Origin of the sequence: Klebsiella sp. A52 (assembly GCF_018388785.1) — a bacterium.
Taxonomy (GTDB): Bacteria; Pseudomonadota; Gammaproteobacteria; order Enterobacterales; family Enterobacteriaceae; genus Klebsiella; species Klebsiella aerogenes.
In genome coordinates this window covers 4,991,060-5,048,730 of sequence record NZ_CP074437.1, presented here as the reverse complement: position 1 = coordinate 5,048,730, position 57,671 = coordinate 4,991,060, and the positions used below count along the sequence as shown (strand labels likewise).

Here is a 57,671-nt window from a genome sequence, read left to right as displayed (position 1 = left end):
AAAATCACGTCCAGCAGCGAGAAGAAGGAAAGCATGGCGTAAACCATTACCCACAGCTGCGCGCAGGTGGATAAAATTTCCGCCGCTTCGCTGCCTTTCTGCAGCCAGAGCACGGCCTGAACGTTGACGATAATTCCCTGTAGGGTGAACGCCAGGCGGTGAAAGAGTTTATTTTGCGTGATGATTTGCAGCCATAAATGGCTGCTGGCCTGCGCCCGCTTTTCGAAGGTGCGCAGTACCACTTTGTGCAGAATGAGATGAACGACAATCGCCGTCAGAAAAATAATGCCAAAGGTAATGATGAGCGAGGTGGTAGGGGTGATTTTGATGCCTAATGCGGCGATTTGCGATATTAATTCCTGCATAACGTCTCCTGTACATCCAGCGGTTATGATGACCGCTGGATGACTATTATGCAAATCAGAGGTTACACAGTTGTGAATCAGGACGCCGTCGCCGCCGGCTGCAGGTTCAGGTGATGGCGCAGCCAGAGGGCTATAGCGCCCAGCAGCAGCATCATCGCCACCTCGACCAGCAGGAAGACGATCAGCGCCTGCGCATAGTCGCCACCGCCGCGCTGGGCCAGGGTCAAGAACAGCGAGCCAAGAATGGCCGGCCCCAGGCCCAGCGTCGCCTGCTGCAGGGTACTGAGGATGGCGCTACCGGCTCCGGCGTCGCAGGCGCGAATGTCCCGCATCCCGATACGATAGAAACTGTTGACGATTAACGCCTGACCATAGCCGACTAGCGCGGTGGAGGGCACCAGCGCCAGCGTCGTGGTCCGCAGGCCAAGTTGATAAAAGGTGGCGCTCAGCAGCAGCAGGCCGCTAATCTGTACCGCCAGGCCTATCAGCAAAATGCGCCCCATGCTGTAGCGGGCGATAAGCTTCGGCGCGTACAACGCGGAGATAAAATAGGCCACCCCGAGAGCAATAAAACTGTTGCCGGACTGCCACGGCGCCATCCCAAGCCCGGCCTGCATGGTCAGCGCCATACAAAACATAAAGCCGGACCAGGCGCTGAAGAACAGCAGCGCGATAGCCATCCCAAAGCGGATACTGGTGAGCTTTAACAGCCGCGGCGGTAGCAGCGGTTGCTCACCGCGCTGCTGTTTACGCAGCGCGCTCAGGCGCATCCAGCCGAGCAGGGGGAGTACGGCCAGCAAAAGCAGCTGTAGCTCCCATGGCCAGTGCAGTTCCGGCCCCAGCGCCATCGGGAACAGCAGACAGCAGAGGATTAACGCCAGGCTGAAAGTTCCCTGCCAGTCGATGCTGGAATGGCTTTCGCGGCGGGTTTCCGGCACATAGCGGCGGCTAAAGGCCAACACCAGCAGGCAGATAGGCACGTTGATAAAGAAGGCGTTGCGCCAGCCGAGCCCGGCGATATCGGCGGAGACCAGCCAGCCGCCGCCCATCTGGCCGACGATAAACGCGATGCCGCCGATACCGCCGTAGAGGCTGATCGCCCTGGCGTGAGCGGTGCCTTTCAGGGTGACGTGCAGGGTGGCGAGGATTTGCGGCACGATCAGCGCCGCGCCGGCACCTTGCAGCGTTCGTGCGGCGAGTAGGGCGTTAATGGAGTTAGCCATTCCGCATAGCAGCGAGGCGATGCCGAATACCGCCACACCCCACAGAAACAGGCGGCGGCGTCCATAGTTATCGCCCAGTTTGCTGCCCATCGCCAGGCAGACGGCAAAGGCCACGCCGTACAGCGCGACAATAAGCTCCAGTTGGGTGGCGCTGGCGTCGAGGGAGTGGGTGATCGAATCCAGCGCCACGTTGGTTATCGAGGTATCAATTAACGGCAGCATCTGGCCGGTCAGTAACAGCAGTAAGCCGGCGCGGCCGGGTGAAACAGCAGACGAATTCATCGGATCTCTCCATTGCGTCATTCAGCGGATGGCCGTAGCATCTCCGATTAATTAAACGGGTACCAGTTCCTGTCTATACTGGTATTGGTACTACCATGCTGGAGGAACGATGACGCTAATGCTGCAACGTGAGGCGCTGAATCTCGCGCCCGATGATAGCCGTAAACAGCTGGGGGCATTTCTGCGCGCCCGCCGCGAAAGTCTTGACCCGCAGCGTCTCGGCCTGCCGCGCGTCGGGCGGCGGCGGACGCCGGGGCTGCGCCGGGAGGAAGTGGCGATGCTGGCGGACGTCGGCGTGACCTGGTACACCTGGCTTGAGCAGGGGCGGGAAGTGAATCCGTCGGCGGCGGTATTAAGCGGCGTGGCCAGCGCGCTTCAGTGCAGCCCGCTGGAGACCCGTCATCTGTTCGTTCTGGCAGGCTTAACGCCCCCAGAGAATACGCAGGCCACGGTCTGCGAGGGGATAAGCCCCGGAACCCGACGCATGCTTGATAGCCTGATGCCGCAGCCCGCCAGCATTCAGAAACCGAACTTTGATATCGTCGCCTGGAATGACAGCTTTTGCCGCCTGATGGGCGTTGATTTCGCGACGATTGCCGAAGAAGACCGCAATTGCATCTATCTCTATCTCACCTGCGAAGCCTGGCGTAGCCGCATTGAAAATCGCGACGTGTTGCCGACTTTTGTTTCCTATTTTCGCGCGGCGATGGCTGAGCATCGCGGCTCGCCAGAGTGGGAAGATAAGCTGGCGCGTTTTTTCGCCGCCTCGTCGGAGTTTGAAGCGCTATGGCACCAGCGCTACGAGGTGCGCGGCGTCGAAAACCAGGTGAAAAATTTTAACCATCCGCAGCTCGGGCGCTTTAGTCTGCAGCAAATGTACTGGTATTCCGCGCCGCGCAACGGTTCGCGTCTGCTGGTCTATTTACCGCTGGATGAAACCGGAGAACAGGCGCTGGCCTGGCTGGATCAACAGGGCTAAGCCCGCAATGGACAAGGAACGCTTATGAACGTCACCCGCAAGCAGCAGCGGATTATTCAACGTGCTATCGAGCAATGGCAGCAGGAGGGGATCCTGAACAGCAGCGACGGCCAACGGCTGTCAGCGTCGCTATCTGTCCGTGCTTTCGACTGGCAGCGCCTGAGCCGCTATGCCTTCTGGACCGCGATAGCCTGCGTACTGATTGCGCTGGGCAGCCTGTTCGCCGATGCCGAACTGATTGCGGCGATTATCAATCTGTTCAGCGACTCCGCTGTCGCGCGCATTATCCTGCCGACGCTGCTGGCCATCGCATTTTATTATTGGGGGTTCCGCCGTCAGCGTCGCGAAGCGCAGTGGCACTATAGCACCGAGGCGATTTTGTTCCTCGGCGTGATTTGCACCGCCATTGCCCTGTGGCAGCTAGGCGATCGGCTGGACGACGGCAGCGGCCACGTGGCGCCGCTAATACTGCTCGGCTGCGCGATTTACGGCCTGATAGGGTATTTCGCCCGCTCCGGGCTGGTGTGGCTGTTCTTTCTGCTGGCGCTGGGGAACTGGTTTGGCGCGGAAACCGGCTATGTATCAGGTTGGGGGGCCTACTGGCTGGGGATGAGCTTCCCGATTCGTTTCGTGCTGTTCGGCGGCGTGCTGCTGGCGCTGTGCTACTTGATGCAAAATGTATTACGCCAGCGGCAGTTGTTTACCGTCAGTAAGGCGATGGGGTTGACCTGGTTGTTTGTCGCGCTGTGGATCCTGTCGATATTCGGCAACTACGATTCCGAGAGCTGGTATGGGGTCAGTCAGGCGCAACTGCTGCCGTGGGGACTGCTGTTTGCGCTGGCGGCGGTGATCTGTATTTATATCAGCCTGAAAACCGACGATGGCATGCTGCGTGGATTTGGCCTGACGTTTCTCGCCATCAACCTCTATACCCGCTTTTTCGAATTCTTCTGGTACAGCCTGCACAAGGTGGTGTTTTTCCTGATCCTGGCGGCGTCGCTGGCGATGATTGGCCGCTACGCCGAGCGGATCTGGCACGCCGGCGAGGGGGAGAAAAAGTAACGGTTTTTCCCTGCTAAGCGTAAGCGATCGCCGCCGTCCTCCCCGGATGGCGGCGCGTTGCGCCTTATCCGGGCTACGATCCTGCACTCGGTTGGTAGCCCCGGTAAGCGTCAGCGCCACCGGGGAGGGCAGCGCGCGGAGATTAGATCTCGGTGATGGTGGTAGACTGCGGCAGGCGGGATTTCGGCAGTGCGGCGTTGAAGTCCTCCACGCTGTGATGACCGACCGGCACCACAACTACGCTGGTATAACCTTGCGCTTTCAGACCAAACTCTTCGTCAAGGATGGCGAAATCGACGCCTTCGATCGGCACCGCATCCAGACCCATTGCCGCCACGCCGAGCAGGAAGTTGCCCACGTTAAGATAAACCTGTTTCGCCATCCACTGATCGTCATCTTTCAGCTCTTTGCGGTGCATATCGGCAAAGAAGGTGCGGCCTTTGTGGTTGCCGGCTTTGGCTTCCGGAGTGGCAAAACGGCCATCGGCGTCTTCCTGATCAACAACTTTTTCCAGCCACGCATCGTCCATCGCGGTTTTCGCACAGAACACGACAACGTGGGAAGCGTCGAGGATTTTACGTTCGTTGAACACGTAGGTGCCGCTGGCCGCTTTCGCGACGCGGGCTTTGCCTTCATCGCTGCTGGCGACGATAAAGTGCCACGGCTGGGAGTTGGTGCTCGACGGGCTATATTGCAGCAGCGTTTTCAGGTTTTCCGCCTGTTCGGCCGTCAGCTTTTTCGCCGGATCAAAGGCCTTAGTGGAGTAACGTTTTAAGGCAACTGAGATAATATCCATGACTCTTCCTCACAATTTTCAGCCCCTTACGGGCACATTTCGTGGGAGGAAGAGTACAGCGATGCGCGGGAAATGATAAGAGTGAAAAATGCGATAACACTTATCGCATTTATTTGAAAATCAGCCGGGACGCAGCCGACGCTGGTCTTTTTTCGCCAGCTTATCCACCACCAGATTCCACGAGTCGTCAATAAGCTCGGCAAGTAAATCCTCGCTGATATCCTCGCCCGGCACCACGGTGATCCAGTGCTTTTTGTTCATGTGATAGCCCGGCTCGATACTGCGGTAAATTTGCTGATTGAGCAGCGATTTTTGCGGATCGGCCTTCAGGTTGACGATTGCCCGCCCGCGAAGGGTCATGGTTAGCATGAAGATACGCCCGCCGACTTTAAACACGTCATACTCCGGGCCAAACGGCCAGCAGTGCTCGGTGAAAGGGTAGGTCAGCGCGATACGCTGCGCGTGATGGTGTAGCGCTTCGTTATCCATTAATGCTCACTCTCGTGCAGCGCATTCCACATGGCCTCAAAACCGAGGGCGATAAGCTCACGGGCGCGCTGCGGATCGTGGCTGGCGAACTCGATGGTGGTTTCGGCCAGCGACAGGAACAGGGCATCGCCGAAAGCGCGATAGGCGTCGCTAAGGAAAACCGCTTTCACCGACAGCTGGCACATCTCGTTAAGCTCGGGAAAACTCTCTTTGACCAGGCTGCGGGTTTCATCGGTGATGCGTTCGCTCAATGCCATACGGCGAATGGCGCGGTATTCCATAGGGTTACGCATCCCCCAGTCGATATAGCTGTTCCAGATATTGCGCGCGTTCTCTTTCGGGCGCTTTTCGTCAGGATTGAGCCCGGCGATCATCGTCTGTACTAAGCGCATCTTAATGGCGAGGTATAACTCGTTGAGCAACTCATCTTTGGTGGCGAAATAGCGAAACAGCGTTCCCTCGGCAACCCCCGCGCTGCGGGCTATCGCCGATGTTGAAGCGGCAATGCCGGACTGGGCGAAAGCGGCCGTGGCGGCTTCCAGTAACGCTTGTTTTTTATCTTCACTCTTAGGACGAGCCACTACATTTTACCTCGCAGAAAGTTAAACCCCGATCTAATCACGGCGGACCGCACAACTGCAACGCCAGATGTCAAATATTGAAAATAGTCTTGACGATTTTCGACTCCTTCTCAATAATGAGTGCTTACTCACTCATAATCAAGTTATATCATAAAGTCCCCTGGATGGGGCTTTTGTCTGGTCAGGATATGAACCGTGTCACCTTTAGCGTGGTCGCCATTATGTTATTAGCAGCAACAACGACATTGCCGTTTGTTCTTAATGCCGGTTTTGGCAAAGCGCCGCAGGGTGCGCAGCTCAGTCTTGTCGAACAGTCGCCGAATTATCGTGACGGTCAGTTCCATAACCAACTGCCGACGCCGGGATTCACCGGGCAGAAAAACATGCTGGCCGCGTGGTGGGATTTCCTGGTGACTAAGCGAGAAAACGCACGCCCGCTGCAGCCGTTGCCGCTGGTGAATACCGATCTTGCCGGCCTGCCGTCTGGCGAAGACGTGATGGTATGGCTTGGCCACTCATCGTGGTATCTGCAGCTGGCGGGGAAACGTATCCTGATCGACCCGGTATTTAGCGATTACGCCGCGCCGTTCTCTTTCATCAATAAGGCCTTCCCCGGCGACTACCCGTGGAACGCGCAGCAGATGCCTGAGATCGATGTGCTGATAATTTCCCACGATCACTATGACCATCTCGACTACGCCACCATTAAAGCGCTGATGCCGAAAGTTAAACGCGTGGTGACGCCGCTCGGCGTCGGCTCGCATCTGCGCTACTGGGGAATGGATGCGGCGATTATCAACGAAGTGGACTGGAACCAGACGGTAAAAATCAGCGATGAACTGACCGTACACGCGCTGCCGGCTCGTCATTTTTCCGGCCGCGGGCTGAAACGCAACCAGACCTTGTGGGCCAGCTTCCTGTTCGTCACCCCGCAGCAAAAGATTTATTACAGCGGCGATAGCGGCTATGGCCCGCATTTTAAGGCGATTGGCGAGCAGTTTGGTCCTATCGACCTGGCGATCATGGAAAACGGTCAATATGACCAGGACTGGAAGTACATCCACATGATGCCGGAAGAAACGGCGCAGGCCGCCGATGATTTACGCGCCCGGTCGGTATTACCGGGGCATGCCGGACGCTTTGTGCTGGCAAAACACAGCTGGGACGATCCGTACCAGCGGCTGGCGGCAGCCAGTGAAGGACGTGAGTGGCGCTTAGTCACGCCAATGCTGGGCGAACCGGTGTGGGTCGCTGATAAGACACAATCATTTAACGCCTGGTGGCGCTAACCGCCAGAGTGGTTCAGGAGGAGAGAAGAGATATGAATATATCCGCTCAGGTGATTGACACTATCGTGGAATGGATTGATGACAATCTGCATCAACCGCTGCGAATTGATGATATTGCGCGCCATGCCGGGTATTCGAAATGGCATCTGCAACGGCTGTTTTTACAGTACAAAGGGGAAAGTCTCGGGCGCTACATTCGCGAGCGTAAACTGCTGCTGGCGGCGCGCGACCTGCGAGATACCGACCAGCGGGTTTATGATATCTGCCTGAAATACGGCTTTGATTCGCAGCAAACCTTCACCCGTATCTTTACCCGGACCTTCAATCAGCCGCCGGGCGCGTATCGCAAAGAGAACCACAGCCGTGCGCACTGAGCGCCGGCCGCATACCAGTCCGCCTTTATCGGCGGGCTTTTTTTCTCTCTTACTGCTTAATCTGCCAGTGAGAACCAGCGGCGCCATACCCAGCGTAATACCAGGTACTCGACGACTCCCAGCGCTAAGAACCACAGGCAGAAGATCAAGGTATAGAGCTGGTTGAGATCCATCAGGTGGAAGGATGTGACTAGCTTTTGCGCCAGCGTCAGGCCGAGCGAGGGCGCCGGCAATAGCAAGCAAGAAATCAGGGCTAACAGCAAAATGCCGGCGGCGGATAATAGCGTTTCCAGCGGGTGTTTCATTATGATGTTAATCGTCAGTTAAAAAACATATTGTCCGGTAAAAAGTCCGTTAACGCAATATGCTTTATCCGCTGATTAATTTACGTCATTCATATTATTTCTAATACTATTAATTAAAACCCCCTGTTAATTTATTGAGTAATATTTGTGATTAAGTTAATTGCATCGTGATGTAAATTACCGTCATTTATTACCCCAGCATTTTTACAAAAGTATAAGTACTATATCCCACAATTGTGGCGATAATGATTGCCAGTACGACATACAGCGCCAGACGGCGTCCACGGTAGATTCCAAACATGTTTTACCTCGTTTAGAAATGGTTTAGAAATACTCTGTAATATTTGTTTTTAGAACCAACTTACCATGTATTTTTAAATTTGCGAGTAAATAAATGTTGTGGCTGGATAATTTGATCTTGCTCGCAAAACGCATTAATTCATTGGCCAGAAATGATTTCAGGCTTTCCGATTCACGGAATTTAAAAGGAAACTTTATTTTGACCAGCATGATTAATCCCCACAACATCACGCCCTCGGGCGACGTCGCGCCGCAGCAGGCTTATCAGCAAACAGTCGAGGCGGTACTGGCGCAAAAAAAGAGCCATGCCGACGGTCTCAGCACCGCTGAAGCCGCCGGTCGCCTGAAATCATACGGCCCTAACGCGCTGCCGGAAAAGAAAGGCAAACCGGCATGGCTGCGTTTTCTCGCCCACTTCAACGATGTCCTGATTTACGTCCTGCTGGCCGCTGCCGCGCTCACCGCGGTGATGGGCCACTGGGTCGATACTCTGGTTATTCTCGGCGTTACCGTCATTAATGCGTTGATCGGTCATATTCAGGAGAGCAATGCCGAAAAATCGCTGCAGGGGATCCGCAACATGCTCTCCAGCGATGCCCGCGTGCTGCGCAACGGCAAGCATGAAACCATCCCCACTCGTGACCTTGTGCCGGGCGATATTGTTATTTTGCGCGCCGGCGACCGCGTTCCGGCGGATCTGCGCCTGATTGAAAGCCACAATCTACGGGTCGAAGAGGCGATCCTCACCGGCGAGTCGACGGTGGTGGATAAAACCACCGTGACGCTACAGGGCGAACTGCCGTTGGGCGACCGCACCAATATGGTCTTCTCCGGCACCACTATCAGCGCCGGCAGCGGCGTCGGTGTGGTTACCGCTACCGGTCAAGAGACCGAGCTAGGCCACATCAATCAGATGATGGCGGCTATTGAAAAGCACCGTACTCCGCTGCTGGTGCAGATGGATAAACTGGGGAAAGCGATTTTTGTCATCATCCTCGCGATGATGGTGGCGCTGTTCTTCTTCAGCCTCGCGCTGCGCGATATCCCGCTGGGCGAGCTGCTGCTGTCGCTGATTAGCCTCGCGGTGGCGGCGGTACCGGAAGGACTGCCGGCGATTATCTCGATTATCCTGTCGCTCGGCGTACAGACGATGGCGCGTAAGCGGGCGATTATCCGCAAGCTGCCGACGGTTGAAACGCTTGGCGCGATGACCGTGGTGTGTTCGGATAAGACCGGCACCCTGACCATGAACGAGATGACGGTGAAAGCGATCATCACCGCCGACTGCTGCTACCGCGTTGAAGGCGACAGCTATGAGCCGCAGGGGCGCATTTTCCAGGAGGGCAGCGACGAGCCGGTGGTGGTCCAGCCGGGCAGCGTGCTGGAAACCTACCTGCGCACCATCGATCTGTGCAATGACAGCCAGATCGTTCAGGACGAACGTGGCCTGTGGAGCATCACCGGCGGCCCGACCGAAGGGGCGCTGAAGGTATTAGCGGCGAAAGCCCAGTTAGCGCCGGTCGTCACCCGGCTGGTGGCGAAAATTCCGTTCGACTCGCAGTACAAATACATGGCCACCCATCAGCAGATTGGCGATGAGGAGCGGGTACTGATTACCGGCGCGCCGGATGTCATCTTCGCCCTGTGCGGCCAGCAGATGAGCAAGCAGGGGCCAATGCCGTTTGACCGTCAGTACTGGGAAGACGAAATGGCGCGCTTTGCCCGCCAGGGGTTACGGATGGTTGCCGCCGCCTGCAAACCGGCAGCCGTCGGCAGCGCCGCGTTGACCCACGATGACCTGAGGGAAGGGCTGGTGTTCCTCGGCATCGCCGGAATGATGGATCCGCCGCGTCCGGAGGCGATTGACGCGATCCACGCCTGCCAGACCGCCGGGATCCGCGTGAAGATGATCACCGGCGACCACCCGCAGACGGCGATGAGCATCGGTCAGATGCTGGGGATCGCCAACAGCCGCCAGGCGATGACCGGCTATCAGCTTGAGCATATGGATGATGCCGAGCTGGCGAAGGCGGCGGTGGAGTTTGATATTTTCGCCCGTACCAGTCCGGAGCATAAGCTGCGTCTGGTAAAGGCGCTGCAGGATAGCGGCGAAGTGGTCGGCATGACCGGTGACGGCGTTAACGACGCCCCGGCGCTGCGCCAGGCCGACGTGGGCATCGCCATGGGCATTAAAGGGACCGAGGTGACCAAAGAGGCCGCCGATATGGTGCTCACCGACGACAACTTCGCCACCATCGCCAGTTCGGTGAAGGAGGGGCGTCGCGTCTACGACAACTTGAAAAAGACCATCCTGTTCATCATGCCGACCAACCTCGCGCAGGGGCTGTTGATCATCATCGCGCTGCTGGCGGGCAATATTATTCCGCTGACGCCGGTGCTGATTTTGTGGATGAACATGGCGACCTCGGCCACGCTCTCCTTCGGCCTGGCCTTTGAAGCCGCCGAGCGCAACGTGATGAACCGTCCACCGCGTAAGACCGGCCAGCACGTGATGGATGGGTTCGCCGTCTGGCGCGTCGCTTTTGTCGGTTCGATGATTGCCGTCGCCGCTTTTATTCTCGAAGCCTGGCTGGCGCCGCGCGGCCACAGCGCCGAGTTCATCCGCACCGTGCTGCTGCAGATGCTGGTGACCGCGCAGTGGGTCTATATGATTAACTGCCGCAGCAGCGACAGTTTCTCCCTGAACAAAGGGTTGCTGCGCAACAAAGGCATCTGGCTGGTGACCGGCGTCCTGTTGCTGATGCAGCTGGTCATCATCTATGTACCGTTGATGCAGAACATGTTCGGCACTGAGGCGCTGCCGCTGCGCTACTGGTTCGTGACCCTGGTGATTGGTGTGGCTATGTTCCTGGTGGTTGAAATTGAGAAGCGGCTGACCCGCCGTTTCCGTAAAGCTGCCTGATCCCCTCCGGCGCCCCTTCAGGATTGAGCGGGCGCCATTTTCCTTTAGCCTGGTTTTTTGATTTCCACCGCGATCATGGTGACGAACGGATGGTACTGCCACGGTATGCTGCCGCCCTTTTGATACATTTTTGAGATGGTGCCGTCGAGGTAGAGCATCTGGCGCACGTGGAGTTTGGACTGCGCGTAACAGGCGAAATCGTAGAAATTGGTTTCACGCTCGCTAAGCATAAATACCACCCGTCCCTGCTTATCAATGCCGACGCCGTTGCGCAGTTTGCGCGAGCTGGCGGAGGGCTTCAGCCGCCAGTTGATGGCGCCGTTTTCAATCAGCATTGGCCCGGACTGCACGGCGTAGGTTATCTCTGGCGATGGCTTAAAGTTGTTGATAGGCGTTATTCCCGCCCGCTGGCCCTTCAGCCAGAATACGCCGCCGGGGCGGATGAAAAAGTTGCCGCCGCCGGAGGCGCGGTTGAGCGGCTTTAGCAGCTCGCCGTTTTCGATATACAAGCCCAGCGGTTCGTAGGCCTTATCGTATATCCCGCCGTTCATCGCCATCTGGACGCGGTCGTCTTTATTGATATCCGCAAGCAGCGAGCGTAGCGATCCCCAGGCTTTGCCATTTTGCTTTTGCCAGTACATCACGATGCGCTCCTGCTGCGGATTAACCGTATAGCTTTGCAAGGTCAGCGTGGGGTCGGTGAGCGTACAGGCAGCATGGGTAAAGGCAGTGAAGGGAAGAAGTGCAAGAGGGAGCAGGCGGCGTAATAACATGAACAATCCTTTTGAATATCCTGCGCCGAGTATACCCGTTTCGCTTCCTTATGCCGCCCAAATCTCGCAATGCTTTTGTACCAAGCCGATCAGCGAACCGCCGTTGGCGATGAATTCGCGCATCTGCTGCGCTTCGCTGATGGGGGACCTGGCCTGGCGCACAACCGATTCCAGCGCCGCGCTGGCGTGCACCTTATGGGCAAAGGGCGCCAGTCTGTCGGCTAACTGTAGAATGTTCGCGCGGATGCTTTGTTGTTCTCCGGACCAGACATCGGTTATCACCCCGTCGAGGCCGTAACGACAGGCCTGATAGCGGTTGAAAGGGTAGAGGAGGTAATCCTCCGGCTGATGTTTAAACGGCCGTTCGCTTAACAGCCAACAGGCCAGCGTCTGGATAAATCCGGCGATATTCACCGCCTGGCCTATCGTCAGCGGCGTATCCATCACCCGCACCTCGACGGTACCGAACACCGGGCTCGGGCGAATATCCCAGTGCAGATCCTTCATGCTGTCGATCATGCTGGTGTAGCTCAGGCGGCGGAATAAACGCTGAAAGGCCTGCCAGTTCTCTACCCACGGCATCGGCCCGTTATCGGGATAGGAAGAGAAACGGTTCAGACGCGAACAGGCAAAGCGGCTGTCGGTGCTGTCGAACCACGGCGAGGCGGCGTTGAGGGCAATAAAGTGCGGTACAAAGCGTGACAGCCCGTGCAGCAAATAGATGGCGTCATCGCCGTTCTGACAGCCGACGTGAACGTGCTGGCCAAATACCGTCGCCTGCTTTGCCAGATAGCCGAAGTGCTCGACGGTTTTCACATAGCGCGGATTATCGCTGATTTGCTGGCGCTGCCAGGCGTGGAAAGGGTGCGATCCGCCGCCGCAGATCTGCAGGTGGTGACGGAGAGCGGCGCGCTGTACCGCCTGATGGATGGCGCCGAGCTGTGCGGTGGCGTGGCTAATATCGCGACAGATGCCGGTGGCTATCTCCAGCATGCTTTCGGTGATGTCGTGTTTAGCCTCTCCCGTCGTTAGTTCACTTTGCACATCGGCAATCAGCGTGGAGGCATCCTGGCTGAGGTCGTATCCCGGCGGGTTGACGACCTGTAGCTCCAGCTCAATACCAAGCGTAAAAGGCGCTGAGACGTGAAAATCGGGTAGCGTCATCGTCTTTCTCCTGTCCCCGCTTAAACTGCAAGTATAGGTGAAGCGCAGAGAGTGCGGGCGGGATGAGAAAACCCCGGTGGCGCTGTCGCTTACCGGGGCTACAACGTTGTGCGATTTGGTAGCCCGGATGAGCGTAGCGCAATCCGGGGAGGGCGTATCGCTGACACCGGTGCTGGCGGCTTCAAAATCCCCGGTGGCGCTGTCGCTTACCGGGGCTACAGCGCTATGCGATTTGGTAGCCAGGATGAGCGTAGCGCAATCCGGGAGGCCGGGTGGCATATCGCTGACACCGGTGCTGGCGGCTTCAAAATCCCCGGTGGCGCTGTCGCTTACCGGGGCTACAGCGCTATGCGATTTGGTAGCCAGGATGAGCGTAGCGCAATCCGGGAGGCCGGGTGGCATATCGCTGACACCGGTGCTGGCGGCTTCAAAATCCCCGGTGGCGCTGTCGCTTACCGGGGCTACAGAGTTGTGCTATTTGGTAGCCCGGATGAGCGTAGCGCAATCCGGGAAGGCCGGGTGGCGTATCGCTGACACCGGTGCTGGCGGCTTCAAAATCCCCGGTGGCGCTGTCGCTTACCGGGGCTACAACGTTGTGCGGTTTGGTAGCCCGGATGAGCGTAGCGCAATCCGGGGAGGGCGAGTGGCGTATCGCTGACACCGGTGCTGGCGGCTTCAAAATCCCCGGTGGCGCTGTCGCTTACCGGGGCTACAACGTTGTGCGATTTGGTAGCCCGGATGAGCGTAGCGCAATCCGGGGAGGGCGAGTGGCGTATCGCTGACACCGGTGCTGGCGGCTTCAAAATCCCCGGTGGCGCTGTCGCTTACCGGGGCTACAACGTTGTGCGATTTGGTAGCCCGGATGAGCGTAGCGCAATCCGGGGACCTGCTCGTTTAGCGGCGAACCGGCGCGTCGCCGGCGACATAGTAGGCCGCGGTGCTGCGCGGTAACGGCTGACGCCCGCGAATGGCATCGGCCATCTTCTCGCCAATCATGATCGTGGTGGCGTTCAGGTTGCCGGTAATTATCTGCGGCATAATCGACGCATCGACCACCCGTAACCCTTCCAGACCGTGGACGCGGCCTTCTCCGTCGACCACCGCCATGTCGTCGTACCCCATCTTACAGGTGCCGCACGGGTGGAACGCGGTTTCGGCGTGATTACGCACAAACTCATCTAACTCCGCATCGCTCTGGCACTCAACGCCAGGACTGATTTCGCGCCCGCGATACTTATCCAGCGCCGGCTGGTTCATGATTTCGCGGGTAATACGGATGGCGTCGCGGAACTCCTGCCAGTCCTGTTCGCTCGACATATAGTTAAACAGGATTGCCGGATGGGCATGCGGGTCGCGCGATTTCAGGCGCACATGGCCGCGGCTTGGTGAACGCATCGAGCCAACGTGGCACTGGAAACCATGCTCTTTAACGGCATTAGAACCATTGTAATTAATCGCCACCGGCAGGAAGTGGTACTGAATATTTGGCCAGGCGAATTCCTCGCGGCTGCGGATAAATCCACCCGCTTCGAATTGATTGCTGGCGCCGATCCCGGTGCAGCCGAACAGCCATTCCGCGCCGATTTTCGGCTGGTTCCACCACTGTAGCGCCGGATACAGCGACACTGGCTCTTTGCACTCGTACTGCAGATACATCTCAAGATGATCCTGCAGATTTTCACCCACGCCGGGCAGGGCGTGGACCAGCGGAATATCAAACTGGCGCAGTAGCTCCGGGTTGCCGACGCCGGAACGTTGCAGAATTTGCGGCGAGGCGATGGCGCCGGCGCACAGCAGCACTTCCTTATTGGCCGTCGCTTTTGACGGCGCGCTGCTATCGCCTTCCAGCCACTCGACGCCGACGGCGCGTTTGCCGTCAAAAATAATGTGATCGGTCATGGCGTGGGTGCGGATGGTCAGGTTCGCGCGGCTGCGGGCCTGATCGAGATAGCCGCGGGCGGTGCTGGCGCGACGCCCCTGCGGCGTCACGGTGCGATCCATCGGGCCAAACCCTTCCTGCTGATAACCGTTGAGATCGTCAGTGCGCGGATAGCCCGCCTGCACGCCGGCTTCCACCATCGCATGGAACAGCGGATTATTATTCTGTTTCGGCGTAGCGACGCTCACCGGGCCGTCGCCGCCGTGATAGTCGTTAGGGCCGATATCGCGGGTTTCCGCTTTTCGGTAATAGGGTAGGCAGTCGAGGTAGCTCCAGTGTTCCAGCCCCGGCGCGGCGGCCCAGTTATCAAGGTCCATGGCGTTGCCGCGGATATAACACATGCCGTTAATTAGCGAGGATCCGCCGAGACCTTTACCGCGTCCGCACTCCATGCGGCGGTGGTTCATATAGGGTTCCGGTTCGGTCTCATAGGCCCAGTTGTAGCGTTTGCCCTGCAGCGGGAAAGCCAGCGCGGCGGGCATCTGGGTGCGGAAATCAAAGCGGTAATCCGGACCGCCCGCTTCCAGCAGCAGGACGGTGGTGTTGGGATCTTCCGTTAAACGCGTCGCGAGGACGTTGCCGGCGGAGCCGGCGCCAATAATGATGTAGTCAAACTGCAAAAATGACCTCCTGGTTAAAATATGGATTGAAACTGACCCATCTCAACCTGGATGGATTTCACTTGGGTATAGCTCTGTAGCGTCATCACGCCATTTTCTCGGCCAATGCCGGAGTGCTTATAGCCGCCGACCGGCATTTCCGCCGGCGATTCGCCCCAGCTGTTGATCCAGCAAATGCCTGCTTCCAGCTGGTGGATGATGCGGTGAGCGCGGTTCAGATCCGGCGTGACGACGCCAGCGGCAAGGCCGTACTCGGTGGCGTTGGCGCGGCGAATCACTTCCGCTTCGTCGTCATAGCTGAGAATCGACATCACCGGTCCGAAGATCTCTTCGCGCACGATAGTCATGTCGTCGGTGCAGTCGGTGAAGACCGTCGGAGCGACCCATGCGCCATTATCGAAGCCTTCGCCTTTGAGCACATCGCCGCCGCACAGCAGGCGAGCGCCTTCGCTTTTGCCGCTCTCGATATAGCGCAGGACATTCTGGCGATGCGGGAAGCTGACCAGCGGGCCGAAGTTGGTATCGTCGGCAAACAGGTCTCCGGCGCGGATACGGCCTACGCGCTCGAGGATCTTGTGCTCAAATTCGGCTTTAAATTTCGCGGGCACAAACACGCGGGTGCCGTTGGTGCAGACCTGACCGGAGCTGTAGAAATTGGCCATCATGGCGATATCGGCGGCGAGGTCGAGGTTGGCATCTTCCGCGATAATCAGCGGTGATTTACCGCCCAGCTCCATGGTCACCTCTTTTAAAGAAGAGGCGGCGGAGTTGGCCATGACTTTTTTGCCGCTGGCGACACCGCCGGTGAAGGAGATTTTGGCGATGTCCGGATGCTCGGTCAGGTACTGGCCGGTTTCGGCGCCGATCCCCGGCAGGACGTTGAAGACCCCATCCGGCAGACCCGCTTCGCGGTAGATTTCCGCCAGCTTCAGCGCGGTGAGCGGAGTGACTTCGCTTGGTTTAAAGATCATCGCGTTACCGGCGGCCAGCGCCGGGGCCGATTTCCACAGCGCTATCTGGATCGGGTAGTTCCAGGCGCCGATACCGGCGACCACGCCAAGCGGTTCACGGCGGGTGTAGACAAAAGAACTGTCGCGCAGCGGGATCTGGCTGCCTTCCAGCGCCGGGATCAATCCGGCGTAGTACTCCAGTACATCGGCGCCGGTCACGATATCGACGGCGGCGGTTTCGCTCAGCGGTTTGCCGGTATCAAGCGTCTCCAGACGCGCCAGCTCATCGTTACGTTCGCGCAGAATATCAACCGCTTTACGCAGGATCCGCGAGCGCGCCATCGCGCTCATCGCCGCCCAGACTTTCTGCCCCTGTTGGGCGCTTTTTACCGCACGGTCGACGTCTTCACGCCCGGCGGCCTGGACGGTTGCCAGCACTTCCCCAGTGGCAGGGTTGATGGTCTCGAAAGTTTTACCGCTGGTGGCGGCGACAAACTTGCCGTGAATATAAAGCTGCTGTTCGGCCATTCGGGACATGGTTTCCTCCATTATTGCGAAGTCGGTGGCAGATACTGCCTGATGAAATGGTCCGCGAGCGCCTCAGCGCGGGCTTTGTCGAGCGGTTTACCGCTTAACGCCGCACGCAGCCACAGGCCATCGATCAGCGCCGCCAGGCCATAGCCCGCTTCCTGCGCCTGCTCGCGCGGCAGCTGGCGCTGAAACTCATAGACGATATTCGATAACAAACGCTTACTGCTGACCTGCTGCAGGCGGTAGAGCATCGGCTGGTGCATACTGCTGGCCCAGAAGGCAAGCCAGGCCTTCATCGCCGCGCCGCTTATCTGGCTGTCGTCGAAATTGCCGGCGACGATGGCCCGCAGACGCCGTTCAGCGCTGGCGCCGGGTAGCGCCCGCAGCCGCTGTAACACCGCATGACGTAGCTGGCCGGTGATGTCGCGCATCGTCGCCTCCAGCAGGCCGTTTTTGTCCTTGAAATAGTGGCTGATGATGCCCGTCGATACGCCCGCCCGGCGGGCGATCTGCGCGATGGTGGCGTCATGCATGCCGACCTCATTAATCGCCGCCAGCGTAGCGTCAATCAGCTGTCGCTGACGTATCGATTGCATCCCCAGTTTTGGCATTTCCTGGACTCCATTCATCAGATTTGTTTATCTATTAAAGCGGTTTTTGATTGGACGTTCAATATAAAATGTGTCTTAATTGTTACCGATTTGCTTTTTAATAGTTGCAATAAATGTAAGGAGAATGGATGACAGACCTTTCGCCGAGCAGAGAAAAGGACAAAATCAATCCGGTGGTTTTTTACACTTCCGCAGGACTGATTTTGTTGTTTTCCCTGATGACTATCTTCTTCAGCGATTTTTCCGCGGCCTGGATTGGCCGTACCCTGAACTGGGTTTCTAAAACCTTCGGCTGGTATTATTTACTCGCCGCCACGCTGTATATCGTGTTCGTCGTCTGTATTGCCTGTTCCCGCTTTGGCTCGGTGAAACTGGGGCCGGAGCACTCGAAGCCGGAGTTTAGCGTGCTGAGCTGGGCGGCGATGCTGTTTGCCGCCGGGATCGGCATCGACCTGATGTTCTTCTCGGTCGCCGAACCGGTCACGCAGTATATGCAGCCGCCGGAAGGGGCGGGGCAGACCATGGAAGCCGCCCGCCAGGCGATGGTGTGGACGCTATTCCACTACGGGCTCACCGGCTGGTCGATGTACGCCCTGATGGGAATGGCGCTGGGATACTTTAGCTATCGTTATAATTTGCCGCTTACCATCCGCTCCGCGCTCTATCCTATCTTCGGGAAAAAGATTAATGGCCCCATCGGCCACAGCGTCGATATCGCCGCGGTGATCGGTACGATTTTCGGTATCGCCACCACCCTCGGTATCGGCGTGGTGCAGCTCAATTATGGCCTGAGCGTGCTGTTCCATATTCCTGATTCATTGGGGGCAAAGGCGGCGCTGATTGTATTGTCGGTGATTATCGCCACCATTTCGGTGACCTCCGGCGTGGATAAGGGCATTCGTATCCTTTCCGAGCTCAACGTGGTACTGGCGCTGGGGCTGATCTTATTCATTCTGTTTATGGGCGATACCGAGTTCCTGCTCAATGCGCTGGTGTTGAACGTCGGGGATTACGTCAATCGCTTTATGGGAATGACGCTGAACAGCTTCGCCTTCGACCGCCCGGTGGAATGGATGAATAACTGGACGTTATTCTTCTGGGCCTGGTGGGTGGCATGGTCGCCGTTTGTCGGCTTGTTCCTGGCGCGTATTTCGCGCGGGCGCACCATTCGCCAGTTTGTGGTAGGTACGCTGATTATTCCGTTCACTTTCACCTTGCTGTGGCTGTCGGTATTCGGCAATAGCGCGCTGTATGAAATTATTCACGGCAATGCGGATTTTGCCGCCGAAGCCATCGCTCACCCGGAGCGCGGTTTCTATAACCTGCTGGCGCAGTATCCGGCGTTTACCTTTAGCGCCTCGGTCGCCACCATTACCGGCCTGCTGTTTTATGTCACCTCAGCGGACTCCGGCGCGCTGGTGCTCGGCAACTTCACTTCGAAGCTGAAGGATATTAATAGCGATGCGCCGAACTGGCTGCGCATCTTCTGGTCGGTGGTGATTGGCCTGTTGACCCTCGGTATGCTGATGACTAACGGCATCTCCGCCCTACAGAACGCGACGGTGATCATGGGGCTACCGTTCAGCTTTGTGATTTTCTTCGTGATGGCGGGGTTATATAAGTCATTGAAGGTGGAGGATTATCGCCGTGAAAGCGCTAACCGTGATACCGCGCCGCGCCCGCTTGGCGTGCAGGATCGTCTGAGCTGGAAAAAGCGCCTGTCACGCCTGATGAACTATCCCGGCACGCGCTATACCCGCCAGATGATGGAGACGGTATGCTTCCCGGCGATGGAAGAGGTGGCGCAGGAGCTGAAGCTGCGCGGCGCTTACGTTGAGCTGAAAAGCCTGCCGCCGGAAGAGGGTGATAACCTTGGTCACCTCGATCTGCTGGTGCATATGGGCGACGAACAGAACTTCGTCTACCAGATTTGGCCGCAGCAGTACTCGATTCCCGGTTTTACCTACCGGGCGCGCAGCGGCAAATCGACCTACTACCGTCTTGAGACTTTCCTGCTGGAAGGAAGCCAGGGTAACGACCTGATGGATTACAGCAAAGAGCAGGTGATCACCGATATTCTCGACCAGTACGAGCGGCACCTGAACTTTATTCATCTACACAGGGAAGCGCCGGGGAATAGCGTCACCTTCCCTGGAATGTAAACCCGCTTTTACCAGGGCGTCATGTAATAAATGACGCCCTTTTCTTGCAATCTAATACATTGTCAATTTACAGCTTTAATTATTAAATAGCCATTTAATGTACTATTTGTGCTTAATTAAAATGTTTTATTTGTGTTATTACTGGTTGTCATATAGTCATGGGGGGATATCTACGCTTAAATATCATTATTTGCAAATAATGGAATGAAATAATGAGTCCTCCAGGATTGCTTCCAGGAGCGACAACGATATTTAACCGTATATCTGTTGAGCTTCCGATTGACGGACTTTCTTTCTGGAAATTGTCTGGAGATGCAGCAATTTCAACGCCATTTTCTTTTGAAGCCGTGTTGCTGGCGACGGATGCGCGTATCGATCGTAGCACCTTGCTGGGAGAGTCGGTTACGGTTGCTGTTCCTGTAAAAAACGCGTTAGAACCGCGATATTTTAATGGCAAAGTCACCGGGATTGGCGTGGGGGCGATAGAGCTGTCAGGGAACCGATATGCGGCTTATTCGCTGACGCTTGAATCAGATTTATGGCCGATGCAGCGCGATCGTAATTCGCGCATCTTTCAGGAAAAAACAGTTCCGCAGATTGTGGTCATGCTATTGGCTGAATACCAGGTAAATGTTGAAGATGCGCTGCTGGAACAATATCGTGTCTGGGATTACTGTGTTCAATATCAGGAAAGTAGTTTTGATTTTATCAGCCGCTTAATGGAGCACGAAGGTATTGCTTATTATTTTCGCCACGATCGTGATAAGCATACGCTGGTTCTGGTTGATGCCGCTGAAAGTTATCATTCGATTACTGGTTATGAAGACATTCCCTACCAGTACACATCATTGCGTGGAAGTACGCCGGCCGAGGGCATCTCACGCTGGGCGATGCAGGATAACGTCACTCCGGGGCTATATAGCCTTGATGATTATGATTTTCGTAAACCGAATGCCTGGTTGCTGCAGGTGCGACAAAATCCGCTCTCCCCACGGCCGGGAAAAATTGATGTTTATGACTGGCCTGGTCGCTTTGTGGAGCATGAACAGGGGGCAAACTACGCCCGTCTTCGTCAACAGCGCTGGCAGGTGGAACAGCATAAAATTAACGCTACCTCGACGGCGCCGGGCATTGTGCCTGGCGCGCGATTTCAATTAAGCAACGCGCCGTTCTTTGGCGACAATGGCGAATATCTTACCATCCAGGCGCATTATGAATTCGAGGAAAACCGTTACGCCAGTGGTGCTGATAATCAGGCCATTCAGCGCATTGATTTTGTCGTGATCCCGTCGTCTACCGTCTTCCGTCCGCCACTGGCGACACCCTGGCCGCGCACCTATGGTCCGCAGACAGCAAGAGTGGTGGGCCCTCGGGCTGAGAGTATCTGGACCGATAAATATGGGCGCGTCAAAGTGAAATTCCACTGGGATCGAGAAGGAAATAACGACGATAGCAGTTCCTGTTGGGTACGCGTATCGAGCGTCTGGGCAGGACAGGGGTTTGGCGGGATACAGATCCCGAGGGTCAATGATGAAGTGATCGTTGACTTTATTAACGGCGATCCCGACCGCCCAATAATTATCGGGCGCGTTTATAACGAATCTAGTTTACCGCCGTGGGCGCTACCGAACGAGGCCACGCGGATGGGGTTTATGACCCGTAGCAAAGATGGGCATAAAGATAATGCGAGCTATCTTTTCTTCGAAGATCGGGCGGGCAGCGAATCGGTTGATTTACACGCTGAAAGAGATATGAATATTTCAGTAGAGAACGATAAAACTGCGGCTATTGATGGCCACTATCTCACAAAAATAGGCAAAACGCAGACCCATGAAGTGATGGATGACGCCGTTTTTACTTATCTGTCCAGGCGTACCACCAGGGTTGAAAAAGCAGAAGAATCCATTTTTAACCAGGGTGAAACCAAGACAATCGCGAAGGGGAGAAAACTGGCCATCACCGACGGTGGCGATTTTTCACAGATTAACGGTGATGTGACGACCACCATTAATGGTACTGCCTGCACGACAATAAACATCGGCGATCGGTACCTGACCCTGGAAGATGGCAGCATGTGGCTGAAGGTTTCCGCGGGAGGACGGCACGTTGAAATCCACGACGGCGATGAATTAATAGTCCGTAGCGGCGGGCGTAAAAATACCATCATCGGCGGATTAACAACAACCGTAGCTGGAGGTTGGGCCCAAAAAGTGACTACCGGTGATATCGAGATATCGACCCCTGATACCATGATATTGCGAGGAGAAAAGAAAATTGACCTCCAGTGCCCGGATTATTTTGAATATAAAGCGGCGGCGATGTCGGTCAAACTTAATGATACCGCGCTGGCCCTAACAGAAATTAGCGTCAAAGGATTAAAATACGAAACTAATCCCGTGGTGTTTAAGTTTCGCGGCGGCGGGGCGCATTTTGAGATCAATGGTAATAGGCTGGAGTATAATTTATTGTCTTTGCAGACCGCACTATTAACAATCATTACATGAGAAATATAATGGAAAAATATTCAGGGATCATCATTCGTGGGCCCTTCTATGCCTTGATGGCTGCGGTTGTCTTCTGCTTTGCCCGAGGTTTTTTCTTCTACTGGCTGATTAAAAGGGATCCCGTAGCGACTCGCGCTAGTATCGTCTCTTATTATCCTAAAACACCGAACGATCGTGGCGAGGTGAGTATTGTATTAACGTATAGCTTTAGTGTCGGAGGTAAAATTTATAGCAAGGCCAATCAGTTTATGACTATTAATTCGGTGGATCTCGATAAGGTTTATGTTGGAAAAGAGGTGCCCGTGATCTACTATCGGGCTAATCCGAAGTACAGTAAGTTAGATTATTATCATGAAGAATTAAAATATTGAGAGTTTGCTAGCGGATTGGCGCCCCAGGCGTAGGTGGGTTTTGAGTGTTTTTTATTTATTGGGGGGCGATCCCCGGTTAGTTAAAAATCATTGGGTAGCTTCCGGTTAATAGCGATCAATTTTCCTTTCTGTATTGTAATGTATTGACCTTCTTTCAATTCTGCCAAAACACGGAAAACATAGCTTCTGGAAAGGTTGGTTCTACGAATAATAAAATTGGCAATGCCTTCCCTTTCAAATGAATTAACGCTTCTACGATACATGTAACGATGCAACATCGCCTTGATAGTATGATAGCCAGAGTCTGTTCTGCGCTCTACATGCACATCCAGAATAAAAATCAGCATATACGAAAGGATCGCTGCGAGTTCTTGCATATACTCTTTTGTATTGCCAAAAAATATCCGATCAAACTCTTGTTGAGAAATTTTAATCATGGAAGTTGGGGTGAGCGTGGAGTAACGGAATTGAGCGATAGGGCAAAATCTTTCTAAAAGCCCAATCGGCATATATTCAATGGTTGTACCGATAATTCGCTCATCGTCATCAACGGCGATAGACATTACCCCGGTATCAACATAGTAAATAAAATTTTTCTCCATATTGAGGATTTCATTTGATTTCATATTAAATCGAATGCCTGCCTCGATCACGCGGTGACGATGTTCGCTAAAATTCTGTTTGCGGTAGAATTCATGAATAGTTTCAAAGGCTAACATCAATACGGTCCCTCCTGAGCACAGAGCACTATGTCAGTTTAGCGACATGGTATCAATCTCCAGGCCATTTTTTTTACAAAAGGTCCCCACCGGGACTTTTTTGAAATGCTTCAGTCATTAAACTTAAGTGAGTTTGGATCAGTTACGGCTATCCAATCCTTAACTTCTCATTTCCAGTGCTACATAGCGTGCCGTCACAAATGTTAGTAACACTATATTTTTTCGAGAATTAGTGTCTACGCTTAGTGGATTGACGCTTACCTGATGGAGTTTATGATGACCAAGAAAAAACCGGCCCTGCGCCTTATCGCAAGCGCAGTGCTGTTTGCTTGCCTTAGCAGCAGTTCGGCGTTTGCAGCTCCAGCCAGTGCGCCGCTTTCACCGCTGATGAAGCAATTAAATAACGGCAATTGGCTACCACAACAGGAAGCGCAATCGCTAAGCGATGAGCTCTATTATCAGGATGCTATCCACGCCTACATTCAGACGCTGCCTCTGCTGAACACTATTGGTTTACGCGATGGTTCAGAAGCGGCATTCGGCAAAGGCTACAACGTGCTGCCAATTTGGAAGGAGCGTATGGACAGCCGGGCGGTGGTGCCCACGCCAAATGGTGATGTTATCTATTCCATGAGCTATCTGGATCTGAAAGAAACGGGTCCACTGGTGATTAAGGCCCCGGCGAATGTCATCGGCATGTTTACTGACTTTTTCCAGAAAACCATCACCGATGTCGGCGCTATTGGTCCCGATCGTGCTCGCGGTGGGTTATATCTGCTGTTACCGCCAGATTATAACGGCCCAGTTCCTCAGGGGTATTACGCATTTAAATCTTCTACCTACAACGTATTCCTGTTTTTCCGCACCATTATGGGCAAAGGGGAGGGAAAACCTGACCCGGCGCCGGCGGTTAAAAATGCGGAAACTACCCGTATTTATCCGCTCTGGGATGTTGAAAAAGAAGTCAAACCAATGCAGTTCCCGGATGCCAGCGGTAAGCGTGTCAACATGATGTACCCAACGGACAGTAGTTACTGGAAAAAACTAAAAGATTTTGTCGACTACGAACCGCTGACCGCTATCCCGGAGGATACCCGCAGCGCGTTATTGAGTATCGGTATTGTTAAAGGAAAACCGTTTAAACCTACGGCGAAACAGCAAGAACTGCTGAAGAAAGCAGTGGAAACGGCGCCGCGGATGATTCTCGCCCGTCGTCAGGTTGGACGAGACGATCAGCGTCAGTTGTACTACAAAGACCGCCAGTACGAGAACTCCTGGGCAGGCGCAACCGCAGAATGGATGCAATACGGTACCCTGGATGAAAATCAGCGCGCGGCGTTCTTCCAGATTGCGTATTCCAGCGCAGCGGCGATGGTGATGCATACCACGGGGGCGGGTTCGAAATATCCCTATACCACCCGGGACAAAGAGGGCAAATTCCTCAACGGCGGCAATACGTATAAGCTGCATCTGCCGCCTAATCCGCCAGCCGCATTGTTCTGGGCAGTAACGGCTTACAACATCACCGATGGCACCATGCCGGAAACCGATCAACTGCTACCATCCACCAATGGTTATTACAATTTGCCGAAAAACAGCGACGGTTCTATTGATATCTGGTTTGGCCCCCAAAAACCGGATGGTGTGGCGGACAGCGCCTTTATCAAGACGGTACCGGATCGCAACTTCCTCGTTGCCCTCAGGCTATATGGCACCGAAGACGGTTTCTACGATCAGACCTGGGTACCTGACGATCTGGTTCAGACAAATAAATGAATAAGAAAGGAAAAACGATGAAACTCAAATCTCTGGCACTACTGACCGCATTGGCGTTCAGCGCTGGCGCGGCGGCACAATCGGCGCCGTTAACTATCCCTCACCCCACTCAGTTTGACCAGTTAGCGACTACGCCGACCGATGTCAAAATGCCTGAGGCCTACGTGAAAGCAATTGCTCAACAGGCCTATATTTGGGGGTGGCCGATGGTAAACCAGTTTAACCGTCGTGAAACCATCACTAAAGCCCCTTACCCAGCGCTTAATGGTGGGATGGTTCCGGTGGCGCCGATGGGTCAGTTGAGCATGCTGACCGACTACATCAAACCGCAGGAGACCTTTGTCACCTGTCCTAACCAGGACGTGGCATATGGATTAGGTTTTTATGAACTGGATAAAGAGCCGGTTGTCATTCAGGTGCCTGATTTTGGCGATCGTTTCTGGGTATATGCGATTTATGACGCGCGTACTAACCAGATCGGTAACGTCGGTAAACCTTACGCGACTAAACCGGGTTTCTATCTGCTTGTCGGGCCAAATTGGAAAGGCGAAACGCCGAAAGGCTTTAACGGGGTGATCCATTCGTCTACCGAGATGGCGAATATGATCCCGCGTATCCAGATGGATGATACACCGGAAGATCGCGCCGCTATCCAGGCGCCAATTAAAGAGGTGATGTCGTACCCGCTCAGCGAATTCAACGGCAAAATGAAGTCTTATGAATACGCGAAAATTCCGGCAATTGGCGATAAACCGGACCCAAATGCCGGTGAAACGAAATGGGTGGTTCCGGAAAAATATTTCGATCAGCTAGCGAATGTACTGAATAAAGTCGCGCCGTTGCCGGGTGAAGAGGCGATGTACGCCCAATATCGTCATTTGATTGAAGCCGGTAAGAAAGATCCGCAAATCCGTAAGTGGATGGATGAAGCTGCCGTTGAGACCGATAAAACGGTTATCGCCGAGTTCTTTAAATGGAAAAATAACGGTGTTCCGGCAGGCAACGGCTGGAATCGTTCGAAGAACAACGCCCAATTTGGTGTTGATTACTACAACCGTACCGGCACCGCGAAGTCGAACATGTTCGATAATAAGCCGGACGAAACGCAATATTTCTACACGGATAATGACGCGGGCGGCGTTCAGCTTTCGGGCGATCATGCTTATACCGTTACTTTCCCGAAAGGTGAATTGCCGCCGGTGAAAGGCTTCTGGTCGCTGACACTGTATAACAGTAAGCATCTCTTCAGCCCGAATGAGCTTAACCGTTATTCTTTGGGTACCAAGAATAAGGATCTCAAATTTAATAATGATGGCTCGCTGACGCTTTACGTCAGCAAAGATCGTCCGGCTGCAGACAAAATCAACAACTGGCTTCCGGCGCCGGATGGGACATTCTCGCTCTATATTCGCGCATACTGGGGAGAGAAACCGATTCTGGATGGAACCTGGCAGCCGCCTAAAATTGAAAAGATTAACTAGCGCTTAGTCGATCTTTCTTTGAGGAAGCTATAGCTAACAACAGGATCCAGATGTGAGCGGATCCTGTTTTATTTTCAGAAGTGAACGGCGGGCGGCGATTATTTCGCCGCCAGCTCCCGGCGAATGATTTCCGCCCCGGCGCTTAGCGCATGCAGCTTACCGCTGGCGACCTGACGCGATAACGGCGCCATGCCGCAGTTGGTTGATGGATAGAGCTTGTCGGCGTCGACGAACTGCAGGGCTTTACGCAGCGTGCTGGCCACCTCTTCTGGCGTCTCAATGGCGTTGGTCGCCACATCGATTGCTCCGACCATCACTTTCTTACCGCGGATGAGCTCCAGCAGGTCCATCGGTACGCGCGAGTTGTGGCACTCCAGCGAAATAATATCGATAGAAGAGGTCTGCAGTTTCGGGAACGCCTCTTCATACTGGCGCCATTCGGAGCCGAGCGTTTTTTTCCAGTCGGTATTGGCCTTAATGCCGTAGCCATAGCAGATATGTACGGCGGTTTCGCATTTCAGCCCTTCAACGGCTTTTTCCAGCGCGGCGATCCCCCATTCATTGACTTCATCAAAGAAGACGTTAAAGGCGGGTTCATCAAACTGAATAATATCTACCCCGGCGGCTTCTAATTCCCGGGCTTCCTGGTTGAGAATTTTGGCAAATTCCCATGCCAGCTTTTCACGGCTTTTATAGTGATCGTCATACAGCGTATCGATCATGGTCATTGGCCCCGGCAGGGCCCATTTAATCGGTTTGTTGGTGAGTTGACGCAGATATTTCGCATCTTCGACAAACACCGGCTGCTGGCGCTCGACGGCGCTGACGACGGTCGGCACGCTGGCGTCATAGCGGTTGCGAATTCTCACCGTTTGCCGTTTCTCAAAATCGACGCCGCTGAGATGTTCAATAAAGGTGGTGACAAAGTGCTGACGCGTCTGCTCGCCATCGCTGACGATATCAATGCCTGCGCGCAGCTGATCGTCGAGCGATAAACGCAGCGCATCGCGTTTGCCCAATACTAACTCTTCATTCTGTAATTTCCACGGCGACCACAGCGTTTCGGGCTGCGCCAGCCAGGTCGGTTTCGGTAAACTGCCTGCGGTGGATGTCGGGAGCAATGTTTTCATACAGGTGACCTTTATTTTTTATGATTTAGAGAGCGTAATGAGCTGACCATTGCTCAAGAATATGCTGGTACGGCTTAATAAACTGTTGTTCGGTAAATTTGCCCTGTTCAATCGCCAGGCGGCTGCGCTCTTCGCGGTCATAGACAATCCGGGTAAACGAATGATCCTGATTATTCAGGTTCGGCTGATAGCACTGCCCGGCCGCGGAGTTAGCGTTGTAAATTTCCGGGCGATAAATCTTCTGGAAGGTCTCCATGGTGCTAATGGTACTAGCAAGCTCAAGGTTGCTGTAATCGCTAAGCAGATCCCCCGCGCAGAAGAAGGCCAGCGGCGCTACGCTATTGGCCGGCATAAAGTAACGCACCTGCAGACCCATCTTATTGAAATAGGCTTCGGTGAGGGCCACGCCATCCTGCTGGTATTCGACGCCGAGAATAGGGTGCTGATTACCGGTCCGGCGGTAAGTATGCTTATTGGATACGCTCAGGCAGATGACCGGCGATTTTTTAAAACATTCATGGTATTCGGCAGAGTGCGTGAAGTGCTTGAAGATATTGCCATGCAGAACGCCATAATCTTCCGGCACACTGAAGGTTGCCTTGTCTTTATTATATTCCGGCAGTAATACGCTAAAATCATAATCGCGCACATAAGAGGAAAAGTTATTTCCTACAATGCCTTCGCTACGCGTATTGGTGGCTTTATCGATAATATTGGTTTGCAGAATCTCAATCACCGGGAATGCCGCATTCTGGCCGTTAGCGGTAATATTCATCTCGACTGAGATAATATCGAGTTCGACGGAATAACGGTTGCCGTGCGGATTATCCCACTGCACCAGGTTATTAAAGCGATTATCAATCATCGTCAGCGTGTTGCGCAGGTTCTGCTGACGGTTTTCGCCCCGCGCCAGGTTGGCAAAATTGGTGGTAATACGCGTATTTTTCGCCGGGTTATAGTGTTCATCAAAACGACTGCGTTTAATCGTAAAGGTAAAGTCTGTCATCGTCTCTTTCCACCCTGGGTTCTGATATAAAAATGCAGGTATTTCACATTCCCAGAATGACCTTGCGATTTATCTGGATTTATTATTCAGTAGCATTCATATTGTCTGCAGTTGCTGAAGACTATTTTTGCCAGAGTCATTGAGTGAGTGAAAGAGAGTTAATTTCAATACGGCATGAGCCATCTTCATGATCCGTCATGCGCTCTGCGTAGACGTGCAAGAGTGGAATGAAATAGCCCCGGCTTAGGCATCGTTAGCCGGGGCAAGACCGGTTTTACCAGCAGATAAATCCGCCATCGACCACCAGATCCACGCCGGTGCAGAATGAGGCGGCGTCGCTGGCGAGGAACAGCGCCGGGCCGGCCATCTCTTCAACCTTCGCCATGCGCTGCATCGGGGTCTGGCTTTCAAACTCGCGGGTCTGATGCACCATCTCCGGGCGGGTATTCATCGGCGTGGCGGTATAGCCGGGGCTGATGGCGTTGACGCGGATCCCTTTATCAACCCACTCCATGGCCAGGCTTTTCGACAGGTGGATAACGCCGGCTTTCGAACAGTTGTAATGCGCCTGATCGAGGCCGCGGTTAACGATAATCCCCGACATCGAGGCGATATTGATAATCGACCCGCCGCCAGACTCCTGCATTAATTCCGCTTCTGCTTTGCAGGAGTTCCATACGCCGGTGAGGTTGATGTCGATAACCCGCTGCCACTGCTCGCTTTCCATCTCCAGGGCCGGATTGGCGTTGGCGATACCGGCGGCGTTAACGGCGATATCGAGGCGGCCAAAGCGGCTTTTGGCCAGCGCAACGGCGGCGCGCAGGTCGGCAAGCTGGCGGACATCGCCGGTATAAGAACAGGCCTGGCCGCCGATGGATTCAATATGGCCGACCGTTTCCGCCAGGCCGCCGTCGTCGCGAAGATCAAAACAGACCACCCGCGCGCCGGCGCTGGCGAGCGCGCAGGCGATGGTTTGGCCGATGCCGCTGCCGGCGCCGGTCACGAAAGCGACGCGCTCCTGCAGGTTAAACAGCTGCTGTGCAAAGTCTTTGCCGATCATAGTGATTACTCTCTTCAGTATAGTGTCGAACGTCGGGGTCCCGGTTTCCCGGATGGCGGCGCGTAGCGCCTTATCCGGGCTACCCTTCGGCGGTATTACGTAGCCCCGGTAAGCAAAGCGCCACCGGGGGCCGTCCCGGAGTGGTGGCGCCAGTGCGGGATGCCTTATTCGGGCGATAGGGCCCGCTAACCTCGGGGGATTACGACATAATCAAACCGCCATCGATATTGATGGTCTGCCCGGTGAGGTAGCGTGCGTCGTCGGAGGCGAGGAAGGCCACCAGCCCGGCCACGTCTTCCGGCTTACCGGCACGCTTCATCGGGATCCCTTCGACCCATTCCGCCATCAGTTCGCCCTTGCCGTAGCGCTTCTGCTCGGTGCTGAGAATTTCTCCCCACACGCGATCGTTGTAATCCCACATTTCACTCTCAATGATGCCGGGGCAGAAGGCGTTGACGGTGATGTTCCACGGCGCCAGTTCGTGCGCCAGGCTTTGGGTAATACCGATCACGCCCATTTTGCTGGCGGCGTAGTGCGGCGTGTAGATAAAGCCCTGACGCCCCTGGCCGGAAGAGGTATTAATCAGGCTGCCGTGGTTCTGTTTCACCATATATTTAGCGGCCTCGCGGCAGCACAGCCACACGCCGGTGGTGTTAACCGCGAGCACTTTTTCAAAATCGGCCTTTGGCATCCGATCGTAGTAATCGATGGTGATCACCCCGGCGTTCTGAATGGAGACGTCAATGGCGCCGAAGCGCGCGGCGGCCTGCTCATACAGCGACTGTACCTGCGCTTCGTCGGTCACATCGACCTGCAGCGATAAAATATCCGCCTGATAGCGCTGACGCAGAGTTTCGGCGGTCTCGTGAACGCGCTCGGCGTTGGAGACCATCACCAGATTAGCGCCGTCGCGGGCAAAGCGCTCCGCAATACCTGCGCCGATGCCGCGGCAAGCGCCGGTGATAACTACCGTTTTATTATGGAAATCTCGTTGCATATTTTTTCCCTTTCGATAAGCCGGGCGCCGGGCCCGGCGGAATACGTGAATACGGTTGCGATTAGCTGGAGGTGGCGCCGTTCGGCGGGATCGCGGCCAGCTTCTCTTCGTGGCGGCGCATCAGAATGACTTTGTTCTGCAGCTTCTGCTGGAACTGGTCGACGACAACGGCGGTGACGATCACCAGGCCCTTAATGACCATCTGCCAGAAGTCGCTAACTCCCATCATCACCATGCCGTCGGCGAGGAAGACGATCACGAAGGCGCCGATAATCGAGCCGGTCACCCGACCGCGGCCTCCTGCCAGCGCGGTTCCGCCGAGCACGGTGGCGCCGATGGCGTCCATCTCAAACATGTTGCCGGTCATCGGGTGGGCGGTTTGTAGCTGAGAGGCGACGATCAAGCCGACGAAGGCGGCGCACAGGCCGGAGAAGGCGTAGACGAAAATTTTGGCTTTGACGATCGGTACGCCGGCGAGGCGAGCGGCGGATTCGTTGCCGCCGATAGCGTAGATGTAGCGACCAAGCGGCGTTTTGGTCGTCAGCCAGTAGCCCAGTACCAGGAAGCCGATCATCAACCAGATCGGCAGATAAACGCCAAGCAGCGTACCGGAGCCCAGCGTGGCGAAACCGGTATTGCCCAGCGCTTCCATGCCGTTGAGGTTCGGGTAGGTGCTGCCGTTGTTAAACAGCAGGGCCGAGCCGCGGGCGACGTACATCATCCCTAAGGTGCAGATAAACGGCGCGACGCCGAAGCGGGTAATCACCGCGCCGTTAACCAGCCCTACCAGCACGCCGAAGACCGCGACGCAAAGGATGACCTCCGGGACGTTAAAGAAGATGATATCGCCGTTCCATAGCGGTAGCCCGTTGGTCAGCAGCGCGCCCGCGACCATCCCGCAGATACCTGCCACCGCGCCGACGGACAGGTCAATGCCGCCGGTGAGGATCACCAGCGTCATACCGATGGCCAACAGGCCGGTAATCGCCACGTGCTGGGTCATGATCAGCAGGTTAGAGGCGGTCAGGAAGTTCGGTACCATCACGCTGAAGAATGCGATCACCAGCAGCAGGGCGATGAAGGTTCTGGCCTTCAGCAGGTACATATAAATCATATATTTCTGGTTCATGATGGATTCCAGCCTGATTAATCTTGAGGTGTTGAAGCCGCGATTAACTTTTCGCGGGTCACCGCATGGCGCGGTAAATCGGCGGTAATGCGGCCATCGGCCATCACCAGGATGCGGTCGGCCAGCGCCATCACTTCATCCAGCTCCGAAGAGGAGAACATGACCGCCAGCCCCTGCTGGGCCATTTTGCCGATCAGGTGATAGACGTCGGTTTTCGCGCCGACGTCGATGCCGCGCGTCGGTTCATCAAGGAACACCACCTGCGGCTGGGTCATCAGCGCCTTACCCAGCACCACTTTTTGTTGGTTGCCGCCGCTCAGCGAGGTGATGGGCAAATTGGCGTCGCTTACTTTGATCGCCAGTTGCTGAATCATCTCTTTTACGCAGGACTCTTCTTTCTGCGGATTCAGCCAGCGCCAGGCGCGGCGGAAACCCTGCAGGCTAAAATCAGAGAGCGTCATGTTGGATTGAATCGACATCATCTGCACCACCCCTTCGCCCTGGCGGTCTTCCGGCACCAGCGCCAGCCCCTTTTTCAGGCGATGTTGAAAGCGAGATTTGCCGATGCTTTCGCCGTTAAGATGTACCTCGCCGTTCTGGCAGGGCATCAGGCCAACCAGCCCTTTAAACAGCTCGGTGCGCCCGGCGCCCAGCAGGCCGTAAATACCGATCACTTCGCCCTTGCTGAGGGTAAAGGTGACATCATTGAGTTTGTAGCCGCCGCTCGGATGCAGCGCGGTCAGCCCCTTGACGTCAAGCACCGCGTTGCCTTTTGGCGCGGGCTGATAATCAAAGTGCTTTTTCTTGTCGCCGACCATCTGCTCGATGATCCACGGCACGCTGGCGTCGCTGACGTGACGCTCGCTGATAAAGCGGCCGTCGCGGAAAATGGTGATGTTGTCGCCAATCTCCATCAGCTCTTCGAGGCGATGCGAAATGTAGATAATGGTGACGCCGCGGCGCTTAAGCTGCTCGATAACCTTAAACAGCACTTTGACTTCTGACTGGCTCAGCGCCGAGGTGGGTTCATCCATAATCAGCACGCGGGTGTCTTTCGATAGCGCGCGGGCGATTTCAACCAGCTGCTGATGACCAATCCCCAGTTCGCCCAGCTGCGTGTAGGGATCGACGTCGAGCTCCAGCCGCTCCAGTAGCGATTTGGCTAACGCATATTGATATTTTTCGTTGATGCGTCCTTTCTGAAAGAATTCATTAGCCATGAATATGTTGTCCATCACATTCATATTGGGGAATAAATTCAGTTCCTGAAAAATAATACTGATGCCTAATTTCTCTGCCTGGTGGGTAGAGTTTAAAGTCACCGCTTCGCCATCGAGAATAATTTGACCGGAGGAGGGCGTTTCAACGCCGGCAAGCATTTTCATCATGGTGGATTTACCCGCACCATTTTCTCCGATCAGAACGTTAACCTTATTTCGATAGACCCGGTAATTCACGTTATCCAGCGCGGTCACGCCGGGATAAATGCGCGAAAGGCCGCAGGTTTCGATAATCACTTCAGATTCGACTGGTTGGGGAGCGACGATATCTTGCGGCGTCATATTATTGTCCCCCCGGATGAACGATTTTCGCCGGGGTGATTTCCGGAATAGTTTGTGGAATATCCCAGGCTGAGAAGACGCCATACACTTCTACGTTGTCGCCGGTTTTCAGGTTGGCCGCCTGAATCATTTTGACCGCCTGACTATTAATATTTTTGCTGTATTCGCCAAACAGCACCTGGTCGTTAAAGTCCTGGTAGCTGGCGCCGCGGTAACCGTCGCGCAGCAGGGTGCCGCGCAGAGTAGGGCCAATCTGCACCACTACATTACCGATGCTGCCATCGGCAAGGGTCATCTTGCCGCTGCGCGAGGCGCTATCCAGCTTGCTGACGGCGCCCGCCACCTTGACGTAAAAGATGCACGGGTTTTCGTCCTGGGCGCGGTAGCCCAGCGCTTTGCAGGCACTATCGATATCTTTTTGCGCCTTCAGCGCGCTCATCAATTCCGCCGCCGGGCGGGCGTTGGCGACCACCTGCGGCACGATGCTCTGCTGCCAGGTTTTATCGATGTTCGCCATATGCGGATTGGGCGGGGATTTCAGGTCTGCCAGCTCCTGCTGCGAGACGATGCGGCAGCCGCCAAGCGCCAGAACGGCCAGCGCCAGACAGGTTTTCTTATACATAATGCTCTCCTCTGCGCCCCCGCAGGGGCGCAACCACCCGAACTCAGGACTTGATATTGAAGTCCTGAACTTTATCTGCGTTATCCTGGGTAATCAGAATGCCGCGGAACATCACGCGCTGCTTCGCCGGCTTTTCGCCTTTTTGCAGGTAGTTATCGAGATCGGTAACGCCCTGGGCGGCGATGGCCTGCGCCTGGAGCATCACGGTCGCCTGTAGCGTGCCTGCCTTCACCGCATCGCGTTCGTCGTTGCTACCGTCGATGCCGACGACAATCACATCGTTACGATTGGCCGCTTTCAGCGCCGCGATGGCGCCAAGAGCCACCGGGCCGTTACCGCAGATCACCCCTTTGACATCCGGGTGAGCCTGCAGAATGCTATCCATAATGCGTTTGCCGTCGATCAGGGTGCCTTTGGCATCCTGTTTTGCCACGCTGACCATATCCGGGTACTGGTCAATCACCTGGTGGAAGGATTTAGAACGGGTGACGCAGTTATTATCGGCGAGGTTGCAGGTCAGTTCGGCGTATTTGCCTTTTTCCGCCATTTTCTCAACAAATACGTTGGCGACTTCTGAACCGGCCTGGAAGTTATTGTGGGTAATTTGTTCCAGCGCGACATCATCAACCGGAATTTCACGGTTAATTAAGACCACCGGAATACCCGCTTTTTTGGCTTTTTCAATGGCGGCGACGCTGGCGGTGGAGTCGGCATTATCGAGAATAATTCCCTGTACCTTTTTACCAATGGCGGTATCAATCAGCTCATTTTGCTTTTTGACATCTTCGCCATGCGAAAGCACGGTCGTTTTATAGCCGAGGGCTTGCGCTTTTTCGCTGGCGCCTTTGGCTTCCGAGGCGTAATAAGGGTTATCCAGCGAGTTAACCATTATCATAATGGTGCCTTTTTCGGCGCTATGCGCGGCAAAGGAAAAGGCGGTCAGGGTCGCAGCGGTTAAAAGAGTTAAACGTAATTTCATGACTCTGTTCCTGTATTTTTATATTCGAACAAATGATCCCTGAGCGGGCAGGGTTTACGGTCTGAAATTTCCCCAGAATAAATTCGGGGGTTGCGATACATCGGTATGGGCCGGGGTTCTCCTGTAGTGGGTTAATAAGGTTCGTCGCCCAATCTGACGCCGATGGGCATCAGGCCGGCGAATCCGGTTTCCATAATGTTCTGTTTACCGCATGGCGCCACTCCTGCCAGCGCTGCTGTAGGCGCTGGTGGCGGGCCATGTCGGGTTGAAAAGCGCTGTGTTCGGTTAAGAAGGCTTGCAGGTCGGCGGTTTCACCGGGAGTGAGGGCTTTTCGCGCCAGCAGCGCCGCGCCGATGGCGGACAGTTCCGGGATATCGCTGCGCATCACCGGGCAGCCGAGCAGGTCGGCCTGGTATTGCATCAGCCAGTCGTTGTTGGTTGGACCGCCGTCGACCATTAATGCCGTCAGGGTGAATTCAGCGTGCTGGCGCATCGCCGCCACCACGTCGGCGATTTGATAGGTAATGGATTCCAGCGCCGCGCGGATCAGGTGCGCGCGCTTGACCCCGCGGCTAAGGCCGCAGATTACCCCGCGGGCGCTGTCGTCCCACCAGGGGGCGCCGAGCCCGGTCAGCGCCGGTACGAAGTAGACCCCTAAAGTCGAATCGACGGAGGCGGGCAGGGTATTCAGCTCATGGGCCAGGTCGGCTGCGGAGAGTTCGCTCAGTCCGGTGCTGTCCGCCATCCATGCTACCGCATCGCCGGTATGGGGGATGTTGCCTTCCAGTCCCCACACCAACTGGTCGCCATCATGCCAGGCGACGGTGGTCGCCAGGGCGGCAATATCGCACTGGGCCGATTGGACCGGCGCCATCACCGAGGAGCCGGTACCGTAGGTGGCTTTCACACAGCCAGCTTCGCCAAGGGCGTGGCCGAATAGCGCGGCGTGGGAGTCGCCAATCATCGCCATCACCGGGATACCGTCGGGGATCGCCGCCAGCCCTTTGGTGTAGCCGAACAGCCCGCTCGACGGTTTAATCTCCGGCAGCGCCGCGCGCGGAATACCAAACAGCGTCAGCATCTCGTCATCCCACTCGCCGCGGTGCAGATTCAGCAATTGGGTGCGGGCAGCGTTGGAGTAATCGCAGAAGAAAGATTGTCCGCCGGTTAAATTCCACAGCAGCCAGCTGTCGATAGTGCCGAGGCAAATCTCGCCGCGCGCGGCAAGCTGATAACCATCGGGAGTGGCATCCAGCAGCCAGCGCATTTTGGAGGCGGAAAACAGCGGCGCAATCGGCAGGCCGGTGGCGTGCTTAATGCGCTGCTCCTGACGATCGCGACGCAGCGTGTCGCAGAAAGCGGCGCTGCGGGTACATTGCCATGTGATGGCGGCGTTAATCGGTTCGCCGCTGGCGCGATACCAGCCGATGGCGGTTTCGCGTTGATTACTGATAGCCAGCGCCGCGACGTTTTCCGCACCGACGTGCGCCACCGCTTTGGCGATCACCGCCAGCGAGGCCGCCATCAGCGCCTCGCCGGATTGTTCCACCCAACCTTCGCGCGGGGTTTGGATCGCCAGCGGCTGCGAGAACTTGATGCTGACCTTGCCTTTGCCGTCCAGCACCACGGCTTTCGCGTTGGTGGTGCCTTCATCCAGCGCAATGATGAACTCTTTGGCTGTCGCCTGCATATGATGCTCTCCTCGGTCACACATTGTCCTGGAACGGCGGAAACAGAGATGGTCTCCGGCCATTGCATGCGTCTATGCAGGCCATGATGTGACATATCGTTATCGTTTTTTTAATCACTGAATATATATTCGATAGTGATTATTTATTTGATACCTTAAGCCACAAACCCGGTGATGGGCTACCTGAAAAATCATCAATTGTGCTGGCAATCACATTTCGCAGATTGGGAATATGACACGAAGGTGGGGAAGTGAGTGGTTTAATTTGTTGAATTATAATGAGTTATTTTGCAATCCCTGTTGCTGAAAAAACAGCCTCAGGGATTGACGAGGCATAAAACTGCGGAGGATTAGTCGCTAACCAGCAGTCTGGCGGTGGGGTAATCGGTGATTAAAACATCGATATAGCCGCCGGTAAGCGCGCCTTTTATTGCCGCGACTTTGTCGGTGCCGCCGGCCAGCGCGACCACGTTCGGACATTTTTTGACTTTCTCCAGCGCCATGCCGATCACCGGATCTTCATCTTCGCGTAACACCGGCTGGCCGTATTTGTCATAGTAGTGCAGGCAGATATCGCCAACCGCGCCCCGCGCCGCCAGCACCTGCAGCATATCTTCGTGATAATAGTTGCCCGACGTTTTCAACAACTGGGAAGGTTCGAGAATGCCAATGCCGACAATGGCGATATCGACCTCGTCAAAGCGTGAAACCACATCGGCGACATCTTTGCTGGCCAGCAGGCGGTTGCGCTCTTCCATGGAACCTTCGATGCTCTGCGACGGCAGCAGCCAGGCATCGCAGTTAAGACGCTGGGCCAGCGTCTGGGTGAGGATCGTCGCCTGCACGTTGCCGTTGGGCCCGACGCCGCCAAGCAGTTGGATGACGCCGCTGGCCTTCAGGTTTTGCGCGTGAACCTCATCAACCATCGCGCGGATGGTCGAGCTCCAGGAAGAGACGCCAATCAGATCTTTTGGCCGCAGGCGGGTTTCCAGGTAGTGCGCGGCGGCTGAGCCAATCGCCCGCTTGATGGTATGGTCGCTGGCCTCTTCTTCGGTATCGACCACCACCGCCTGTTTAAGCCCGTAGCGATCCTCAAGCCCCTTTTCGAGATTGAGGAAGATATTTGATGGCTGTACGACGCTGATTTTGACAACGCCCTCTTTTTGGCAGCGGGTAATCGCGCGAGAGACAAATGACTGAGACAGCGAGAGAAGTTGGGCGATATCAGACTGCTTTCGTCCTTCCAGATAGTAAAGCGTGGCAATCTTCACCAATAGCCGTTGTTCATCCTGCTTAGCCATATTAATCCTCGAAAATCATTTATCGCCTTTCTTCAGGCGTTTAGCTGCAGCCATTATCGTAGTGACTTTTATCATACGCGAAAAAAAATCACACTTAAGTGTGATGATGGTCAAATTTTTACCACTCATCAAAATCGGCTATGGACAAAAACAAAACAGCCAGGCCATAATCGAATAAAGAATCATCATTGAATATATATTCAGGATGGCTTTGAGTCAACGATTTTATCCGGGCTTCGCCTGGAGCGGGAGGCAGAATGTTCCTGAGTATGGCGCTGGGGCGGAAGGCTAACCACCGGCATGGGGATATCTGGTTTTTTTAGTCCCTGACGGAATAAATATTCCATATTGAAAATAAATTCAGAGGTATTAAATGAATCCCTACAGATTTGATGTCCAGACGCTTGAGCGCAAAGCGCGCGCCGTGCGCCGCCACATTGTCCGCTTAAACGCCAATAGTCCGGCGGGCGGTCACACCGGGGCCGACCTGTCGCAGGTCGAGCTGTTAACCGCGCTCTATTTCCGCGTACTCAATGCGGCGCCCGAGCGTCTTGACGACCCGCAGCGCGATATCTATATCCAGTCGAAAGGCCATGCGGTGGGCTGCTACTACTGCGTACTGGCGGAAGCCGGTTTCTTCCCGATCGAATGGCTGGAGACCTACCAGCACGCGAACTCGCACCTTCCCGGACATCCGGTGCGGCAGAAAACGCCGGGCATTGAGCTTAACACCGGCGCGCTGGGACACGGTTTGCCTGTAGCGGTGGGGCTGGCGCTGGCCGCAAAGAAAAGCAACAGCCCCCGCCGCATCTTTTTAATCACCGGCGACGGCGAACTGGCGGAAGGCAGTAACTGGGAGGCGGCGCTGGCGGCGGCCCATTATGGCCTCGATAACCTGGTCATTATTAATGATAAGAACAATCTTCAGCTGGCCGGGCCAACCCGCGAAATTATGAATACCGATCCGCTGGCCGATAAATGGCGCGCCTTCGGCATGGAGGTCAGCGAATGCGAGGGCAACGATATGGCCTCGGTGGTCGCGACTCTCGAAGGGCTACAGCAGAACGGTAAACCTAACGTCATTATTGCCAACACCACGAAGGGCGCGGGCATCTCCTTTATCCAGGGGCGCCCGGAGTGGCACCACCGGGTGCCGAAAGGCGAGGAAATCGCACTGGCGCTGGAGGAACTGAAAGATGAGTAATGCAGAACACCTGGCGAACGTGATGGTCGAGGCGTTTATCGCCGCGGTGGAAAAGGGCGTCGATCTGGTGCCGGTGGTCGCGGACTCCACCTCAACGGCCAAGATCGCTCCCTTTATTAAGCAGTTCCCCGGACGGCTGGTTAACGTCGGTATCGCCGAGCAGAGCATGGTCGGCACCGCCGCGGGTCTGGCGCTCGGCGGTAAAGTGGCGGTGACCTGTAACGCCGCGCCGTTCCTTGTCTCTCGCGCCAACGAGCAGATTAAAGTTGATGTCTGCTACAACAACACCAACGTCAAGCTCTTTGGCCTCAACGCCGGCGCCAGCTATGGCCCATTGGCCAGTACCCACCATGCCATTGACGATCTGGCGGTAATGCGCGGTTTCGGCAATATCCAGATTTTCGCCCCCTCCACGCCGCGCGAATGTCGGCAGATTATCGACTATGCCCTGGCGTATCAGGGGCCGGTTTATATTCGTCTGGATGGCAAGGCGCTGCCGGAGTTGCATGACGAAGCGTACCGTTTTGTGCCCGGCGCGGTGCTGACCCTGCGCGAAGGCGAAGCGGTGGCGCTGGTGGCGACCGGCTCGACGGTGCACGAAGCGGTGGAGGCGGCGCAGCAGCTTGCCGACCTAGGCATTGAGGCGAAAGTGGTTAGCGTGCCGTCGATTCGACCCTGCGATACCGCGGCGCTGCTGGCGGCGCTGCGGTCATGTCGTTCAGTCATTACCGTCGAAGAGCATAACGTCAACGGCGGGTTGGGGAGCCTGGTCGCCGAAGTGCTGGCGGAAGCGGGGGTGGGGATAGCTTTACAGCGCCTGGGGATCCCGGATGGCGAATACGCGGCGGCCGCCGATCGCGGCTGGCTGCGTCAACATCATGGTTTTGACGCGGCGTCGATTGTCGCGCGAGTACAGAAGTCAGTACGGGGTTGAAGCACAACGCCCTCCATGGGGAGGGCGTCAGACTGCTGATAAACGTGCTTAAAAGTGAATGAGGGTTCTTTTTCTCCCTCTCCCTCCCAGGGAGAGGGCCGGGGTGAGGGGGATAGCGAGCTGACTAATCAGCAGATTTCCCCCTCTTCCTAACCCTCACCCAAAGGGGCGAGGGGAGCGTCCGTGCTCTTTGAGGGTTGTCATCAGAAGTGGGTGTTGACGCTCATATACCAGGTACGGCCGGATTCGTTATAGGTCTCCGCGCCAGCGCCGTACATACTCCCTTTGTCGCCGCCGGTGGTCTGGGCGTTACCCGCGCGCCAGTGGCGCTTGTCGAAGACGTTATCCACGCCGCCGGTCAGGCTGACGTTTTTGGTCACGTCCCAGGTCGCGCTCAGGCCGAGAATGCTATACGGGCTGACCTCGTTCTTCTCGCTGCCGGTAACCGGCTGGCCTTTGTAGTTGTACTTCTTCGGTTCCTGCTTGCCGTACCAGGTGAAGGTCGATTGCACGGAAACGTCCTGATAAACCTGCCAGCTCAGCGTCGAGTTGAGCGTGTATTCCGGAATAATCGACAGGCGATCGCCGGTCTCTTTGTTCTTACTCTGTAGCATGTAGGTGATGTTGTTGGTCCAGTTCACCGTCTCGCTGACCGGTACGTTCAACGTGCCTTCCAGCCCTTCAACTACCGCTTTCGGCACGTTTTCCCACTGGTACAGGTCGGTACCTTTATTGTTTTGATAGACCGGGGCGTAGCCCGCTTCAATCTTGTTGCGGTAGTCGTTACGGAACCAGGTGACGCCCGCCAGCCAGCCGTCGCGTTTGAACTCGAGGCCAATCTCTTTGTTGATGCTGGTCTCGGCTTTTAAGTCGTCATTCCCTTGCAGATAGCAGCCTTCTTTACTGGCGTAGCAGCCCTGACCTTTACTGTAGAGAATATAGTTGGGGTTGGTCTGATACAGGCTCGGCGCTTTATAGGCGCGGGCGATACCCATTTTCAGGGTAAAGTCGTCGCCCAGACCCTGCGACAGGTTCAACGACGGGCTCCAGTTATTACCGACAATACTGTGGTGATCGAAACGCAGCGCCGGCGTCAGCATGGTGGTATCGGTCACTTCCATGTTGTTCTCGGCGAACAGGGAGAAGATTTCCGCTTTAGAATACGGGCTGCGGCCGGTGCTGTCATAGCCCGGAATTTCGCCGCCGGAGAGTTCCTGGGTATTGGAGGCGTTATCCTTCATGCGCTGCTGGTTCCATTCACTACCCAGCGTCAGGTTCTGGTTAACCCACAGGTCGAACGGAATATTAACTTCGCTGTGCAGCATCACGTCCGACAGGTCGATATCGGTAAACTGGTTGCTGCTGAAGATCCCCTCGGTACCGCCCGCCAGACCTTCGCCTTTACGCGAGTTGCGGGTGTGTTCGTACTGCGCCCAGTTGCTGGTGGTCACACCGTTATCCCAGCCGCCGTTCCAGGTCACGGAGTAAGTATTGCGATAGAGACGGTTGGTCTCTTTACCGTAGTTCTCTTTCACCAGATCGTTGCTGTTGGTGTTTTGCGTATCACCGGCATACAGGTTGCCCTGGCGGCTATAGCCAGCTTCAAACTCCAGCGACTGCATCGGCGCGAAATCCCAGCGCACCACGCCGTTGATGTTTTTGTTTTCTACCCCTTCACGCCCGGCGGGCAGGGTATCGGCGTAAATGCCGGTACGTTCAGACTGATGGCCCTGGTTGATATCCCAGGCATCAGCCTGGGTTTTATCGAGGTTACCGTACATGCGGAAGCTGAAATCGCCGCCCAGCGGGCCGCTGAGGCTAAAGTCGGTACGCTTGGTCGCGCCTTCGTCTTTATGCTCCGGCATGTTCATGTAGGCGTTCCACGAACCATGCCACTGGTTGTCGAATTTTTTCGTAATGATGTTGACCACGCCGCCCGCCGCGCCGTTGCCGTAGCGCGCCGCCGCCGGGCCGCGGATAACGTCAATACGTTCGATCATTTCCGGCGGTACCCAACTGGTATCGCCGCGGGTGTCGCGCTCGCCGCGCCAGCCGAGACGAACAGAGTTACGGCTGGTCACGGGCTTACCGTCAATCAGGATTAAGGTGTTTTCCGGGCCCATACCGCGAATATCAATCTGGCGATTGTTGCCGCGCTGGCCGCTGGTGGAGTTGCCGGTCAGGTTGACGCCCGGCATGGTACGGATGATTTCAGAGACGTCGCGCGCCGGCGGACGTTTGCGAATTTCATCGGCGGTAATGGTAGAAACGCCCGGCGCCTGCAGGTTTTGCACCTCGGCGGTGACTACCATCGTTTCTTCACCGGCGGCTTGTTTACTGTCGGTGGTTTCTTCCGCCGCGCACAGCGGGAATGCCACCCCGTAGATACCCAGATTGACCATTAAGGCCAGGGACTTAATCCTGTTATTCATTGTAAGTCAGTTCCGCTTTTCTTTGCCGCTTTCCCCAGAAGCCCCTTCCCACCGGGAGAGGAGGCGGCATAAATGTAGCCAGTAGAAGGTGAACGCTTTCCGTAGCCGACCGAGCCAAACGCTCAGAAAAGACCCTCTCTGACCTTGATTTAATGTAATGAGAAGACGCGCTACCCATAGGCGCGTTAATACGCTATTGCAAATGCAAATAGTTATCAATAATATTATCAATAAATATTACCTTTGTTGATAAAAATCACGGTAAACATAGGGTTACTGACGGAATGCAAATAACGGGAAGTGACGACTGGTGGCGGGGGATCGCCGGCCCGCAGACTGAGGCGCTGGGCGACGCATATCGGGTGACCTTCTGGTGGCGCGATCCGGCCGGCAGCGAAACCACGTCGCCGATTCGGCGGGTGTGGATTTACATTACCGGCGTCACCGATCATCACCACAACGCGGCGCCGCAAACCCTGCAGCGCATCCCCGGTACCGATGCCTGGCGCTGGCAAACCACGCTCCCCGCCAGCTGGCGCGGCAGCTACTGTTTTATTCCCTCCGAACGCGACGACGATTTTTCCCCGCAGCTTTTTAACGGTGAAGCGCCGGACCGCGCGCTGCTGCGCGAAGGCTGGCGCAAACTGCTGCCACGGGCGATTGCCGATCCCCGCAATCCGCAAAGCTGGAAGGGGGGACGCGGCCACGCGGTCTCGGCGCTGGAACTGCCGCAGGCGCCGGAACAGCCGGGTTGGCATTATCGCGAGCCGGTTTCGCCTGCGCCGCGCTGTATTGAATGGCGCAGCCAGCGATTAGGTAACCAGCGACGAGTGTGGATTTACACCACCGGCAGTGGGACGGATCGCCCGCTGGCGGTCCTGCTTGATGGCCAGTTCTGGGCCGAAAGCATGCCGATTTTTGCGCCGTTGGCGGGACTGACGCGGGAAGGCCGCCTACCGCCGGCGGTCTATGTGCTGATCGACGTTATCGACAATCAACACCGCAGCGTCGAGCTGCCCTGCAACCGTGATTTCTGGCTGGCGGTACAGGAAGAACTGCTGCCGCAGGTGCACGCCGTGGCGCCATTCAGCGATCGCGCCGACCGGACGGTGGTGGCGGGGCAGAGCTTTGGCGGTCTGGCGGCGATGTATGCCGCGCTCCACTGGCCGCAGCGTTTTGGCTGCGTCCTGAGCCAGTCGGGGTCGTACTGGTGGCCACAGCGCGGCAGTAGCCAGCCGGGGGTGATACTTGAACAACTGCAGCGCGGCGAACTTCGGCCGCAGGGGCTGCGTATCTGGCTGGAAGCCGGCGTGCGCGAACCGATTATTTTTCGCGCCAACCAGGCGCTTTTCGCGCAGCTGCGGCAGACCACGCCGTCCATTTTCTGGCGCCAGGTTGACGGCGGGCATGACGCGCTATGCTGGCGCGGCGGGCTGACGTCCGGGCTTATCCAGCTGTGGCAGTCTTTGCGCCGCGGGCAACAACACGCGCTTAACGAGGAGTGAGAGATGCAATTCAGCAACCCCTTCGATAATCCCCAAGGGCAGTTTTACATTCTGCGCAACGCACAGGGGCAATTTAGCCTGTGGCCGCATCACTGCGCGCTGCCGACAGGCTGGACGGTGGAGTGTCCGCCGCAGTCATTAGAGGCCTGTAACGCCTGGCTTGCCGCCAACTGGTCAACCCTTATTCCAGCGCACTACGCCTCCTGAGGAGCTTTCGATGAGTACACGTTTACCGCTGGTTGCGGCGCAGCCAGGGATTTGGATGGCTGAACGCCTCTCTACGCTACCCGGCGCCTGGAGCGTTGCCCACTATGTTGAACTGCGCGGCAATCTCGATCCGGCGCTGCTGAGTAAGGCGATCGTCGCCGGGCTTAAGCAGGCCGATACCCTGAGCATGCGCTTTTGCGAAGATAACGGCGAAGCGTGGCAGTGGGTTGATGACGCGCGCGAGTTTGCCGAGCCGCAAAACGTCGACCTGCGCCAGCAGGCCGATCCGCACATGGCCGCGCTGGCCCTGATGCAAAGCGATCTCGGGCAGAATCTGCGTGTCGATAGCGGTAATCCGCTGGTCTGCCATCAGCTCATGCGCGTTGGCGACGATTGCTGGTACTGGTATCAGCGCTATCACCATTTGCTGGTTGATGGCTTTAGCTTCCCGGCCATTACCCGCCAGATCGCCGCGATTTATCGCGCCTGGCAACGCGGGGAAGAGACGCCGGATTCACCGTTTACCCCGTTCGCCGAGGTGGTGGAAGAGTATCAGCGCTACTACGGCAGCGAGGCGTGGCAGCGCGATAAAGCCTTCTGGCAGGCGCAGCGTCAGGCGTTGCCGTCTCCGGTTTCGCTATCTGACGCGCCGCTGGCCGGGCGGGCGACCAGCAGTGATATCTGGCGCCTGAAACTGGAGGCCGATCCGGCTGTCTTCAGCCAGCTCGCCGCCAGCGCGCCGCAGTGCCAGCGTGCCGATCTGGCGCTGGCGCTGACGGCGTTATGGCTGGGACGGTTGTGCGGCCGCATGGATTACGCGGCGGGCTTTATCTTTATGCGCCGCATGGGATCGGCGGCGCTGACCGCTACCGGCCCGGTACTCAACGTACTGCCGCTGGCGGTGAATATCGACGCGCAGGAGACGCTGGCGCAGCTGGCGACGCGACTCTCCGGGCAGCTGAAAAAAATGCGCCGCCATCAGCGCTACGATGCTGAGCAAATTGTCCGCGATAGCGGCAAAGCGGCGGGCGACGAACCGCTGTTCGGTCCGGTGCTGAACATCAAAGTCTTTGATTACCAGTTGGATATCGACGGCGTGCAGGCGCAGACGCATACCCTCGCCACCGGCCCGGTGAATGACCTCGAGCTGGCACTGTTCCCGGACGAACGCGGCGGCCTGTCGCTGGAGATCCTCGCCAACAAAGCACGCTACGATGAGGCGACGCTGAACCGCCACGTATCGCGTCTGACATCGTTACTGGCGCAGTTTGCCGCCAATCCGGCGCTGCGCTGCGGCGAAGCGGAGATGCTGTCGGCGGAAGAAGGCGCGCAGCTGGCATTGATCAACAATACCGCGATGCCGCTGCCGACCACCACCCTCAGCGCGCTGGTGGCGGAACAGGCGCGGAAAACGCCGGATGCCCCGGCGCTGGCGGATGCCAACTGGCGCTTTAGCTACCGCGAAATGCGCCAGCAGGTGGTGGCGCTGGCCAACCTGCTGCGGCAACGCGGCGTGAAGCCGGGAGATAGCGTGGCGGTTGCCTTACCGCGTTCGGTCTTCCTGACGCTGGCGCTGCACGGTATCGTCGAAGCCGGCGCCGCCTGGCTGCCGCTGGATACCGGCTACCCGGATGACCGTCTGCGGATGATGCTGGAGGATGCGCAGCCATCGCTGCTGATTACCTCTGACGATCAACTGGCCCGTTTTAGCGATATTCCTGGGCTGAGCAGCTTGTGTTATCAGCAGCCGCTGGCCGCTGAAGATGATACGCCGCTGGCGCTGTCAAAACCGGAACATACCGCCTATATCATCTTCACCTCCGGCTCCACCGGGCGGCCGAAAGGGGTGATGGTCGGCCAGACCGCCATCGTGAACCGCCTGCTGTGGATGCAAAATCACTATCCGTTAACCGCCGAAGATGTGGTTGCGCAGAAGACGCCGTGCAGCTTTGATGTCTCGGTATGGGAGTTCTGGTGGCCGTTTATGACCGGCGCGCAGTTGGTGATGGCGGCGCCGGAGGCGCATCGCGATCCGCAGGCGATGCAGCGGTTCTTCGCGCAGTACGGCGTGACCACCACCCACTTTGTTCCGTCGATGCTGGCGGCGTTTGTCGCCTCGCTGGATAGCGATAATGTGTCGTCCTGCCGGACGCTAAAACGCGTTTTCTGCAGCGGCGAAGCGCTGCCGACGGAACTGTGTCGCGAATGGGAACGCTTAACCGGCGCGCCGCTGCATAACCTGTACGGACCGACGGAAGCGGCGGTGGATGTCAGCTGGTATCCCGCCTGTGGGCCAGAGCTGGCGGCGGTCACCGGCAACAGCGTGCCCATCGGTTGGCCGGTATGGAACACTGGATTACGTATTCTTGATGCCGCCATGCGCCCGGTGCCGCCGGGCGTGGCGGGTGATTTGTACTTAACGGGCATTCAGCTGGCACAGGGCTATCTGGGGCGCCCGGATCTCACCGCCAGCCGCTTTATTGCCGACCCGTTTGCCCCCGGCGAGCGCATGTACCGCACCGGCGATGTGGCGCGCTGGCTGGATAACGGGGCGGTAGAGTATCTTGGCCGCAGCGACGATCAGTTGAAAATTCGCGGCCAGCGCATTGAGCTTGGCGAGATCGACCGGGTGATGGCGGCGCTGCCGGACGTCGCGCAGGCGGTGTGCCACGCCTGCGTCTTCAATCAGGCCGCGGCCACCGGTGGCGATGCCCGTCAGCTCGTCGGTTATCTGGTGAGCGAGTCCGGCCAGCCGTTGGACGTGGCGGCGCTGAAGGCGCGTCTTAGTGAACAGCTGCCGCCGCACATGGTGCCGGTGGTGCTGATCCAACTGGAATCCTTCCCGCTCAGCGCCAACGGTAAGCTGGACCGTAAAGCGCTACCGCTCCCCTCCTTAAGCAGCGAGCGCAGCGGTCGCCCGCCGCAATCGGCTACCGAAATGACCGTTGCCGCGGCGTTCAGCCAACTGCTGGGCTGCGAGGTAAATGATATCGACGCCGATTTCTTCGCCCTCGGCGGCCATTCGCTGCTGGCGATGCGGCTGGCGGCGCAGCTTAGCCGCGAGCTGGCGCGGCAGGTGACGCCGGGGCAGGTGATGGTCGCTTCGACGGTCGGCAAGCTGAGCGCGCTGCTGGCTTCCGACCTGAGCGACGAGCAGGCGCAGCGTCTGGGCTTTGATGCGCTGTTGCCGCTGCGCGAGAGCGATGGTCCGACGCTGTTCTGCTTCCATCCGGCTTCCGGTTTTTCCTGGCAGTTCAGCGTGCTGGCGCGTTATCTTAGCCCGCGCTGGTCGATTACCGGAATTCAGTCGCCGCGTCCGACGGGGCCAATGGCCTCCGCCGCCAACCTCGACGAGGTCTGCGAGCATCATCTGCGCACGCTTTTAGCGCAGCAGCCGCATGGGCCTTACTATCTGTTTGGCTATTCGCTCGGTGGAACGCTGGCGCAGGGGATTGCCGCCCGTTTACGCCAGCGCGGCGAAGAGGTGGCGTTCCTTGGCCTGCTCGATACCTGGCCGCCGGAGACGCAAAACTGGGCGGAGAAAGAGGCGAACGGCCTGGATCCCGAAGTGCTGGCGGAAATCGCCCGCGAGCGCGAAGCGTTTCTCGCCGCACAGCAGGGGCAGGCTTCCGGCGAGCTGTTCAGCGCGATTGAAGGTAACTACGCCGATGCGGTGCGCCTGTTGACGACCGCGCACAGCGCGAAGTTTGACGGTAAGGCAACGCTATTTGTGGCGGAGAAAACGCGCCAGAAAGGGATGGATCCGCAGGTCGCATGGGGGCCGTGGGTTGGCGAGCTGGAGGTGTTCAGCCAGAACTGCGCCCACGTCGAGATTATCTCGCCGCAGGCCTTTGAAGCGATAGGCCCGGTAGTGCGGGAAATTCTGGGGTAACGGTAGAGCCGGGCTACCCGTTTTTGGTAGCCCGGCTCAGCGCAGCGCAAGCCGGGGATGCGATGGTAAAGAAAAGATTATCGGCGTCCCAGCGGCACCACCAGCGGCGTATGCGCCACCGGATCCTCGATGATCGTGCAGCGCAGGCCGTAGATACGCTCAATCAGATCCGCCGTGACGATCTCTTTCGGCGCGCCTTCGGCGACGATCTTACCGTCGCGCAGGGCGATCAGATGGGTGGCGTAACGACAGGCCTGATTGAGATCGTGCAGTACCGCCGCCAGCGTATATCCCTTCTCGCGATTCAGCTCGCTTAACAGCTCCAGCAGGTCGATCTGATGGCTGATATCAAGCCAGGTCGTCGGCTCATCAAGCAGCATAATCGCCGTCTCCTGCGCCAGTACCATTGCAATCCACGCCCGCTGGCGCTGGCCGCCGGAGAGGGTATCCACGCTCTGCAGCGCGAGGTCGACAATACCCGTCGCCCGCATCGCGTTATTTACCGCTGCTTCGTCCTCTTTACGCCAACGGGTAAACATCGGCTGGTGCGGATAGCGCCCGCGCGCCACCAGCTCCTGTACGGTGATATCGCCGGGCGTGGTGGCATTCTGCGCCAGCAGACCGATCCGCTTCGCCACCTCTTTGCTGGCGTAGCGTTGGATCTGTTCGCCGTCGAGATAAACGTGTCCGCTGGACGGAGTCATCAGGCGGCTGAGGGTGCGCAGCAGGGTCGATTTACCGCAGCCGTTGGGGCCGATAATCGCCGTAAAATGGCCGTCAGGAATTGTGACGTTCAGCGATTCGGCGATGGTCTTTTTACCGTAGGCCAGGGTCAACTGGTCGCCGCGCAAACGGGAGGTGACAGCGGTCATTTTTTGCGGGACTCCTGAATTAATAACGCGATGAGGTAGATACCGCCAAGGCTGACGGTGACCACCCCGACCGGTAACTGATAAGGCATGAACAGGCGCTGAGCGCAGTAATCGGCCAGCGCCAGCAGCAGCGCGCCGCACAGCGCCGACTGGGTTAACCCCCAGCGCGCGGTGCCGCTTATCCGCCGGGCGATATGCGGCGCGACCAGCGCGACGAAAGAAATAGGCCCGGCCAGCGTGGTGGCGGAAGCGGTCAGCAACACCGCCACCAGCATCAGCAGCAGGCGCGAACGTTCGACTCGAACCCCCAGCGCGCAGGCGGTATCGTCGCCCATCTCCAGCAGCCGCATCCGCCGCGCCAGTAGGGCGCTGCACGCCAACATCAACAGGATAAGCGGCGCCGAAGGCCAGGTTTTGCCCCACGTCAGGCCGTTGAGCGAACCGGCATTCCACAATCCGGCGGAAAGGGCGGTCTCAAGCGACGCGCGCAGCAGCAGCCAGGTATTGAATGCCACCAGCATGGCGCGCACGCCGATGCCGATAATGATCAGGCGGAAGGTTTCTATGCCGTTGCGCCACGCCAGTAGCCACACCACCAGCGAGGTCAGCACGCCGCCGAGCATTGCCGCCAGCGCGATGGCGGTTAGGTTCTGGCCGAACATCACCATCGCTACCAGCACGCCGCTCCAGGCGCCGGTGTTGAAACCCATTACGTCCGGGCTACCCAGCGGATTACGCATCAATGACTGAAAAATGGCGCCGCTGACGCCAAGCCCGGCGCCGATAAGCAGCGCCATCAGCACGCGCGGCAGTCGCCATTCGGTGACCACCATGCTGACGTTGCGCGGCGCGTCGCCGAGTAGCGCGGAAATCACCTGTTCAGTGCTGAGCGGCACCAGACCATTACCCAGACCGAGCAGGGACACCAGCAAGCTGGCGGAAATTAGCAGCAGGCAGCAGAAAATCAGGCGGCGGGAGGGAGCTATCACAGCGCACCTCCTCGCGGCTGACGGCGAACCAGCCAGATCAGCACCGGCGCGCCGATAAAGGCGCTGACCACCGAAACGCGCAGTTCACCAGGCACCAACAGGCGGCCAATCACGTCGGCAAACAGCAACAGGGCAGGGGTGGCGAGCAGCGTAACCGGCAATGACCAGCGGTGATCCGCCCCCACCAGCCAGCGCGCCATATGCGGCATCATCAGGCCGATAAAGGCGATAGGGCCGACCAGCGCCGTCGCGCTGCCGCACAGGACGGTGATCGCCAGCAGGCCGATCAATTGGGTACGCGCGACCCGGCTACCGAGCGCGGTGGCGGTGTCGGCGCCGAGGCTCAGGCTGTTCAGCGCCCGGCTAAGAAACAGGGTTACCACGGCGGCAATCAGCACCGGCAGCAGGACGATTTTCAGCGTTTGCAGGGTGCGAATATCCAGCGAGCCGGCCTGCCAGAAGCGCAGCTGGTCATACACGTCCGGGTTGAGCAGGGCGATGCCGTTAGATAAACCTTCCAGTACCGCCGCCAGCGCCACGCCCGCGAGGGTCAGGCGCACCGGGCTAAGCTGGCCGCCGCCCTGGCTGCCGGTAAACGCGACCAGTAGCGACGCGGCGAAGGCGCCGCAGAAGGCCATCAGCAACTGCTCCTGCGGCGATGTTATGCCGAACAGCGCCGCGCCGAGCACGATGGCGAAGCTGGCGCCGGAGTTGACGCCGAGCAGGCCCGGGTCGGCCAACGGGTTACGGGTGAGGGTTTGCATTAGCGCGCCGGCGAGACCAAGCGCGCAGCCGGCCAGCAATCCGGCCAGCGTACGCGGCAGGCGGGCATCCAGTACGATGGTACAGTCGGCGCTCTGACAACTGCCGGAAAAGGCATCGACAATCACCGAAGGCGGCAACGGTTTGGCGCCGATAAGCAGGCTGAGCGCAATCGCAAGAGCCAAAAGTAACAAGAGACCCGGCACGGCGACGGCGCGCACCGTGGTCGTAGAAAACGACATAGTTCAAATCCCTGACATGATAATGATAGTAATTATCGTTATCGATTTTATTCAGGTATGTTACCATGAGAAACCATAAAAATGGTATGAAAAATAACGACAAGGCCCTTGCATGAATCGACCTTCCCGGCTGCTTGATGTCAGCCTCCTGCGCACCCATCCGGCGTTCCGCGCCGTCTTTATCGCTCGCTTTATCTCGATCCTGTCGCTTGGCCTGCTCGGCGTGGCGATCCCGGTTCAAATCCAGACAATGACCCACTCGACCTGGCAGGTCGGACTGTCGGTAATGCTGACCGGGTGTTCGATGTTCGTTGGGCTGATGGTTGGCGGCGTGCTGGCCGACCGTTATGAGCGCAAACACCTGATCCTGCTGGCGCGTGGCACCTGTGGCGTGGGCTTCGTCGGCCTGTGCCTGAACGCCATGCTGCCGGAACCGTCGCTGGCGGCCATTTACCTGCTGGGGATTTGGGATGGCTTCTTCGCCTCCTTAGGGGTGACCGCGCTGCTGGCGGCGACGCCGGCGTTGGTGGGCCGCGAAAACCTGATGCAAGCCGGGGCGATCACCATGTTGACCGTGCGTCTCGGTTCGGTGATATCGCCGATGATCGGCGGGTTGCTGCTGGCGACCGGCGGCGTGGCCTGGAACTACGGCCTGGCGGCGGCGGGGACGTTTATTACCACCCTGACGCTGCTGCGTCTGCCGCTGCTGCCTCCGCCGCCGCAGCCGCGCGAGCATCCGCTGAAATCTCTGCTGGCGGGGCTTAAATTTCTCTTTAATAGCCCGCTTATTGGCGGTATTGCGCTGCTCGGCGGCCTGTTGACGATGGCCAGCGCGGTGCGGGTGCTTTATCCGGCGCTGGCGGAGGGCTGGCAGATGTCAAATTCGCAGATTGGCCTGTTGTACGCCGCCATTCCGCTTGGCGCGGCGCTGGGAGCGTTAACCAGCGGACAACTGGCGCATACCGCCAGGCCGGGGGCGTTGATGTTGACGACAACGGTGGGGTCGTTTGTGGCGATTGCGCTATTCAGCGTGATGCCGTTCTGGGCGCTGGGCGCGCTCTGTCTGGCTCTGTTTGGTTGGCTGAGCGCGATAAGTTCGCTGCTACAGTACACGCTAATTCAGACGCAAACGCCGGAAAATATGCTGGGGCGCATTAATGGCCTGTGGACCGCGCAGAACGTGACCGGCGATGCTATTGGCGCGGCGCTGCTGGGGGGATTAGGGGCGGTAATGACCCCGGTGGCTTCGGCCAGCGCCAGCGGCTGGGCGCTGGTGATTGTGGGAATATTACTGGTTGGCTTATTGCGGGAGCTACGTCGTTTTCAGCGTCCAGAGATGGTCAGCGAAAGTTAAATGCAACAATAGCAAAAAGGCCCCGGATTGCTCCGGGGCCTGGCTTCACTTATAACACTTAGTACGCGCCGAGATCTTTCCAGACGTCGAACTGGCCGCAGTTCAGGTCCGGCTGGTTGCCCTGAGACCACCATTTCACCTGGTAGTTATGGCCTTTCCAGCTCACGGTTTCAAAGGTACCCCAGTTGCCGCCATAAACAGTATTGGCATTCCACTGCGGGTAAGGCGCGGCGGCATCGTCAGAAGGAACAACGTCATCATCCTTTGCCGGCACGTCATCGGCATCTTTTTCGTCGTCAGCCGGTTCATCAGCCGGCTCATCGGCTGGCTTGTCATCGCTCTGGCCATTCTGGGAAGCCACGACCACGGAGAGGATAAAGCGCTGCTGGGTTGACGGTTCGCCCCAGGTATCGCGAACGAACAGCGTGAAAGTAAATTCAGTGTCCGCGGTGACTTCCGGTACGTCGAACTCAATGACCGCGGCGGTTTTATCAGCGACATCAATCGCTGCCGGCACGCCCCAGCTGTAGCTCAGCTCGTCGCTATCTTCATCAGATGATTTTTCACCGGACAGGCGAACGCGGGAGCCGCCTACGACCATCATTTCAATCGCCGCTTCCGGCGCATGGTTTACCGTCGGTTCGGTTGGCTCATCTTCTGACTTATCGTCATCCTGTTCATCAGCAGGCACAACGTTAATACCTTCGAAATAGAACGGATCCATATCGATAACTTCAGAAGCGATTTCATACCCCAGACCTTCACGGGCGGCGTTGACCAGCACGCCGTTATCATGGTCAATAGTCCAGGTAAACAGACCGCCCAGCCCCAGGCTGGCAGCGTATTCGCCTTTGGCTTTGACGGTGCGCGGGGTATCCAGCGACATGAAGAGTTTGGATTCCGGGTTGTAGAGGAAGTCAGCATCAGCTACCTGGTCGGTGTAGACGTTGAAGCCGTTACGGCCTTTCTGGTTTTCCAGGTCCAGGTAGTTATAAATGACGTCGTACCATTCGTTGGTGCCGGATTCAAATGTACCGACAGTGGTACCGTTACCCGGGTTATAGGTGCCTTTCAGCGGCGACAGCGATTCCAGCTCGGCATTGCGGCCGTTACGGGTATAGCCGGCGTAACCGATGTTGATGCGCTCAGCCGGGAAACCTTCCGCCAGCAGGTGTTCAACAATGGTGTTAATCGCCCAGTCGCCTTGCTCAATGGCTTTCAGGTTGGTGTGGTGGGTGATGCTTTCCGCCCACGGGGTGCCGAAGAAGTCATAGGTCATGACGTTGATGCCGTACAGACCGGCATTCATCAGCGCTTTGACGTTGGAATAACCAAACGTTTTTACTACCGCGGAGCTGGCAATGGAGATTTTGACATCGCTCAGGCCGGCGGAATCGAGCTGTTTACGCAGTTCGCCAATCAGCAGGGCGTAATTATCACCATCTTCCGGGCCGTATGGGTTACCGGCGCCTTCGGCGTTCGGGTATTCCCAGTCGATATCCACTTCGCTGAACATCGGGAATTGTTTGAATAGTTTCACCACGCCTTTGGCGAAGGTTTTACGCGAGGAATCCGACGCCGCGGTTTCATGGAAACCGTTGCTCATGGTCCAGCCGCCGATGCTCATCGACAGCACCAGGTTGTGGCCCTGCTGTTTGGCTTTCGCCTGCAGGTCACGCAGACCGCCGAGCAGGCCTTTGGTGTTTGTCTGGGTTACGGTTTTCGGATCAACATCCCAGCCGCTGACGCTGTGGCCAACGTTAACGTAAGACTGGAAATCGCCCCACGGATCAAGGAAGGTCGGTTCATATTTGACTTTGCCGCACTGCTCTGCCCCTTCGGCCACCACATCGCGATACAGACCATCCACTTTATGGAAGCCGGTTACGCCGACGAAGCCAACGATGATTTTATCGTAAGCGGTAGGGGAGACGTTGGTCAGGTCGTAGCCGCGGCCGCGGTTATCTTTCGCATCGCTGCCCTGCAGGCGGCCATCGTACTGAGACCAGTCGGTGTAATAACCGAATACTTTAGGTTTGTTGGTTGCGCTTTTGTATTTGTTATACACCGGTTTGGCGACGCGGTCCGAAGTATAGCTGTAGTTGCTGACTTCCGTTGCCGGGTTAAAACCATCTGCAGCGTTACTGGTTTCGGTCAGGGTATCGCCCTTGATCAATTTGCTTGTCGTCACGGTAATTTCCTTATGAGTTGAATGTCCACCTCAAGTGGTGTGGGGCAGATATTCGAGGAACGCGGCGGCGATGGCTAATCACAAAACAACACCTCAAACGATGATGATTCGCGTGAGGCGCCGATGAGGTATCAAGTGGGGAAGGTAATAAAAAATTCTTTTATAACAAAAGGATGATGTAGTTGATGATGTGAAATGAGATCCCGGCCCCAGGGCCGGGAAGAGAATCAGGCAAAGAGCGCCGATAAACGTTGTAGCACCAGCATGGCGCTGTAATAGTCAAGACGGAAGGTTTCCGTTCCCAGCGGATAAACGCGCTTTGCGGCAACGGCTGGCAAATGCGCCAGTAGCGGATTGGCGTAAATTGCCCCGGCGTCTTTCTCGTCGCCGGCGAACAGGAACAGGCTTTCGCCGTTAATTCCGGCGGCCAGGTTTTCGCCACCCAACTGCACGATGTCGTGACGCTTACCCTGGCTCTGGCTGGCGTGCAGGCCACCCGGCAGCGTCGCCAGCTTAAAGCCTAACTGTTCCAGCATCTGACCCTGCGCTGATTCCGGCGTCCAGATATTGGCGCTATGCGCCGCGGCGGTATAAACCAGCGCGGTGACCGGCTGCGGCGGCAACTTCAGTTTCTCTTTTAACGAAACGAGCTGTTTATTGAACTCGGCAATGCGCGCGTCCGCCTGCTTTTCATGACCGGTAATATGTCCCAATTGGGTTAGAAGCGTCTGCCAGCTTTTATCGTCGTAGTTGATGATAAGGGTCGGCGCGATAGTCGAAAGCTGGTCGTACAGCGCCAGCGCGGAATCGCCGCCGGTGGCGCTAATCAGGATCAGATCCGGCATCTGCGCCGCCACCGCTTCGGCGCTGGGTTCGCCAATATACAGTCGCGCTAGTTTGCGCTTTTTAGCGATATCGCCCCACTGGCGCAGAAAGCCCTGTGCATCGGCCACGCGGTTATTCGGCGTGGTCGCGCCGCTGGCGACCACCGGCGCATCAATAGCCAGCAACGAACCGGTGAGGGTGACGCTGGTCGAGACTATGCGCAGCGGCTGGCTTTCCAGCGTATGGGTACCGCGACTGTCGGTGATCTGACGCGGCCAGTCCGCCGCCAGCGCTGAGGTAATTCCTAAAAGGCACAGCCCGCTGGCGAGTAAAGTACGACGGCAAAAAGTAGCAAAATTCACGAATTCGCATCCTGAGTCAGTTGTAGTAAATACGTCTCATTTTCAACTTTGTGTAACTCGGATGCAAGTTTAAGTCGCATAACCTGCTGTTTGTGCGGTTGACAAGGAGAGCAATACCTTTTAGGTTAGCCAACAAAAATATAAATGATAATTATTCTTAATATCTTTATCGTTTTTGGAGGATGATATGGAAACGTCACTGGCTGAGGATGTACAGGAAAAAACGCAGACCCTGTCGCCGCAAAGCTTCTTCTTTATGTCGCCGTACCGCAGCTTCAGTACCACCGGCTGTTTTAGCCGTTTTTCCCAACCTGCAGTCGGTGGTGATTCGCTGAACGGCGAGTTTCAGCAGAAAATGGCGGCCGCATTTGCCGAAGCCCGCGCGGCGGGGATCCGCAAGCCGGTCATGGTCGGGGCGATCCCGTTCGACACCAATCAGCCTTCCGAACTCTATATCCCCGAACGCTGGGAATCTTTCTCCCGTACCGACAAACAACAGTCCGCGCGTTACGCGGCGCCGCTCAAGGCTATGGATGTTGTCGATCGTCAGGAGATCCCGGAGCAGGACGAGTTTCTGGCGATGGTAGAACGTGCCGCCGCGCTGACGGCGACTCCCGAAGTCGACAAAGTGGTGCTCTCCAGGCTGATTGATATCACTACCCGCGACCGGGTCGATAGCGGCGCGCTGCTGGAACGGCTGATCGCCCAGAACCCGGCGAGCTTTAACTTCCATGTCCCGCTGTCAGACGGCGGGGTACTGCTGGGCGCCAGTCCGGAACTGCTGTTGCGTAAAGAAGGGCTGCACTTCAGTTCGCTGCCGCTGGCCGGCTCCGCCCGCCGCCAGCCTGACGATGTGCTGGATCGGGAAGCGGGCAACAAGCTGCTGGCGTCGGGCAAAGATCGCCATGAGCACGAGCTGGTGACGCAGGCGATGAAGAGCGTGCTTGGCCCGCGCAGCAGCCAGCTGTCGCTACCGGAATCGCCGCAGCTGATTACCACCCCGACGCTCTGGCATCTGGCGACGCCGATCGAAGGTACGGCGCTGGCGGAAGAAAACGCCATGTCGCTGGCCTGTCTGCTGCATCCAACTCCGGCGCTGAGCGGCTTCCCGCATCAGGTGGCAAAGCGGCTGATAGCCGAGCTCGAACCGTTCGATCGCCAGCTGTTTGGCGGCATCGTCGGCTGGTGCGACGACGAAGGCAACGGCGAATGGGTGGTGACCATCCGCTGCGCGCGCCTGCATCAACGCTCGCTGCGCCTGTTTGCCGGCGCGGGTATCGTCCCGGCCTCTTCGCCGCTGGGCGAATGGCGCGAAACCGGCGTCAAACTGACCACCATGCTCAACGTATTTGGCTTGAATTAAGAGGCAAGGATGATTGCATTTACCCGTTGGCCGGAAGAGTTTGCGGCCCGCTATCGTCAAAAAGGTTATTGGCAGGATCTGCCGTTAACCAATCTGATTACCCGTCATGCGGAAAATGACGCCGTGGCGATTATCGACGGCGAGCGGCAGATTAGCTACCGCCAGTTTAACCAACTGGTGGATAACCTCGCGTCTTCCCTGCAGCATCAGGGACTTAAGCGCGGAGAAACCGCACTGGTGCAGCTTGGCAACGTCGCTGAGTTTTACATTACCTTCTTTGCGCTGCTGCGCATCGGCGTCGCTCCGGTTAACGCCTTGTTTAGCCACCAGCGTAGTGAACTCAACGCCTATGCCGCGCAGATTAAACCGGCGCTGCTGATTGCCGATCGCGAGCACGCGCTGTTTGCTGACGATAGTTTCCTTAATGGTTTTATCGCCGAGCATCCTTCACTGCGCGTCGCGCTGCTGCGTAACGACGACGGCGAACGCGAT

At 56.9% G+C, this 57,671-nt stretch carries 46 protein-coding genes (2 of these 46 running past the window's edge); 18 read left to right on the top strand and 28 right to left on the bottom strand.

All coding sequences use genetic code 11. The annotated features are described in order from the left end of the window. Both KGA69_RS23915 and KGA69_RS23910 read right to left on the bottom strand, forming a co-directional pair. Nucleotides 1–365 carry the 5' portion of a mechanosensitive ion channel family protein gene (locus KGA69_RS23915; protein WP_047049418.1) on the bottom strand. 880 nt of this gene lie to the left of the window's left edge, so only the first 365 of its 1,245 coding nucleotides appear in the window; it begins with the start codon at nt 363–365; the stop codon falls past the left edge of the window. 77 nt (nt 366–442) lie between these two features. Further along, entirely contained in the window at nt 443–1,870 is a 1,428-nt protein-coding gene (locus tag KGA69_RS23910) for an MFS transporter (RefSeq protein ID WP_045393346.1), read from the bottom strand. Between the two features lie 109 nt (nt 1,871–1,979). Here KGA69_RS23910 and KGA69_RS23905 point away from each other — a divergent pair, with 109 nt between their 5' ends. Both KGA69_RS23905 and KGA69_RS23900 read left to right on the top strand, forming a co-directional pair. After that, nucleotides 1,980–2,849, top strand: a complete 870-nt coding sequence (locus KGA69_RS23905) for a helix-turn-helix transcriptional regulator (RefSeq protein ID WP_045393343.1) — start codon at nt 1,980–1,982, stop codon at nt 2,847–2,849. 24 nt (nt 2,850–2,873) lie between these two features. Next, a complete protein-coding gene (locus KGA69_RS23900; protein WP_045393340.1) occupies nt 2,874–3,911 on the top strand; it encodes a DUF2157 domain-containing protein in 1,038 nt (345 codons plus the stop codon). A gap of 142 nt (nt 3,912–4,053) precedes the next feature. Here the strand turns inward: KGA69_RS23900 and nfsB are convergent, their stop codons facing one another. The 3 genes from nfsB to KGA69_RS23885 all read right to left on the bottom strand — a co-directional run bounded on the left by nfsB (nt 4,054) and on the right by KGA69_RS23885 (nt 5,777). Next, the gene (gene nfsB / locus KGA69_RS23895) at nt 4,054–4,707 is read right to left on the bottom strand and encodes an oxygen-insensitive NAD(P)H nitroreductase (RefSeq protein WP_015367810.1); all 654 of its coding nucleotides are present in this window, start codon (nt 4,705–4,707) and stop codon (nt 4,054–4,056) included. 120 nt (nt 4,708–4,827) lie between these two features. After that, nucleotides 4,828–5,196 carry an MmcQ/YjbR family DNA-binding protein gene (locus KGA69_RS23890; RefSeq protein ID WP_015367809.1) on the bottom strand — a complete coding sequence of 123 codons (369 nt, stop codon included), beginning with the start codon at nt 5,194–5,196 and terminating at the stop codon, nt 4,828–4,830. Beyond that, nucleotides 5,196–5,777, bottom strand: coding sequence for a TetR/AcrR family transcriptional regulator (locus KGA69_RS23885; protein ID WP_045393337.1), 582 nt, complete (start codon nt 5,775–5,777; stop codon nt 5,196–5,198). Before KGA69_RS23885 ends, KGA69_RS23890 begins: the two co-directional genes overlap by 1 nt. 173 nt (nt 5,778–5,950) lie before the next feature. Between KGA69_RS23885 and KGA69_RS23880 the strand changes: the two genes are divergently transcribed. Together KGA69_RS23880 and KGA69_RS23875 are read left to right on the top strand one after the other, a co-directional pair. Beyond that, entirely contained in the window at nt 5,951–7,066 is a 1,116-nt protein-coding gene (locus KGA69_RS23880; protein ID WP_162184063.1) for an MBL fold metallo-hydrolase, read from the top strand. Nucleotides 7,067–7,098: 32 nt separating this feature from the next. Beyond that, nucleotides 7,099–7,440, top strand: a complete 342-nt coding sequence (locus tag KGA69_RS23875) for a RamA family antibiotic efflux transcriptional regulator (protein ID WP_015367806.1) — start codon at nt 7,099–7,101, stop codon at nt 7,438–7,440. 56 nt (nt 7,441–7,496) lie between these two features. Here KGA69_RS23875 and KGA69_RS23870 read toward each other — a convergent pair whose 3' ends face one another. Next, the gene (locus KGA69_RS23870) at nt 7,497–7,745 is read right to left on the bottom strand and encodes a DUF1158 domain-containing protein (protein WP_015704686.1); all 249 of its coding nucleotides are present in this window, start codon (nt 7,743–7,745) and stop codon (nt 7,497–7,499) included. Between the two features lie 499 nt (nt 7,746–8,244). On the opposite strand from KGA69_RS23870, the gene KGA69_RS23865 reads away from it, so the two are divergent. Further along, a complete protein-coding gene (locus KGA69_RS23865) occupies nt 8,245–10,968 on the top strand; it encodes a cation-transporting P-type ATPase (protein ID WP_045393331.1) in 2,724 nt (907 codons plus the stop codon). Between the two features lie 44 nt (nt 10,969–11,012). Here KGA69_RS23865 and KGA69_RS23860 read toward each other — a convergent pair whose 3' ends face one another. From KGA69_RS23860 to betI, 5 genes are all read right to left on the bottom strand, one after another. Beyond that, complete coding sequence (locus KGA69_RS23860; RefSeq protein ID WP_213292707.1) at nt 11,013–11,741, bottom strand: phosphodiester glycosidase family protein; 729 nt, start codon at nt 11,739–11,741, stop codon at nt 11,013–11,015. Between the two features lie 48 nt (nt 11,742–11,789). Further along, complete coding sequence (locus KGA69_RS23855; RefSeq protein WP_047049401.1) at nt 11,790–12,905, bottom strand: YbdK family carboxylate-amine ligase; 1,116 nt, start codon at nt 12,903–12,905, stop codon at nt 11,790–11,792. A gap of 894 nt (nt 12,906–13,799) precedes the next feature. Continuing rightward, a complete protein-coding gene (gene betA, locus KGA69_RS23850; protein WP_213292706.1) occupies nt 13,800–15,464 on the bottom strand; it encodes a choline dehydrogenase in 1,665 nt (554 codons plus the stop codon). Nucleotides 15,465–15,478: 14 nt separating this feature from the next. Next, a complete protein-coding gene (gene betB, locus KGA69_RS23845) occupies nt 15,479–16,951 on the bottom strand; it encodes a betaine-aldehyde dehydrogenase (RefSeq protein WP_042893339.1) in 1,473 nt (490 codons plus the stop codon). Between the two features lie 11 nt (nt 16,952–16,962). After that, nucleotides 16,963–17,556, bottom strand: a complete 594-nt coding sequence (gene betI, locus KGA69_RS23840; protein ID WP_045392822.1) for a transcriptional regulator BetI — start codon at nt 17,554–17,556, stop codon at nt 16,963–16,965. A gap of 128 nt (nt 17,557–17,684) precedes the next feature. Between betI and betT the strand changes: the two genes are divergently transcribed. From betT to KGA69_RS23825, 3 genes are all read left to right on the top strand, one after another. Then, complete coding sequence (betT, locus tag KGA69_RS23835; RefSeq protein ID WP_015704693.1) at nt 17,685–19,718, top strand: choline BCCT transporter BetT; 2,034 nt, start codon at nt 17,685–17,687, stop codon at nt 19,716–19,718. A gap of 212 nt (nt 19,719–19,930) precedes the next feature. Further along, complete coding sequence (locus KGA69_RS23830; RefSeq protein WP_223683737.1) at nt 19,931–22,222, top strand: type VI secretion system Vgr family protein; 2,292 nt, start codon at nt 19,931–19,933, stop codon at nt 22,220–22,222. An 8-nt stretch (nt 22,223–22,230) separates the two neighbouring features. Further along, complete coding sequence (locus KGA69_RS23825; protein WP_049060997.1) at nt 22,231–22,593, top strand: hypothetical protein; 363 nt, start codon at nt 22,231–22,233, stop codon at nt 22,591–22,593. Nucleotides 22,594–22,673: 80 nt separating this feature from the next. Here KGA69_RS23825 and KGA69_RS23820 read toward each other — a convergent pair whose 3' ends face one another. Then, nucleotides 22,674–23,312, bottom strand: a complete 639-nt coding sequence (locus KGA69_RS23820; RefSeq protein WP_045392828.1) for a helix-turn-helix domain-containing protein — start codon at nt 23,310–23,312, stop codon at nt 22,674–22,676. A gap of 276 nt (nt 23,313–23,588) precedes the next feature. On the opposite strand from KGA69_RS23820, the gene KGA69_RS23815 reads away from it, so the two are divergent. Both KGA69_RS23815 and KGA69_RS23810 read left to right on the top strand, forming a co-directional pair. Beyond that, nucleotides 23,589–25,088, top strand: a complete 1,500-nt coding sequence (locus tag KGA69_RS23815) for a DUF1254 domain-containing protein (protein WP_049060995.1) — start codon at nt 23,589–23,591, stop codon at nt 25,086–25,088. Nucleotides 25,089–25,105: 17 nt separating this feature from the next. Then, nucleotides 25,106–26,569 carry a DUF1254 domain-containing protein gene (locus tag KGA69_RS23810; protein WP_020079387.1) on the top strand — a complete coding sequence of 488 codons (1,464 nt, stop codon included), beginning with the start codon at nt 25,106–25,108 and terminating at the stop codon, nt 26,567–26,569. 98 nt (nt 26,570–26,667) lie between these two features. On the opposite strand, the gene KGA69_RS23805 is transcribed toward KGA69_RS23810, so the two are convergent. From KGA69_RS23805 to KGA69_RS23760, 10 genes are all read right to left on the bottom strand, one after another. Then, complete coding sequence (locus KGA69_RS23805) at nt 26,668–27,699, bottom strand: methionine synthase (RefSeq protein ID WP_047049395.1); 1,032 nt, start codon at nt 27,697–27,699, stop codon at nt 26,668–26,670. A gap of 25 nt (nt 27,700–27,724) precedes the next feature. Further along, complete coding sequence (locus KGA69_RS23800) at nt 27,725–28,705, bottom strand: DUF1852 domain-containing protein (RefSeq protein WP_045392834.1); 981 nt, start codon at nt 28,703–28,705, stop codon at nt 27,725–27,727. A 274-nt stretch (nt 28,706–28,979) separates the two neighbouring features. Then, a complete protein-coding gene (locus tag KGA69_RS23795; RefSeq protein ID WP_045392837.1) occupies nt 28,980–29,765 on the bottom strand; it encodes an SDR family oxidoreductase in 786 nt (261 codons plus the stop codon). Nucleotides 29,766–29,964: 199 nt separating this feature from the next. Then, on the bottom strand, nt 29,965–30,762 hold the full coding sequence (locus KGA69_RS23790) for an SDR family oxidoreductase (RefSeq protein WP_020079384.1): 798 nt from the start codon (nt 30,760–30,762) through the stop codon (nt 29,965–29,967). A 61-nt stretch (nt 30,763–30,823) separates the two neighbouring features. Then, nucleotides 30,824–31,891 carry an ABC transporter permease gene (locus KGA69_RS23785; protein WP_015367789.1) on the bottom strand — a complete coding sequence of 356 codons (1,068 nt, stop codon included), beginning with the start codon at nt 31,889–31,891 and terminating at the stop codon, nt 30,824–30,826. Between the two features lie 17 nt (nt 31,892–31,908). Further along, a complete protein-coding gene (locus KGA69_RS23780; RefSeq protein WP_213292705.1) occupies nt 31,909–33,453 on the bottom strand; it encodes a sugar ABC transporter ATP-binding protein in 1,545 nt (514 codons plus the stop codon). Nucleotide 33,454: 1 nt separating this feature from the next. After that, complete coding sequence (locus tag KGA69_RS23775; protein ID WP_047049385.1) at nt 33,455–34,075, bottom strand: DUF2291 family protein; 621 nt, start codon at nt 34,073–34,075, stop codon at nt 33,455–33,457. Between the two features lie 43 nt (nt 34,076–34,118). Then, on the bottom strand, nt 34,119–35,054 hold the full coding sequence (locus KGA69_RS23770) for a D-ribose ABC transporter substrate-binding protein (protein WP_015367786.1): 936 nt from the start codon (nt 35,052–35,054) through the stop codon (nt 34,119–34,121). 169 nt (nt 35,055–35,223) lie between these two features. Then, nucleotides 35,224–36,744, bottom strand: a complete 1,521-nt coding sequence (locus KGA69_RS23765) for an FGGY family carbohydrate kinase (protein WP_213292704.1) — start codon at nt 36,742–36,744, stop codon at nt 35,224–35,226. Between the two features lie 350 nt (nt 36,745–37,094). Beyond that, nucleotides 37,095–38,045, bottom strand: a complete 951-nt coding sequence (locus KGA69_RS23760) for a sugar-binding transcriptional regulator (RefSeq protein ID WP_015367784.1) — start codon at nt 38,043–38,045, stop codon at nt 37,095–37,097. 373 nt (nt 38,046–38,418) lie between these two features. On the opposite strand from KGA69_RS23760, the gene KGA69_RS23755 reads away from it, so the two are divergent. Together KGA69_RS23755 and KGA69_RS23750 are read left to right on the top strand one after the other, a co-directional pair. Then, nucleotides 38,419–39,249, top strand: a complete 831-nt coding sequence (locus KGA69_RS23755) for a transketolase (RefSeq protein ID WP_213292703.1) — start codon at nt 38,419–38,421, stop codon at nt 39,247–39,249. After that, nucleotides 39,242–40,183, top strand: a complete 942-nt coding sequence (locus KGA69_RS23750; protein ID WP_045392848.1) for a transketolase family protein — start codon at nt 39,242–39,244, stop codon at nt 40,181–40,183. The genes KGA69_RS23755 and KGA69_RS23750 overlap by 8 nt, the downstream gene beginning before the upstream one ends. 203 nt (nt 40,184–40,386) lie before the next feature. Here the strand turns inward: KGA69_RS23750 and fepA are convergent, their stop codons facing one another. Further along, nucleotides 40,387–42,615 carry a siderophore enterobactin receptor FepA gene (gene fepA / locus KGA69_RS23745; protein ID WP_213292702.1) on the bottom strand — a complete coding sequence of 743 codons (2,229 nt, stop codon included), beginning with the start codon at nt 42,613–42,615 and terminating at the stop codon, nt 40,387–40,389. A gap of 284 nt (nt 42,616–42,899) precedes the next feature. Between fepA and fes the strand changes: the two genes are divergently transcribed. Genes fes through entF form a run of 3 tightly spaced genes read left to right on the top strand, consistent with a single transcriptional unit; the run spans nt 42,900 to nt 48,219 of the window. Then, nucleotides 42,900–44,120, top strand: a complete 1,221-nt coding sequence (fes, locus tag KGA69_RS23740; RefSeq protein WP_049061779.1) for an enterochelin esterase — start codon at nt 42,900–42,902, stop codon at nt 44,118–44,120. A gap of 3 nt (nt 44,121–44,123) precedes the next feature. After that, nucleotides 44,124–44,327 (top strand): MbtH family protein, encoded by a 204-nt coding sequence (locus tag KGA69_RS23735; RefSeq protein WP_045392859.1) that lies wholly within the window; start codon nt 44,124–44,126, stop codon nt 44,325–44,327. A 10-nt stretch (nt 44,328–44,337) separates the two neighbouring features. Then, the gene (gene entF / locus KGA69_RS23730) at nt 44,338–48,219 is read left to right on the top strand and encodes an enterobactin non-ribosomal peptide synthetase EntF (RefSeq protein ID WP_213292701.1); all 3,882 of its coding nucleotides are present in this window, start codon (nt 44,338–44,340) and stop codon (nt 48,217–48,219) included. Between the two features lie 77 nt (nt 48,220–48,296). Here the strand turns inward: entF and fepC are convergent, their stop codons facing one another. Genes fepC through fepD form a run of 3 tightly spaced genes read right to left on the bottom strand, consistent with a single transcriptional unit; the run spans nt 48,297 to nt 51,084 of the window. Beyond that, complete coding sequence (gene fepC, locus KGA69_RS23725; RefSeq protein ID WP_045381376.1) at nt 48,297–49,091, bottom strand: iron-enterobactin ABC transporter ATP-binding protein; 795 nt, start codon at nt 49,089–49,091, stop codon at nt 48,297–48,299. After that, a complete protein-coding gene (fepG, locus tag KGA69_RS23720) occupies nt 49,088–50,080 on the bottom strand; it encodes an iron-enterobactin ABC transporter permease (protein WP_049060106.1) in 993 nt (330 codons plus the stop codon). The genes fepC and fepG overlap by 4 nt, the downstream gene beginning before the upstream one ends. Continuing rightward, nucleotides 50,077–51,084: a Fe(3+)-siderophore ABC transporter permease gene (gene fepD / locus KGA69_RS23715; protein WP_049060105.1), complete on the bottom strand. Its 1,008-nt coding sequence runs from the start codon at nt 51,082–51,084 to the stop codon at nt 50,077–50,079. Before fepD ends, fepG begins: the two co-directional genes overlap by 4 nt. Nucleotides 51,085–51,196: 112 nt before the next feature. Here fepD and entS point away from each other — a divergent pair, with 112 nt between their 5' ends. Then, nucleotides 51,197–52,438, top strand: a complete 1,242-nt coding sequence (gene entS, locus KGA69_RS23710; protein WP_045392871.1) for an enterobactin transporter EntS — start codon at nt 51,197–51,199, stop codon at nt 52,436–52,438. 58 nt (nt 52,439–52,496) lie between these two features. Here entS and KGA69_RS23705 read toward each other — a convergent pair whose 3' ends face one another. Beyond that, on the bottom strand, nt 52,497–54,629 hold the full coding sequence (locus KGA69_RS23705) for a glycoside hydrolase family 18 protein (protein ID WP_213292700.1): 2,133 nt from the start codon (nt 54,627–54,629) through the stop codon (nt 52,497–52,499). 227 nt (nt 54,630–54,856) lie between these two features. Then, nucleotides 54,857–55,816 (bottom strand): Fe2+-enterobactin ABC transporter substrate-binding protein, encoded by a 960-nt coding sequence (gene fepB, locus KGA69_RS23700; protein WP_047049361.1) that lies wholly within the window; start codon nt 55,814–55,816, stop codon nt 54,857–54,859. Between the two features lie 187 nt (nt 55,817–56,003). On the opposite strand from fepB, the gene entC reads away from it, so the two are divergent. Beyond that, nucleotides 56,004–57,179, top strand: a complete 1,176-nt coding sequence (entC, locus tag KGA69_RS23695; protein WP_049061500.1) for an isochorismate synthase EntC — start codon at nt 56,004–56,006, stop codon at nt 57,177–57,179. 9 nt (nt 57,180–57,188) lie between these two features. After that, on the top strand, nt 57,189–57,671 hold the 5' end (the start) of the coding sequence (gene entE, locus KGA69_RS23690) for a (2,3-dihydroxybenzoyl)adenylate synthase EntE (protein ID WP_049061501.1). Its footprint extends 1,125 nt past the window's final position; only the first 483 of its 1,608 coding nucleotides appear in the window; the start codon lies at nt 57,189–57,191; the stop codon falls past the right edge of the window.

Coding starts and splice junctions, on each gene's coding strand:
- KGA69_RS23760 (WP_015367784.1), bottom strand. CDS start 38,045: ATGGCTAAGCAGGATGAACAACGGCTATTGGTGAAGATTGCCACGCTT.
- nfsB (WP_015367810.1), bottom strand. CDS start 4,707: ATGGATATTATCTCAGTTGCCTTAAAACGTTACTCCACTAAGGCCTTT.
- KGA69_RS23775 (WP_047049385.1), bottom strand. CDS start 34,075: ATGTATAAGAAAACCTGTCTGGCGCTGGCCGTTCTGGCGCTTGGCGGC.
- KGA69_RS23770 (WP_015367786.1), bottom strand. CDS start 35,054: ATGAAATTACGTTTAACTCTTTTAACCGCTGCGACCCTGACCGCCTTT.
- KGA69_RS23795 (WP_045392837.1), bottom strand. CDS start 29,765: ATGATCGGCAAAGACTTTGCACAGCAGCTGTTTAACCTGCAGGAGCGC.
- KGA69_RS23800 (WP_045392834.1), bottom strand. CDS start 28,705: ATGACAGACTTTACCTTTACGATTAAACGCAGTCGTTTTGATGAACAC.
- KGA69_RS23785 (WP_015367789.1), bottom strand. CDS start 31,891: ATGAACCAGAAATATATGATTTATATGTACCTGCTGAAGGCCAGAACC.
- KGA69_RS23755 (WP_213292703.1), top strand. CDS start 38,419: ATGAATCCCTACAGATTTGATGTCCAGACGCTTGAGCGCAAAGCGCGC.
- KGA69_RS23805 (WP_047049395.1), bottom strand. CDS start 27,699: ATGAAAACATTGCTCCCGACATCCACCGCAGGCAGTTTACCGAAACCG.
- fepD (WP_049060105.1), bottom strand. CDS start 51,084: ATGTCGTTTTCTACGACCACGGTGCGCGCCGTCGCCGTGCCGGGTCTC.
- KGA69_RS23870 (WP_015704686.1), bottom strand. CDS start 7,745: ATGAAACACCCGCTGGAAACGCTATTATCCGCCGCCGGCATTTTGCTG.
- entS (WP_045392871.1), top strand. CDS start 51,197: ATGAATCGACCTTCCCGGCTGCTTGATGTCAGCCTCCTGCGCACCCAT.
- KGA69_RS23815 (WP_049060995.1), top strand. CDS start 23,589: ATGACCAAGAAAAAACCGGCCCTGCGCCTTATCGCAAGCGCAGTGCTG.
- fepA (WP_213292702.1), bottom strand. CDS start 42,615: ATGAATAACAGGATTAAGTCCCTGGCCTTAATGGTCAATCTGGGTATC.
- betI (WP_045392822.1), bottom strand. CDS start 17,556: ATGCCAAAACTGGGGATGCAATCGATACGTCAGCGACAGCTGATTGAC.
- KGA69_RS23900 (WP_045393340.1), top strand. CDS start 2,874: ATGAACGTCACCCGCAAGCAGCAGCGGATTATTCAACGTGCTATCGAG.
- KGA69_RS23790 (WP_020079384.1), bottom strand. CDS start 30,762: ATGCAACGAGATTTCCATAATAAAACGGTAGTTATCACCGGCGCTTGC.
- entF (WP_213292701.1), top strand. CDS start 44,338: ATGAGTACACGTTTACCGCTGGTTGCGGCGCAGCCAGGGATTTGGATG.
- fes (WP_049061779.1), top strand. CDS start 42,900: ATGCAAATAACGGGAAGTGACGACTGGTGGCGGGGGATCGCCGGCCCG.
- KGA69_RS23735 (WP_045392859.1), top strand. CDS start 44,124: ATGCAATTCAGCAACCCCTTCGATAATCCCCAAGGGCAGTTTTACATT.
- entC (WP_049061500.1), top strand. CDS start 56,004: ATGGAAACGTCACTGGCTGAGGATGTACAGGAAAAAACGCAGACCCTG.
- KGA69_RS23820 (WP_045392828.1), bottom strand. CDS start 23,312: ATGTTAGCCTTTGAAACTATTCATGAATTCTACCGCAAACAGAATTTT.
- fepC (WP_045381376.1), bottom strand. CDS start 49,091: ATGACCGCTGTCACCTCCCGTTTGCGCGGCGACCAGTTGACCCTGGCC.
- betB (WP_042893339.1), bottom strand. CDS start 16,951: ATGTCCCGAATGGCCGAACAGCAGCTTTATATTCACGGCAAGTTTGTC.
- KGA69_RS23890 (WP_015367809.1), bottom strand. CDS start 5,196: ATGGATAACGAAGCGCTACACCATCACGCGCAGCGTATCGCGCTGACC.
- KGA69_RS23750 (WP_045392848.1), top strand. CDS start 39,242: ATGAGTAATGCAGAACACCTGGCGAACGTGATGGTCGAGGCGTTTATC.
- betT (WP_015704693.1), top strand. CDS start 17,685: ATGACAGACCTTTCGCCGAGCAGAGAAAAGGACAAAATCAATCCGGTG.
- KGA69_RS23825 (WP_049060997.1), top strand. CDS start 22,231: ATGGAAAAATATTCAGGGATCATCATTCGTGGGCCCTTCTATGCCTTG.
- KGA69_RS23780 (WP_213292705.1), bottom strand. CDS start 33,453: ATGACGCCGCAAGATATCGTCGCTCCCCAACCAGTCGAATCTGAAGTG.
- KGA69_RS23905 (WP_045393343.1), top strand. CDS start 1,980: ATGACGCTAATGCTGCAACGTGAGGCGCTGAATCTCGCGCCCGATGAT.
- KGA69_RS23875 (WP_015367806.1), top strand. CDS start 7,099: ATGAATATATCCGCTCAGGTGATTGACACTATCGTGGAATGGATTGAT.
- KGA69_RS23855 (WP_047049401.1), bottom strand. CDS start 12,905: ATGACGCTACCCGATTTTCACGTCTCAGCGCCTTTTACGCTTGGTATT.
- KGA69_RS23810 (WP_020079387.1), top strand. CDS start 25,106: ATGAAACTCAAATCTCTGGCACTACTGACCGCATTGGCGTTCAGCGCT.
- KGA69_RS23830 (WP_223683737.1), top strand. CDS start 19,931: ATGAGTCCTCCAGGATTGCTTCCAGGAGCGACAACGATATTTAACCGT.
- KGA69_RS23910 (WP_045393346.1), bottom strand. CDS start 1,870: ATGAATTCGTCTGCTGTTTCACCCGGCCGCGCCGGCTTACTGCTGTTA.
- KGA69_RS23765 (WP_213292704.1), bottom strand. CDS start 36,744: ATGCAGGCGACAGCCAAAGAGTTCATCATTGCGCTGGATGAAGGCACC.
- KGA69_RS23860 (WP_213292707.1), bottom strand. CDS start 11,741: ATGTTATTACGCCGCCTGCTCCCTCTTGCACTTCTTCCCTTCACTGCC.